We start from the raw sequence: 43,607 nt of genomic DNA on the forward strand, positions 1-43,607 counted from the left end.
GACGCCGATCAGCTCGCCCCCGACGCTCACATGGCCGGCCTCGGGCTTCTCCAGGTGGTTGAGGACCCGCAGCAGGGTGGACTTGCCGGATCCGGAGCGGCCCAGGATGACGGTGACGGTGCCCGGCGCGACGGTCAGGCTGACCCCGTCGAGGACCTGTCGGCCGCCGAACGACTTGTGTACGCCGTGCACCTCGATGCCGGCGGGTCGTGCGGCGTCGGCGCTGACGCTTGCGGTCGTTCGGCCTGGCAATGAGCCGGTCATGGGGCCGTCTCCTTCCGGAATCGGATCTTCAGGTCATGCAGGTGCGCCCGGGCCCGCTGGACGGGCGTGGGCGGCACGGTGCGCAGCGCCCCGCGGGCGTAGTGCCGCTCGACGTAGAACTGCACGACGGAGACCAGGCTGGTGAGGACCACGTACCAGACGGTCGCCACCAGCAGCAGCGGCACCACGTCGCCGGGATAGGTGCTCGCCAGGCTCTGCACCGAGCCGAACAGGTCGAGCAGCGAGACGTAGAAGACGAGTGAGGTGGCCTTGAGCAGGCCGATCAGCTGGTTGACGTAGGAGGGGACGATGGAGCGCAGTGCCTGCGGGAAGACGATCCGGGCGAACTGGTAGCGCCTGGGCAGTCCCAGGGACGCCGCCGCCTCGTGCTGTCCCTGGTCGACCGAGAGCACACCGGCCCGGACGATCTCGGCCGCGTAAGCCGCCTCGCACAGGCTCAGGCCGACCACCGCGACCACGATGTCCGTGGCGAGCCGCGACTCGTCGAAGGTGAAGAAGGCGGGCCCGAACGGCACCCCGACGCTGAGAGCGGGGTAGAGGGCGCTGAAGTTGTACAGGAACAGCAGGACGACGATCAGCGGCACGGAGCGGAAGAGCCAGATGTACGTCCAACTCACGGACCGCAGGACCACGTTGCCCGACAGCCTGCCGAGGGCGAGCAGCACACCGCCGACCAGGCCGAGGACCGCGCTGTACGCCGTCACCTGGAGGGTGATGAGCAGCCCGTCCAGGACGACCGGGCGCAGGAACCAGTACGCGAACCGGTCCCATTGGTAGAAGGGATGGGTGATCAGCCCGTGGGAGGCCTGGGAGACCAGGACCAGCACGACGACGGCGGCGACCCACCGCCCCGGCCGGCGGAGCGGGAGGACCCGTTCGGCCGGACCGGGGGTCCCGGAGGAGCCGGCGGGCGCGGAAAGGAGAAGTGATTCGGTCAAGGGGCACTCCAGCGGCTACGACGAAGCGCAGAAACGGAAAAGCAGCCGTCATGCCGGACAGGAGAGGCCGCCGATTTCTTTGTCTGCGGCGTAAGCTAGGCAGCGTGGTGATGGAGTGTCAACGGCCTTGATATCGGGATCCGTGAAAGCGAATGCCGATTTCATCCGCCGTACACATAACGCCTCTTGGTGAAATGAAATGGGGTCGCGGTTCTCCGGGGCCCGAGGGTGACCGTCCCCCGGCCGGCGGGCCCGCATCGGTCACGTGGTCCTCGCCGTATTCACTGCCGGCGGCGTGCGGGGCTTCGGTCAGGGTCCCGGATGTCGACCTGGCGCCCTGTCGTCCGCCGGTCAGAGGGATGCCAGCCAGTCCGCGGTGTCCCGCGGGCGGGCGAAGCGGAGTGTCTGGAGGGGTGCGAAGCGGGGGTCGCGGACACGCCCGCCGATTTCACGGCGTCGGCCCCGGTGCTGGGACCAGGCCCACCGGGCTGGATGTTCGCGGCTCAGCCAGCCCGCCCAGGTTTCCCTGTTGCCGCCGAAGAGCACCTCGCGCCTGACGGTGCGCCGAAGGGACCGGCGCAGGACGCGCGGCATGACGACGCGTCTGGGATAGTCCAGCCACAGAACGGTGTCGGCGCGATCCCACAGCAGATCACGGACTTCCGGATGGCCGAGGGAGTCCACGACCCAGCGCGGCTCGGCGACGAGCCGCGCCACGTCCTCGGAGAGGTTGTCGTTGGTGGCCCAGTCGGGCCCGGTGAAGTGGAGCGCGTCCATCTCGGTGTACGACAGGCCCAGCCGGACGCCCAGGGTGCGGGCGAGCGTGGATTTGCCCGCACCGGTGACACCCACCACCAAGATCCGTTCCACGGGTGCACCCTAGTGTCCGTACCCGCCGATGGCGATGGTCAGCTCTGCAGCGCCGTGCGGGCCGGCGGGGCGGAGCCGTCCGGATTCCGTCCGAAGGCGGCTTGCAGAACGGCGGGGAGGTCTGCGTCGGAGACCTTGGCACGCACCTCTGTCAGGACGTGCCGGAAGGTGTCGTCGTCGATGACGCCCATGTGTTCCTGGCGGAGCCGGTGGATGATCCCGACGAGTTCCGGTTCCAGTCGCATCCATGCGCGGGAGGTCCGGATCTCTGCCTCTACATGGTCCATGAACCAGCGCATGACCTCGTAGGGGACATCCACGTGAGGCCCGCGGGGGTCGAAGCACACCGTCGGCTCCCGTGCCGGATCCTCGTCGGGGATGATGGCCGTCACGAGCATTCGCTGCCCGGCCACGAGGTCGAGCTCCAGGTACCAGGCGTCATCCGGTACGGAGTACAGCGTGGTGATCGTGTATGCGCCGTCGGGGTGCGGTATGGCCATGGCCGGAATGCTGTCACCCTTCGGTGCCCGCATGGTGTCCGTGACCGACGTGGAGCCGGGATGTGCGGTCTCGGAGCGCTAGTGCTGTGACCGGAAAGGTTCACCGTGTCGCGGCGCCCGGCACGGCACCTCGCCGCGTTGTCGGACCACGCAAGTACGTCCGGGGCGGGCCGTGGCCCTCCGCCTTGCGATCCACCGCACCGGACACCGCGACCCGGCAAACCATTCCGGCCACAGCACTAGGAATCCATCGCCGCTTGGTCGGAGGCGCTGTTCAGGACGCAGAACTCGTTGCCTTCGGGATCGGCGAGGACGGCCCAGCCCGAGCCGTCGGGGTTGCGGTGGTCGGTCACGAAGGTGGCGCCGAGGGCCAGCAGGCGGTCCACCTCCTCGTCGCGCGAGGTCTCGGGGCGCAGGCACAGGTGGATCCGGTTCTTGATCGCCTTGGCCTCGGGCACCTGGTTGAAGTACAGCACCGGTCCCTCCGCCAGCATCACCAAGGTCTCCCGGTGGCCCGGTTCGGAGTCCGGGTGGAGCGGGCGGCCCGTCACCCCGCTCCAGAATCGTGCCAGCTCATAGGCATCCGCACAGTCGATCGCCACGTTCTGCAATATCGAGACCATGCGTGCGATCCTTGCTGATCTTGGTGCCGATCGCCACCGGGTTGCGGGAACAACGCGTGGTTGTTGAGCGTTCATCATTGCGTGGGTGCGGGACGGGACGACGTCCCCGGGCCCGATCCGATGCCCGCGGCGCCTCCGCCGTGAGGCGACGCGACGCCCTTCCCGCCCCCGCCCCGGACGCCCCGGCCCGCCTCCCCCCGGCCGGCTGGGGCCGCCCCGATCGGCCATCCCCCCGGCCGGTCGGGGCCCACTCGTACCGAATCCGGGCCGCCGCGCCCCGGCTGTCGCTCTCGGATCCTGCCAGGCCCGCAAGATCCGAAAGAGGCGGCTTACCCGAGACGGAATCGGAAGCCGCTGCGGGGGAGTGTGGGAATCCGGGACAGCGGGATGGTCAGATCCTGGTCGGGGACGCTGACGTCCAGCGCGGCCAGCTCCGTGACGAACGCCGCCAGCAGCGTGACCGTGATGTCCTCGCCCGGGCACCGGTGCCCCGCGGCCGCGTCGCCACCGCCCTGGGGGATGAGGGGGCGCAGGCTCTCCCCCGTGTCGTAGCGGTGCGGGTCGAAGCGGTACGGGTGATCCCACCACTGCGGGTCGTGATGCTGCCCGTACAGGTCGAGCAGGAGCAGCGTGCCCTCCGGGACGGTCTCGCCGCGCCACTCCAGATCGCGGGCGGCGAGTCCGCCGACGAACGGCGCGAAGGGGTAGAAGCGGCGGACCTCGTGGGCGAAACCGGTGGCGAGGTGCCCCGAGGCGTCGTCGCGGAGCGCGCCGCGGTGCTGGGGCCACCGGTGCAGGGCGTGCGCCGCGAACGTGGCGAACCACGCGATCGCGACGGTCGGCCGGATGATGTTCAGCAGCTCCACGGCCGCCAGGTGCGGGTCGAGGACGGAGCCGTCGGCGTCGCGGTGCCGCGCGACCACGTCGAGCGCGGTGCCGTCGGGAGCCGTCTCCCGCTGCTCCCGGACGTGGACGATCAGCTGCGCCAGGGCCTGCTCCTGCCGCTTGCGGGCGTGGCGGGCGCGCAGCTGCCGCGGCCCGGCCGTCGCGAAACCGTCGACCATGGCCACGCAGTCCCGTGCCAGCTGTTCGCCGTCGGCCGCGGTGAGCGCAACGCCGGTCCAGTCGCATACCGCCCGGGCGAGGACCGCGGCCGTCTCGTCGAAGAGGACCACCGAATCCTCCGGCTCGCCGCGCCACCGGCCCACGGCCTCCCGCCAGCGCAGGAGGACGTGCTCCCGCAGGGCCTCGATGCCCTTCTCGTCCTTCAGCAGGCGAAGGAACATCGCCTTGCGCACCCGGTGGGGGCGGCCGTCGAGGGTGTGCACCGCGCCCTGCCCGAAGAGGGTGTCGAGCACCGGGTCCGGGAGAGCGGCCCGCCGCTGCACGTGCCGCTCGTCGTAGAAGAAGGCGACGGCTTCTGGACCGCGCAGGGCGACCGTCCGGCGGCCGAGGAGCCGGGTGCGGACCGTGCCGTCCGCCGCAGCGCGCATGTGGTCGGGAAGCCAGGCGTAGCCGTGCGTCAGCAGCGAGAGGGTGCCGTCGGTCCACACGGACGGAGGGTGCTTGAGAGTCGGCATGGGATGCGGCTACCCGGGGCGGCCGCCCGCACACAACGCGCCCGGCCGCCTTCACCCGGATACTGGAACGGGCCGCCTCGGGGCCCACGGGCCTACCTCGCTGGTGGAGGGGTAGGCGCGGCGCAGCAGGTGCCGTGTAGCACGGCGGCTACGACCATCGGGAGGACCGATGACCCGACGAGTGCATGAGGTGATGACGCGCAGCCCGGTGACCGTGGAGCGCCTGACCTCACTGGCGGAAGCGGCACGGGTGATGCGGGACGCGGGTATCGGGGACGTACTGGTCGTCGACCAGGGCAGGCTCTGCGGCATCCTCACGGACCGCGACCTCGTCGTCCGCGGGATGGCGGAGGACCGCGACCCCGCCGAGACGACCGTACAGGCGATCTGCAGCGCCGAACCGCGCACCGTCGGGCCCGACGACCGCGTCGAGGAGGCCGTCGACCTCATGCGCCGCCACGCGCTGCGGCGCCTGCCCGTGCGGAACGGGAGCGGCGAGCTCGTCGGCATCGTCACCCTCGGCGACCTGGAGGTCGAACGGGACCCGGGTTCGCCCCTCGCGTCCATCGCGGCGGCGGAGGATGCCCGCGACCGGTGACGGTCGGCAGGGGCCGCACGTCGCACCGGCTCGAAGGTGGGCACCTCCACCCCTGCGGGAAGAAGCCGCGATGCGAGGGGTTTGGGTCCGCGGGGAGTGGCCATAAGCGTCATCACGGGAGTCCGCGGCGGTGAGCGGCGCGGACTCCCGGGCGGACCCGGGCCGCGCGGTGGCCTTCCCCCCGCCATCGCGCGGCCGGGCGCCGAACCGGCAGCGCCGTGTCGGCCGTGCCAGCGCCACCCGCCCCGCCGCGGCACGGCGGTGCGCCGCGGTGCCGGCCGTCGGCCTCACCGCCGGACCGCGAGACCGTCCAGGGTGAGGTCGAGCAGGCGCTCCGCCTGCGGACGGTGTTCCGCGCCGGCCGAGGTGAGGGCGATGCCCTCCAGGGCGGCCGCGAGGTCGGTGGGCCGGATGTCGGTCCGGATCTCCCCGGCGGCCGCGCACGCGTCCATGAGCGTGGTGATGGCGGCCTGGATCATCTCCCGGCTCTGACCGTACGGGTTGCCTCCCGTCGCGGCGATGGCCCGCAGGGCGTCGATCATGCCGTACTTGGCGCTCACGTAGTCCAGGAAGAGCCGCGTCCACGCGCGCAGGGCCTCGGTGGGGGAGCCCCGGCCCGCGAGCAGAGCGGGCGCCGCCCCGCACAGGTGCGCCAGCTCGTTGCGGTAGACCGCCTCGACCAGGGCCTCCCGGGTGGGGAAGTTCCGGTACAGCGTCGCGCTGCCCACGCCCGCCTCCTTGGCGATGCGCTCCATCCGGGCCTCCAGCCCCTGCTCCGTGAACACGCGCGCGGCAGTGGCGAGGATCCTCTCCCTGTTGCGCAGCGCGTCAGCCCGCAACGGGCGCTCCGCTCCGTCGGCCATCAGCACTCACCGTCTCCTCTCACATGCCCCTCGGCTTGCTAAGTGGGGGACTCCCCGCTTAGCCTGCTCACTAAATGGGGGACTCCCCGCTTCTACTGTAGGTCAACGAAGGAGCCGGGCATGTCGGGTATCCGGGGCAAGGTCGTCGCGATCACGGGCGCCAGCAGCGGCATCGGCGCGGAGACCGCTGCCCACCTCGCCGAACGCGGCGCCCGGCTCGTACTCGGCGCCCGCCGGGCGGACCGGCTGAACGCGGTCGTGGAAGCCATCACGGACAAGGGCGGCACGGCCACCGGCGTCATCGTCGACGTCACGCGCCGCGAGGACCTCCAGCGGCTGACGGACACGGCCGTCCACCGGTTCGGCCGCCTCGACGTCCTCGTCTCCAACGCCGGCACGATGGCCGTCTCACCCTTCGACGACCTGTGCCAGGACGACTGGGACGCCATGGTCGCCACCCACATCACCGGCCTGCTCAACGGCATCGGCGCGGCGCTGCCCGTCTTCCGCCGACAGCGATCGGGCCAGTTCGTCAACATCGGCTCCACCGCCGCCTACGTCGTCAAGCCCCCGCAGGGCGTCTACGCGGCCACCAAGACGGCGGTGAAGGTGCTCACCGAGGGCCTGCGCCAGGAATCGGGCCCCGACCTGCGGGTGACCCTCGTGTCGCCCGGCTTCACCCACACCGGGGGAGTGGGCAAGGGGGCGAGTCCGGAGGTCGCGGCCGCGATGATCCGGCAGCGCGACGAGATCGCCATGCCGCCCGCCGCCGTGGCCTCCGCCATCGCCTACGCGATCGAGCAGCCCGAGGGCGTCGACGTCAGCGAGATCGTCGTCCGGCCCACCGTGCAGGCCTGACGGCACCGCGGAGCCGGGCCGCGGAGCCGGCTCTTCCGCGAGCGGACCGGCATGAACCGACATGACATGAGTGGCGCCGGGGCGGACAACCGGGGGGTATGACACGTCCACCGAACCAAGGCGGCCACGGCCGCGACCGAGAGCGTGCCGACACCCGCACCGGCACCGGCACCGAGAACGACATCGGCACCGGCACCGACACCGGACCCGAGACCGACAGCGGGCCCGGACCCGACCAGGACGCCGTCGCAGGACCGGGCGTCCTGGTCGAGGAGCGGGCCCCCGACCGGCCCGCCGAGCTGCCCGCCCGCGCCTGGAAGGCGGTACTCCGAGGCACGGTCGCGGAGTTCCGCGACGACGAGCTGGCCGACCGGGCAGCGGCCCTGACCTACTACGCGGTGCTGGCGATCTTCCCAGCCCTCCTGGTCCTCGTGTCCCTGCTGGGTCTGGCCGGCGAGGCCACGGCCGGGCGGGTCCTGGACACCCTCCAGCAGCTGGCTCCCGGCTCCGCCCGCGACGTGATCAGGGACGCCGTCGGGCAACTGCAGGGCCGTGGCGGCGTCGGGTCCCTGATGGCGGTCGTCGGCCTCGGGGCAGCGACGTGGTCCGCCTCCGGCTACGTAGCCGCGTTCATCCGGTCCGCGAACGCCGTGTACGACGTGCCCGAGGGCCGCCCGGTGTGGAAGGTGCTGCCGCTGCGCCTGGCACTCACCGTCACGCTGATGCTCCTCGCCTGTGCCGGCGCGCTGATCGTGGTGTTCACCGGCGCCCTGGCCCGGCAGGCGGGCGCTGCCCTGGGAATCGGCGACAGCGGCCTGACGGTGTGGTCGATCGCCAAGTGGCCGGCCCTCGTCGTCCTCGTCACGACCATGATCGCCCTCCTGTACTGGGCGGCGCCCAACGCCAGGAGCCGCGGCTTCAAGTGGGTGACGCCGGGCAGCCTCCTGGCCCTGCTGATCTGGGCGGCCGCTTCGGCGGGCTTTGCGTTCTACGTCGCGCACTTCGCCTCCTACAACAAGACGTACGGCACCGTCGCCGGTGTCGTGGTCTTCCTGGTCTGGCTGTGGATCACCAACCTCGCCGTCCTCCTGGGGCTGGAGTTCGACGCCGAACTGTCCCGGCAGCGGGCGACGGCCGGAGGGCTTCCGGAGGGCGATGAACCCTATGTCCGGCCGCGTGACACCCGTGGCTGGAACGCGGAGGACCGACGGCGCATGAAGCGGTGACCCCGGCGAGCGGGTGCAGGGGCATTTGCCGGGTAGGCGCGCCTCGACAAGGCGTGTGCACAGTGAAGGGGTGAGACTCCGCATGAGCACGATGGAGCGGCAGACCCACATGACCGACGAATCCGTGAGCGTCCTCGTCTCGCGCGCTTCACGGCAGATATCGGAACTGGTCCGCGAGGAGATGCAGCTCGCGCGGGCGGAAATGACGCAGAAGGGCAAGCGTTTCGGCAAGGGCGGCGGACTCTTCGGCGCGGCCGGCCTGCTCGGATTCCTGGCAGCCCAGGCCTTGACGGTGACCTGCATCGCAGCCCTCGCGCTGGTACTGCCTCTGTGGGCTTCGGCCCTGATCATCGCGGCGGTGATGGCGGTCGTCGCGGCAGTGCTGGCCCTGGCGGGGAAGAAGCAGGTGGCCGAGGCCGGCGCTCCCGTACCGGCGCGGACCATCGACAGCGTCAAAACCGACCTGGCCGTGATGAGGGAGAAGGCGCAGCGATGACCCACGAACCCGACGGACCTCGTCCGGACGCCGGCACGCCCACCCCCGACGAGCTGCGCGCGCAGGTCGAACGCACGCGTGACGAACTGGGGCAGACGATAGAGGCGCTGGCAGGCAAGGCCGACGTCAAGGCGCAGGCCAAGGAGAAGACCGCACAGGTCGCCGACCTGATCCACGAGAAGGCCACGCACACCGCGCAACGGGTGAAGGGCGCGACGCCGGAGCCGGTTCTGGACACGGCGGGCCGGGCCGCGACGGCGGCACGCGCCCACCCCAAGCCGCTTCTCGTGGCCGGTGTCGCCGCCCTGGTCGTCTTCCTGCTGGTGCGGCGCGGCTGCGGACACCGGTGACAGCCTCCTGACCGGCGTGTCCTCCTACGGCGCCCGCCCGGCGGACCGGCTACCCGGCGGCGCGCGGGCGCGAGGACTCCCGGCAGACGCCGGACGACGAGGTCGCAGACACCGGCCGGATCCGCAGGGCCTGACGGGCCCCGTTCGGCGGCGCGGCCGTGTCCGGGATCCGGCGCAGGCCCCCGCCCGCCCGCGGGCTTGCGTCCGGAGAGGGGGCGTGTCAGCGGGACGCGGTCCGGTGGCCGATGCCCCGCGGCCCCGGCTTCGCGGGGCATCGGCCGCCTGAGGCCCGGTATCGCACGCGTGTCGTCGCGTCCGAGGTCGCCTTCGCCCCCCCCGGGCCGGTGACGGCGACCCCGTGACGGCGGGCGCCCGATCTCGTCGGGCCCGTGCGGCACCCCGGCCCGAGGGGCGGGGTGCCGATCGCGCCATGCCCCGGCGTCACGACCACACCCGGGCTCACGCCCAAGTGGGGCCGGCCGTGCGCCCGGCGCGACCGGCGCCCATCCGGCCCGCGGATTTCGCCCCGGGGCTGCCTTCCGCAAGTACTGCGTCGCGTAGTCGAAATGATGCGGAAAGTGACCGGCCGTGTCAGCGTGGTGGAAAGGATTCCGAGGAAGCCAAGGAATCCTCACCCCCTCAGAAGGAGTCTGCCGTCATGGGCGGAATGAAGGACAAGCGCCAGGAACCGGGCAAGGGCCGCGAAGAACAGCGGCGCCCGCAGAGCCCCGGACAGGACCCGGTCCACCCCGAGCCCCGTCGGCCGTCCGGTCAGCCGGGCCGCGCGGACGAGTCCCGCGAAGACGGCCCGCGCGACGACGGCTTCTGAACCGGAGCCGCTGAGCATTCGCGCTTCCTGGCGACACCCACGCACGCAGGGCCCGGCCGGAGCCTGTAGTCACCCCGGCCGGGCCCTGTCATATCCGCGGCGGATCCGCCGGAGAGGCGGCAGGACGAGGGAGGAACGAAGGACCCGCACTTGGGCAACCGCGCCGGCAGGACCTGCCGTCCTTCGGGCGGAGCCGGCCCGTCCTGCGGTCAGACAGAGGACTCGGGGCAGTTCGAAGCCGGTCTTCGGCCCGGCGGGAAGCGGGCATCCATGACGGAGCGCTTCAAAGGGTCGGGGCTGGTCGGCGAGCTCTTCGCCGAGTTCACCGGCACCATGATCCTCATCCTGTTCGGCTGTGGCGTGGTGGCCCAGGTGGTCGCCGGCGGCGCCCTCACGGATCCCGCGGGTGGCCTCGGGAACCACGACAGCATCGCCTGGGCCTGGGGTCTCGCAGTGACCCTGGGCGTCTACGTCGCGGCGAGGCTGAGCGGTGCTCACCTCAATCCGGCGGTGACCGTCGCGCTGGCCGCGTTCAAGGGGTTTCCGTGGAAGAGGGTGGCCCCCTATGCGCTGGCCCAGGTGGCCGGCGCCTTCGTGGCCGCCCTGATCGTCCGCTGGAACTACACCGAGGCGCTGGCCGCGGCGGACCCCGGCCACACCATCAAGACGCAGGGCGTCTTCTCCACCCTCCCGGCCAACGGGAACACGAACCTGCCGGTGACCGAGTGGGGCGCACTGCGCGACCAGATCATCGGCACCGCCATCCTGCTCCTGCTGATCTTCGCCGTCACGGACCTGCTGGGCACGCCGCCCGGCGCCAACCTCGCCCCCTTCATCGTCGGTCTGATCGTCGTGGCGATCGGCATGGCGTGGGGCACCAACGCCGGTTACGCGATCAACCCGGCCCGTGACCTCGGCCCCCGCCTGGCCAGCTACCTGACCGGATACGGCGGGGCGTGGCGAGACCAGTACGGGCAGCTGTACTTCTGGGTCCCGATTGTCGGCCCCTTCATCGGCGCCGTGCTCGGAGCCGGCCTGTACAAGGTCCTCATCGGCCGGTTCCTGCCGGAGGCCGAAGTGGAGCCCCCCGGACTGGTGCCGGAACCCGAACCCGAACCGGAACCGGGGAAGAGCTGACAGCGCACGGGACGGCCCGGCCGCGGCCGCCCGTCCCGGCCGGATCCCCACACGCGGAACCCAGAGGAGGCGCACCCCATGGCTGACTTCGTCGGCGCGGTGGACCAGGGCACCACGAGCACCCGTTTCATGATCTTCGACCATGCCGGCAGCGAGGTGGCGAGGCACCAGCTGGAGCACTCCCAGATCCTCCCGCGCTCGGGATGGGTCGAACACGACCCGGTGGAGATCTGGGAGCGCACCAACTCGGTGATCCAGAACGCCCTCCGGCACGGCAACCTCGAAGCCTCCGACCTCGCGGCCGTCGGCATCACCAACCAGCGCGAGACGACCGTCGTCTGGGACCCCCGCACCGGGCGCCCCTACTACAACGCGATCGTCTGGCAGGACACCCGTACCGACTCCATCGCCGCGGCGCTGGAGCGCGGCGGCCAGGGCGACGTCATCCGCCGCAAGGCGGGGCTTCCCCCGGCCACCTACTTCTCCGGCGGAAAGATCCAGTGGATCCTGGAGAACGTCGACGGGGTGCGGGAGGCCGCCGAGAAGGGCCACGCCCTCTTCGGCAACACCGACTGCTGGGTGTTGTGGAACCTCACCGGCGGCCCCGACGGAGGCGTCCACGCCACCGACGTCACCAACGCCAGCCGCACCATGCTCATGGACCTGGAGACCCTCGACTGGGACGACGAACTGCTCGGCTTCTTCGGCATCCCCCGGTCCATGCTGCCCACGATCAACCCGTCCTCCCACCCCGAGGCGTACGGACGGACCCGCACCTCCCGGCCCTTGCGGGAGGCCATTCCCATCACGGGCGTGCTCGGCGACCAGCAGGCGGCCACCGTCGGCCAGGTCTGCTTCGCGCCCGGCGAGGCGAAGAACACGTACGGGACCGGCAACTTCCTGGTCCTCAACACCGGGACGGAACTCGTCCGCTCGCAGCACGGCCTCCTGACCACCGTGGCGTACCAGTTCGGCGACAGCCCCGCGGTCTACGCCCTCGAAGGCTCCATCGCGGTCACCGGCTCCGCCGTGCAGTGGCTGCGCGACCAGCTGAAGATCATCACGGACGCCGGCGAGAGCGAACGCCTGGCCCGCACGGTCGAGGACAGCGGAGGCATCTACTTCGTCCCCGCCTTCTCCGGCCTGTTCGCTCCGTACTGGCGCTCCGACGCCCGCGGCGCCATCGTCGGCCTCGCCCGCTACCACGACAACGGCCACCTGGCGCGGGCCACTCTGGAGGCCATCTGCTACCAGAGCCGCGACGTCGTGGAAGCCATGGAGCAGGACTCGGGCGTACACCTCGACGTGCTCAAGGTCGACGGCGGCGTCACCGCCAACGACCTGTGCATGCAGACGCAGTCCGACGTCCTGGGCGTACCGGTCAGCCGCCCCGTCGTCGCCGAGACCACCGCGCTCGGCGCCGCCTACGCGGCCGGCCTCGCCACCGGCTTCTGGCGGGACACGGACGAACTGCGCACCCACTGGCAGGAGTCCAAGCGCTGGGAGCCCCAGTGGTCGCAGGAGCGGCGCACGGAAGGCTACGAGGGCTGGAAGCGGGCGGTGGAGCGCACCCTGGACTGGGCCAAGGTCGAATAGCGCCGCCGGAGGAGGCGGCATGAATGAGTTGAGACGAGACGCATCGTCTTGCTATGGTCGATGTATGTCCTTCTCCTGCTTCCCCTGAGTCCGGGCACGGCGGCCCCGCCGCCTCCGCCGCCCGTCGACCCTTCACGTCACCAGGGAAAGCACCATGCGCGAACGCGCCCGCACCGCCGTGCCCGCTGCCGTGGCACAGCTGTCCGTCAGGGACGTCTCCAAGTCCTACGGCACCCGGACCATCCTCGACCAGGTCTCCTTCACCGTCCGCCCCGGCGAGAAGGCGGCCGTCGTCGGCGAGAACGGATCCGGCAAGTCCACCCTGCTACGGCTCCTGGCCGCAGCCGAGCCGCCCGACACCGGCGAGATCACCGTCAGCTTCCCCGGCGGCACCGGGCACCTCGCCCAGACCCTCGATCTGGACCCCGGCCACACCGTGCAGGACGCCGTCGACCTGGCCCTCGCGGACCTGCGCGACATGGAGCGACGGCTGCGCGCGGCGGAGGAGGGCCTCGCCGAGGCGTCCCCCGCCGAACTCGACGCCTACGGCGAGCTGCTGACCGCGTACCGGGAACGCGGGGGCTACGAGGCGGACGCCCGCGTCGACGCCGCCCTGTACGGCCTCGGGCTCGCCGGGACCACCCGCGACCGCACGCTCGGCTCGCTCTCCGGCGGCGAGCAGTCCCGGCTCGCGCTCGCCTGCGTGCTGGCCGCCGCGCCCGAACTGCTGCTCCTCGACGAGCCGACGAACCACCTCGACGCCGCGGCCGTGCACTGGCTCGAAGAGCACCTGCGCGCCCACCGGGGCACCGTCGTCGCCGTCACCCACGACCGGGGCTTCCTGGAACGCATCGCCACCACCGTCCTCGAGGTCGACCGGGACGCGCGCACCGTGCACCGGTACGGCGACGGCTGGCCGGGCTACCGCGCCGCGAAGGCGGCCGCCCGCCGGCGCGCGGAGCAGGAGCACGCGGACTGGCTGGCGGAGCTCACCCGGACCGAGGACCTGCTCGGAGCCGCCGCGAAACGCCTGGCCGCCACCGGCAAGGACCCGCGGCAGGGCTTCGGCAAACACCGCCGGTCGCACGAGGCCAAGCTCGGCGGACAGGTCCGGGCCGTCCGGGACAGGCTGGCCCACCTGCAACGCAACCCGGTGCCGGCACCGCCGGAACCCCTGAGGTTCACGGCGGCGCTGTCCGCGGCGGGCGGCGGGGGCCGGGACGCCGACACCCCGCTCGCCGAGCTCGACGGCGTGGCCGTCGGGGACAGGCTCCGCCTCGACGGCCTGCTGGCCATCGCGCCGGGGGAGCGACTGCTGGTCACGGGCGAGAACGGGGCCGACAAGACCACCCTGCTGCGCGTCCTGGCGGGCGACCTGGAGCCCGACGCGGGGGCCGTGCGCCGCCCGGCCCGGATCGGGTACCTCGCGCAGGAGCTGCCCGCCCGCTCCACCCGGCTCCCGCTGCTCGCCGCCTTCGCGGCCGGGCGGCCCGGGCCGCCCGAGGAGTACGCCCGGCCGCTGCTGGCCCTGGGCCTGTTCCGCGAGGAGGACCTGCACGTCCCGGTCGCGGCACTGTCCTCGGGCCAGCAGCGACGGCTGCAGATCGCGAACCTGGTGACCCGCCCGGCGGACCTCCTGGTCCTGGACGAGCCGACGAACCACATCGCCCTCGACCTGGTCGATGACCTGGAGGCGGCCCTCGCCGCGTACCCGGGAGCGGTGGTCGCGGTCTCGCACGACCGGGGCTTCCGCCGACGGTTCCCGGGGGAGCACCTGGAGCTCCGCGCCGGCCGCAGGCCCTGACCGCAGTCCCGTTCCCCCGGGCCCCGGCGCCGTCCGCCGGCCCGGGCAAACGGGCGCGGGGAGCGAGGTCACAGACCCGGACCCTTATGGACTTCTTGCTCCGTATGTCACCCTGGCCGTCACCGGGTCACCCACCTGCCGCTCGACCCGGGCGACCGACCCCCACGGATGCGCCCATGCCCCCGCCGTTCCCGTCCCGAGCCGTCCCCGCCGTACTCGCCGGCGCCGTGACCGCCCTGCTGGCGGCCTGCGGGCCCTCGGCCGCCGCCGGCCCCGCGGCCCCGCCCAGGACGGCCGCGGCACCCGCGACCACCGGCTCCGCTCCTGCCACCGCCCCGGCCCTGCCCGCGGCCACCGCGGCACACGCACCCGCGGCCACGCCCGCCAAGGACCCTGTCGACGTCCGCACCCGGGAGTCGGTCCTGTCCATACCCTCCGCGGGCATATCCGGGCTGCGCGTGGTGCCGTACGAGGGCACCACCGACGACGTGCCCGGCACCCGCATCCAGGACCGCGGTCACGCGGCCAGCCCGTACGGGAAGCGGGGCGGGGTCGGACCCGGCCAGGTGGGGAACTTCCTGGTCACCGCCCACCGCCTGTCGGCCGGCGGCCCGCTGCGGGACCTTCCCGCCGTCGGCGAGGGCGACACGGTGACCGTGGTAGCGGGCGGGGTGGAGTACACCTACGAGATCACCACGACCCGCAAGACGTCCTTCCGGTCGCAGCGCTCCCTCGACGAACAGCGCGCGGCGGTCCCCGGCTCGCCCGGCGCGACCCCCACCCGGGCCATGATCACGATCTCGACCTGCGCCACACCGGAGGACCACGCCGAAGGCAACTTCTGGAGCGACGCCCAGGGCAACCCCGAGCACCGCATCGACAAGATCGGAGTCCTGCGCAGCACCACCACCCCCTAGGGAGCGGCGCGGCGGATCCGGGCCAGGACCAGGACCGTGTCGTCCGTCGCCTCGTCGGGCAGCAGGTTCGCGATGATCCGGTCGGCGGCCTCCTCCAGCGGCCCGGTCACCGTGCGCAGCTGGTCCCGCAGCGCGTCCAGACCTGCTCCGATGTCCTGGCCCCGGGCCTCGATGAGGCCGTCGGTGTAGAGGGCGAGGACCGCCCCCTCGGGCAGGTCGATCGCAGACGACCGGTAAGGGACGCCCCCCACACCCAGCGGGATCCCCAGGCCCTCGCCGATGGTCTGGACGGTGCCGTCCAGGTGGCGCAGCAGGGGCGGCGGATGGCCGGCGTTCGCGATGCGGGCGCGGCCGGTGTGTGGGTCGTAGACGAGGTAGAGGCAGGTGGCCAGCTGGATGCCGGACTCCTGGGCGCACGTGTCGAGTTCGGTGAGCAGCGCCTCGGGGGTGCGGCTGTGGGCGGCCACGGCCTTGGCCGTGATGCGCAGCCGCCCCATCGAGGCGGCGGCCGGTACGCCGTGCCCCATGACGTCACCGACGACGAGCGCGACCCGGTCGCCGGGCAGGTTGATCACGTCGTACCAGTCGCCCCCGACCTCCGTGATCCGGCTGCCCGGGAGGTAGCGGTGGGCGACGCTCACGTGGGCGCCGGATGCCACGGCGCTGGGCAGCAGGGCGCGCTGGAGGGTCAGCGCGATGTCCTGGACGCGGCCGTACAGGCGGGCGTTGTCCAGGCACAGGGCGGCGCGGGAGGCCAGCTCGCCGGCGAGGGTGACGTCCTGTTCGGTGAAGGCCGGGCGGTCGGTGGACCGGCCGAACATGGCGATGCCCTGGACCGTGCCCCGTGCGATGAGCGGCGCGAGGACGATGCCGCCCAGACCGCTGTCGAGCAGCAGGCGGGCCCGGTCCTGGTGGGCGGCCGTACGGGTCGCGAAGGCCTCGTCGACGACGACCGAGAGCGGGCGGCCGCTGCTCAGCATCTGGTGGATGCCGGAGCCCGGCGGGTATGTGACCCGCTCCAGGCCGCCCACCAGTTCGGTGGCGGGCGGCGGAAGGACCGTGTCGGCGGCGATCCGGCGGGTGGTCAGGGGCAGCGCGGGGTCGAACCGTTCGTCCTCGTACATCCACTCGACCATCTCCACGACGGCGCCGTCACAGAAGTCGGGCATGACGGCGTCGATCAGTTCGCGGGCGGTGACCTCCAGGTCCAAGGTGGTGCCGACCTGGGCCGATGCGCGGTCCAGGAGGTCGAGCCGCTGCCGGGCGGCCGTCGCTTCGAGCAGGGCCTGTTCCCGGTCGGTCACGTCGACGAGCAGCCCGCCCACGCCGGGCCGGGTGTCGCCCGCCCCGCTCAGCGGGAAGAAGCTCACGGAGCGGACCTGGTCCCGGTCGGGCCGGCCCGGTGTGCGCAGCCCCACCAGCGCGCCGACGAGGGGGTCGCCCTTCTCGGCCACGGCCCGGAGCATGCGCTCGTACTCGCCCCCGTCGGAGGTGACCATGATGTCGGTCATGCGCCGCCCGAGGTGCTCCAGGACGGGGAGCCCGTCCATGTCGGCCAGCACCTGGTTGAGGTGGACGTACCGCAGCTCCTCGTCGAGCATGACCAGGCCGATCGGGCAGGTCTCGAAGAGGGCGTCGAGGAAGACGAGGTTCGTCTTGACCCGGTCGAGCTCGTCGCCCCTGCTGGCCAGTCCCATGACCACGGAGTCGCCCGCGGTCCCGGTCACCGGGAACACCCGGAAGCCGCAGTCGAAGACCCCGGTCTCACGGTGCCGGGCGGGCATCCGGACCCGCCAGTAGCCGAGGCTCCGGCCGCGCTCCACCAGCTGCGCGGCCCCGCCGGCGGTTCCCGGGGCCGGGTCGGGGAAGAGGACCGAGGCCGGCTGCGACAGCACCTCTTCGGCCGTGTGGCCGAACAGGTTACGCGCGCCCGGGCCCCAGTAGCGGATCCGCTCCTCGTCGTCCATGCCGAACACGGCGACCGACACATGCTCCAGCAGGGACCCCGGCTCGGACCGGATCGGACCGGAGGCGCCGTCGCCCGCACCCCCTGGCCGGTCCGATGGCATCGCCAGGCCCCCCTTCGATCGAGGTCTCTCCTCATTGTGCCCGTCATCCGGGAGGCGGACCTCACGGCGCGTGCCGGGGCGGCCCCCATGTCGTACCGACCGGTAATTCAAGCCAAATATTGCCATGCACCTGACAGGCTCCTGACACTTCAAGGTGGCTGTGGGACGCTCCCGGCACGCACTCCGCACCCCCTGAGAGGCCCAGCGCCTCGCCCACCCCCACCAGTACGTGGCATGGAGGAGCGACCCATGAGGCACACCGCGCACATCTCCCGCACCACACGACTCGCCCGCGTCGCCGGGATCGCGACACTCGTCGTCGCGGCGGGCTTGGCAGGTACCGGCACCGCCCTGGCGTACGGCTCGGCCGCCCCGGCCGCCGACCAGAAGGTCGACGGCGTGATGGTCGTCGCCGGCAACAGCTGCAGCTGGACGAACGGGAGCACCAGCGCCGCCGCCCCGAACGCCCTCACCGTCGACCGCACCACGATCAACACGCCGGGAGGCAACCTCGCCTGCGGTGGCGGTATCGCCGCCACCCTCAACAACAACCCCGCCTTCACGTTCGACGACGCGGCCGGCACGGCCCGGACGGATCTCATCGACATCACCGGCCGGCAGAGCTTCATCTCCTGCCGTTACAAGGCGGCGAACATCGTGTGGGACCGCGACGGTACGACCCGGAAGTACCTCAACCGGGCCTTCACCGCGACCAAGGCCTCGGGCAGTTTCCTGTGCCCGGGCTCGGTGACCACGCCGGCCGGGGACGCGTCCATGCTCTTCCGCTGAGTCCGCTGAGCCACCCGTCCCACGCCCGTCCCGCGCCCGGTCCGCCTCCCGGTCCCGTACCGGGAGGCCGGCCGGTCACAGGGCGTCGAGCAGCATCAGAACCTCGTCCCGGGTGTCGTCGGGTGCGAGGCGCAGGGCGCCGGGCCAGCGGCCGACCTCACGCCATCCGAGTCGGCCGTAGAAGCCCTCGAGGCCCTCTCCGCCCCGGGCCGCCAGACGGAGCTGTTCCAGCCCCAGTTCGTCGCGGGCGGCCTCCCGCAGCTCCCGCATCAGGGCGGATCCGACTCCGCGGCCGCGGAACCCGGGGCGGGACTGCAGGTGGTGGACCGTACCCCAGTGCTCCACGAGCCGGTGGGGATCACGTCGCAGGACGACCCAGCCGGCGAGGACGGCGCCGAACGCGGCGGTGACGAGCAGACTCCGCCCCGGATGGAGTCGGCCGAGGAGCTCGTCCACGACCGGAGCCACCTGTTCGTGGTCCACGGGCGGGAAGGGGAACCCCGCGGCGCCGCCCGAGTTGGAGACCTCCGTCCAGCAGTCGATCAACTGGTGCCGGAGAGCGGGAGCCACCTCGCGGCCGTCGGAGATCCGGGCGAGTTCGGGCAGGGTGTCATCCGTCATGAGAACGAGCATGTCAGCCGGTTCGGACAGCGGGACCGGCCCCGACGAGGGCGTCGGCCCGGCCCGGCCGGCGCTCGACTCTTGGACTATGCCGATGACCACACCCGACACAGCGGTCCGCTCCGCCGTGGACCTTCGACGCCGCGATCGCGGAGCACAGCATCTTGTGGCTGGAAGCGGCCCACGGGTCCCTCGCCGCCCTCCCCAAGGAGACGCTCGTCGAGCACTCCCGCGACCTGGGACCGCATCTGGCCGCGCAGTTGGGGCGAGATGCCGCAGTGGCACGCCGCCGTCTACAGCGTGTTCGTGGGCGCGCTGGTCGAGTGGAACGCGGACGCCGTGGCCTGTGCGCGCCCCCTCCTCGCGGGGCTGCGGGCGATCGGGGGAGAGCCCGGCGTGCACGGTGTAGTCCGGGAGAAGGCTGTACCGGCTGATTCCGGCGACGGTGACGAGCCCGCCGGGCCGGGCGACCCGGACGGCCTGGGCGGCAATCCGGTCGGCCCGGGCCGTGAGGTGGTAGAGCGGGCCGAGGAGCAGCACGGCGTCGAAGGAGGCGTCCTCGGCGAGCCGGCGGGCGTGGGTGCCGGGACCGCCGCCGACGTCGAGGATCCTGGCCGGTCCGGGCGGCACAACGGCCCGGATCAGCTCCTGGGTCCGCAGGAGTTCGAGGCGTCCCGTCGCGGTGGTGTGGAGCCGCTCGGCTTCGCCGAACTGCGTGTAGTAGTCGGTGATCTCCCTCTCGACCGTGCGAACGCTCCTTCCGGTGGGTGCGTCGAGGCCAGGGGCACCCCACACCGGCGCGGACGGACCCGAAGAGCCGCTCGCCGCATGACCCTAAGGTTGGCCCCATGGATCTTCAGGGCGAACTGATCGAACACCCCCACTCCGTCCACGACCGGTTGCGCGACACCGCACCCGTGTGCCGCATCACCGGCACCGACGGCACCCCGGCATGGCTGGTCACGCGGTACGACGACGTACGCGCCGCCCTCGCCGATCCCCGTCTGTCCCTGGACAAGTCCCATGCTGCGGAAGGCGGTTACCGGGGGCTCTCGCTGCCGCCGGCCCTGGACGCCAACCTGCTCAACATGGACCCCCCCGACCACACCCGCATCCGCAGGCTCGTGAGCCGTGCCTTCACCCCGCGCCGCACCGAGCAGCTCCGCGCACCCATCCGCGCGACCGCGGACCGCCTGCTCGACGCCCTCGGCCCGGCCGGAACCGCCGACTTGGTGGCCGCCTACGCCGCCCCGCTGCCGATCGTCGTCATCTGCGACCTGCTGGGCGTGCCGGAGGACCGCCGCCTCGACTTCCGCACCTGGACGGACGCGCTCATCGCCCCGGACCCCAACCGGCCCCGCGCCGCGAAGGAAGCGGTGGTGGCGATGCTCGGCTTCTTCACCGAACTCATGGCGCACAAGCGCAGCCGCCCCGGCGACGACCTGCTGTCCGACCTGATAGCCGTCCGGGACGGGGACGGCCGGGACGGCGGTGGCGACGGCGGCGACCGGCTCAGCGAGGACGAGTTGATGTCGCTCGCCTTCCTCATCCTCTTCGCCGGGTACGAGAACACCGTCCAGCTCATCGGCAACGCGATCCACACGCTCCTGGAGCACCCCGGGGAACTCGCGCGCCTGCGCAAGGACCCGTCCGCCCTCCCGGCCGCCGTCGAGGAACTCGCACGGTACGAGGGCCCCGCGCCCCTCGCCATCCGCCGCTTCCCGACCGAGGACGTCACCATCGCGGGGGTGACCGTCCCGGCGGGGGAAACGGTCCTGCTCTCGCTCGCCTCGGCCAACCGCGACCCGGCCCGCTTCCCCCGCCCCGACCTCCTCGACCTGGACCGAGACACCTCGGGCCACCTCGCGCTCGGCCACGGCATCCACTACTGCCTCGGCGCCCCACTGGCCCGCGCCGAGACCGAGATCGCCCTGGCCGCCCTCCTGGAGCGCTACCCCGTCCTCGAATCCGCGAGCCCCGCACCCCGCTGGCGGCCCTCCCTGCGCGCCCGCGGCCTGACGGAGCTTCCGGTCCGCTACGACACGGCGGGTGCCCCGCACTGAGCCCCGCCGGGGCGCCGGCCCCGTGACCCAGATCACCCCGAATCGAAAACCCGCAGGCCGAACCGGGCGTCTAGCAGGCGTGAGATCAGTCAGGGCGGCGGCGCCGCACGAAGTGGACGAGGAACGCCTCGTCCGGCTCGTGGCGAAGGGCGACCGTGCCGCATTCGAGGAGTTGTACCGGCGCACGTCGCCGTGGCTGGCGGTGCGGCTGCGCCGCCGCTGCGCCGACGAGCAGATCGTCGCCGAGGTCATGCAGGAGACGTACCTGGCGGTGTGGCGCGCGGCCGACGCGTTCGCCGGGAGCGCCGCGGGCGGGACCGCCGTCGGCTGGGTGTGGACGATAGCGGCGCGCCGCCTCGTCGACGCCTTCCGGCGCCGCGCCCACCACGCGCAGCCGCCACCCGCCGCGGCCCCGCAGCCGGTGGCGCCCGCGGCCGAGGAGGAGGCGCTCGCCGCGACCGTCGGTTCCGACGTCGGCGACGCACTGCGGCGCCTCGCACCCGAGCTCAGACAGGTACTCCAGGCCATGGTCCTCGACGGGCTGTCCGTCCGGGAGACCGCCGTTCTGCTCGGACTGCCCGAAGGCACGGTCAAGACCCGCGCCCGCAGGGCCCGGATCGCGATGAGGGAGGCGCTGTCATGAGCGTGGAACACGCTTCGGGGCGGATCGTCGACGCCTACGCGCGCGGTGACGAGGACATCGCAGCCGACGAGTTGTGGGCCCTGGAGGCCCATCTGGAGGCCTGCCGGGTCTGCCGTGACCGGCTGGCGGCCGCCGTGGCGCAGCAGGCGCCCGGCGTGATGGCGTTGGTCGACACCGTGTGGTCCGGCATCGAGGCCGAGCTGTCCGCCGCCCCGGCCGTGCCGCACACGCGACGACGCAGGTCGGCCGGCCGGTCGGCCCGCCTGTCGCGGAGGCTGTCGAGATGGCTGACACCGACGATGGTGCCCTGGCTGGCCATGATCGCGACCGTGACGGTGCTCGCCCTCGTACTCGACCTCGCGGGCCCGGGCATCGGTACGGCCGCCGGCGAGGTGTCGCTCGTACTGCTGCTCGCCCCGGTCCTGCCCGTGCTCGGCGTCGCGGCGTCCTGGTCGCGCGGCCTGGACCCCGCGTACGAACTGACGGCCTCCGCGCCCCGGGCCGGGCTGCCCCTGGTACTGAGGCGCACCGCCGCCGTCCTCGCCGTACTCCTCCCCGTCCTGCTCGTCGCCGGATGGGCCACCGGGGTCATGCTCGTGCAATGGCTCCTGCCCTGCCTGGCCTTCACCTCCGCGACCCTGGCACTCGGCGGTGTCGTCGGCGTCACCCGCGCCGCCGTCGCCCTCGTGGCCGTGTGGGCCGCGGTGATCGTGGCGCCGACCCTGGCCGCCGGCCGCGCCGCCCTCGCCCTCCAGAGCGCCGGACTGCCCGCGTGGTGCCTGGCCCTCGCCCTCGCCACCGCCGTCGTCATCGCCCGCAGGGGCGCCTACTCCGTACTCGGAGCCCATCGATGACCACCCACCGGAAGGACCCCACCACCATGCGCGCGGTGAACGCCGCCGACCTCGCACCCACCGCCTACGCCTGGGAGATCCAGGCCCGCGGACTCAAGGTCACGGTCGGCAGGAACCGTACGGCCGTCGACGGGCTCGACCTGTCGCTCGGCACCGGAGTACACGGCCTGCTCGGCCCCAACGGGGCGGGCAAGACCACCCTCATCCGAGCACTCGCCACCGTCCTGCGCCCCGCCTCCGGCACCCTGGAACTGCTCGGCGAGTCCGTCGGCGGTCCCGGCGGACACCGCGCACTGCGCCGCCGGATCGGCTACCTGCCGCAGGAGTTCGGCTACTACAAGCGCTTCACCGTGCGCGAGTTCGTCGAGTACATGGCCTGGCTGAAGGAAGTGCCGGAAGCGGACATCCCCGGCGCGGTGCAACGCGCCGTGGAACGGGTCGGCCTCGCCGACCGCGCCGACCACCGCATGAAGACCCTGTCGGGCGGGATGGTCCGCCGGGTCGGCATCGCCCAGGCCATCGTCAACGACCCGAAGGTCCTCCTCCTCGACGAACCGACCGTCGGCCTCGACCCCGCGCAGCGGCTGCGCCTGCGCCAACTGCTCCAGGAACTCGGCATGGACGCCTGCGTGGTCGTCTCCACCCACCTGGTCGAGGACGTCGCCGCCGCGTGCACCGACGTCGTGCTCTTCGCCGAGGGCCGGCTGGTCTTCCAGGGCACCCCCGACCAGCTCGCCGCCGCGGGCGGCCCCGAGGACGTCGGCGACAGCCCGCTGGAGCGCGGCTACTCGGCGCTCCTGCTCGACCCCCGGGAGCAGAGGGGGAACTGGTGAACTTCCGCGTCCTGCGCATCGAACTGCGGCGCTCCGTCGCCCCCTGGGCCGGACTCGTGCTCCTCGCGGCACCGCTGGCGCTCCTCTACCTGATCCCCGGACTGTGGTGGACCGGCACCGCGCGGTGGACGGCCCAGTGGACCTCCATGGCCCTGTGGACCCGTTCCCTGCTGATCCTGCTGTGGCCGGTTGCCGTGGGACTGGGGGCCCTCCAGGGACTGCGGGACCACCGCTCCGGGACCGCCGAACTGCTGGCGAGCACACCGAGGCCCGCCCGCCACCGGGCCGCCGCGCTCGCCGGTGCCACAGCCCTGACGCTCACCTCGGCCTTCGCGCTCGTCGTCCTCGTCGGAGCCGTCCAGGTGCTCGCCGGCACCGGCTACGCGCACTTCGGCTGGCTGCCGATCTCGCTGGTGGGAGCGCTCTCCCTGGGGGCGGGCGCCGTACTGGGCATGGGAGTCGGGCGGGCCGTGCCGTCCGTGCTGACCCCGCCCGTACTGGCCGTGGCCGCCCTGGTGTTCACCAACGTCCTGCGCGTCTCGGACGAGAGGGCGGTACCGGAGGCAGCCGTCCCCAACCGTCTCTCCCTGCTGTCACCGGCGGTGGCACAGGTACGCGAGGTGCTGTTCACCCTGTCCGCCTCCGTGCACGTCGGACAGACGCTCTGGCTCCTGGGACTGGCCGCGACCGGCTTCGCGCTGCTGGCCGCGGCGACCCCGCGCGCCCGGCTGCTCGCCCTGGCACCCGTCCTGGCGGGCGCGGCGCTCGCCCTGCTCGTCCTGCCCTCCGACCCGCGCCGGACGTACGTCGTCGACGAGGCGGCCGCCCGGCAGGTGTGCGACGGCCCCGTGTGCGTGACGAACACGCACCGGGCACGACTCGCCGACCTCACCGGCCCCGGCCGGAAGGCCCTGAGCCTGCTGCACCGGGCACTGGGCGACGGAGCGCCGGTCGTCATCCACGAGAGCACCACCCCGCGGGAAATCGGCGCCACCCCGGAACGCTACGACGGCGTCCTCGTGGTCGACTTCGACGACGAAACGATCGCCGGCGCACGCGGCGACGCGCTGGTCAGGGCTCTGGTCGCCCAGGGCATGGCCCCCGTCTGCCGCCCCCGCAGCGACCGTGAGGGCGGTCCGGCCGTGGAGACCGTCGCGCAGAGCATCGCGGCGGCCTGGGTCCTCGGCGACCTCCTGCCCCTCGACGGCAACGGTCACTCCAGGGCCGAACAGCTCACCCTGGCCGAACCGGTGTGGCAGGAGCTCAAGGCGCTGCCGACGGACGAACAACTCGCACGGATCAACGCCGCGCGTGCCGCCGCGCTCGGCTGCGCGGGCGACCCGCTCGGCGCCCTCGCCGGAAAGGCCGAGTCGCCGTGAGATGGCTGGTGCTGTACGCGCGTTCGCGGCAGGTGCCCGCGGCGCTCGCCGCAGCGGTGACCGGCGCGCTGGGGGTGTGGGCCCTGGCCGGGGACGGCGCCGCCGCCCCCGGCGATCCGCGTCCGGCCGCACTCGTCCTCGCCATCGCGGCCGCCGCGGCCTCGACCGGACTCGGCGGACAGGACCCGGCCCTGGACCGGACCGCCGCGATCCGCTGGTGGACCCGCAGGACCGCGCACGAACTGCTCGCGGGCACGTCCGCCTGCGCGCTGCTCCTCGGGCTGCGGATCCTGGGCGAGGACCTCGCGACCGCCGCGTTCGTCGTCAGGGACGCAGCAGGGCTGATGGGACTCGCCGCCCTCGGAGCGGCGCTGTGCGGTGCGGCGTACGCCTGGACCGTGCCCGTCGGGTGGCTGGCCCTCTCGTCGTTCTCCCCGCCGCTCACCGGCGTGCCGCTGGAGGTCGTGACCTGGATGCTGCAACCGCCGGGTACGGCGGCGAGCACCTGGACCGCGCTGACGGTCGCGGCGGTCGGCACCGCCGCCTACGCGGTGACCGGGCCGAGAAGGTGACCGGGCCGGTACGGCACGAGCTGACGCTCGACAGGCGACCGCAGGGTGAGCCGGGCCGCCCGCCGGTGCGGGAGCCGTGTCTGCAAGGATCCGGTGCCATGATCGCAAAACCCTCCGACGACCTGGCCGCCGCCTTCGCCCGCCTGGGCGGCGAGGACGACGGGCAGGTCTGGGGCGACCTGTGGAACGACCTGTGCCACCAGGGCTGCGTCTACGACGACAGCTTCCTCGCCCTCCCGTACCTGGCCGCCGTCGCGGCCGGCCGCGCCCCCGGCGCACCGGACGAGGCCGTGTCGATGGCCGGCCTCATCGTCTCGGCGGCGGACGAGGAGCAGACCGCGCGCTACGCGGAGGAGATCGCCGTCTTCCTCCGGACGGCCGGCCGGCTGCTCGGCGAGACCGGCGACGACGCCCCGGCCTTCGTCTACCTCCTGCAAGGCATCCTGGCCTTCGAGGGCGAGCGGGTCTGGAGCCCGGGCCGCCTGGAGGGCCTGTTCACGGAGGAGTACGAAGTCGACTGCCCGGCGTGCTCGTCGACGCTGTTCGTCGCCTTCGGCGAGTACGGAACGTTCGCCTCGGCCGGTGACTACGTCACGTCAGATCCGGTCAAGGCGGCACTGCTGCCCGCGGACCCGGCCGCCCTTGACCCGTTGCCCGCCCGCCTGCACCGTATGGCGACGGAGGCGGGGCAGGAGAAGGTCGCACACGGTCTGACGTACCTGTTCGGCCGGGCGACCTGCCCGGACTGCGAGGACGTCTTCGCCGTGTCGGACCAGGTCCTGGAGACGTACTAGAAGGTGCGCGAACCGAACGGAGAGGTGTTCATGCAGAGACGCCACGCGGTGGTGGCCGGGGCCGGAATCGGCGGCCTCACCGCCGCCATCGCACTGCACCGCCGCGGCTGGCGGGTCACCGTCTGCGAACGCGCCCCCGAACCCCCCGGCACCGGCGCCGGCATCGGACTGGCCCCCAACGCCCTGCGCGCCCTCGACACCATCGGTGTCGACGCGGCCCGGGCCGCCGGCAGCGCCGTACCCGCCACGATGGGCGTTCGCCGCTCCGACGGCCGGTGGCTCACTCGCGCCGAGACCTCGTACATGGCGGCCCGCTACGGCATGCCGCCGATCGCCGTCCCGCGGCCGGCCTTCACCGCGGCACTGGCCGCCGCCCTCCCGCCGGAAGCCCTCCGCTACGGCACCACCGTGACCGGCGTGGACGACGCCACCGGCCGCCCGACCGTCCGTACCGCCGAGGGCCCGGACCTTCCCGCCGATCTGGTCGTCGCCGCCGACGGGATCCACAGCCCCCTGCGGCGCGCGTACTTCCCCGATCACCCCGGCCTGCACTACATCGGCGAGACGGCCTGGCGGACCCTCGTCGACGCCCCGGACCTGCGGATACCTTCCATGAGCGAGACGTGGGGGCGGGGGGAGCGCTTCGGCGTGACACCGCTCGCCGACGGCCGGTACTACCTCTACGCCACCGCTGTCGTCCCGGCCGGCGCCCGGCCGGCCGACGCCCGGGCGGAACTGAGCCGCCGCTTCGGCTCATGGCACGATCCGATCCCGGCCCTGCTGGACCGCGTCGGGCGCTTCGACCCCGCCGACGTCCTCCAGAACGACCTGTACGACCTGGCCGCGCCGCTGCCCCGCCTGCACCACGGCCGGATCGCCTGGATCGGCGACGCCGCCCACGCCATGGCCCCCAACCTCGGCCAGGGCGGCTGCCAGGCCATCGAGGACGCGGTGGTCCTCGCGCACCTGCTCCCGGCCGGAGGCACCGGGGACACCGGGCACACCGGCGACACGGGCGGCCGTGCAGACTCCGGCGACGCCGTGCCGACGGCCCTCGCCGCGTACACTGCGGCCCGCCGCGGCCGTACCGACGCCGTCCGCCTCCGTGCCCGCCGCGTGGGCCGCCTGGGCGCCCTCCGCAACCCGCTCGCGGCGACGGCCCGGGACCTGGCGGTCCGCGCGACACCGAACCGCCTGGCACTGCGCGGCATGGACGACCTCTTCAACGGCTTCCGCCTCCCCGGGTGACCCGCATCCTGCGCTCGGCCAGGACGTCGAGCACGCAGCGGAACGGGTCGTAGGGCTCTCCGTCCGGCGTCAGAGTGTGGGACAGTGCTCGCGCGCCACGGCGGAGTCCTGCCGGAGCAGCGTCGCTGGGCCGGAGTGGCCGAAGCCGCCCAGGCAGTCGGCGAGGGCGTGCAGGTCGGCGCCGAGGTAGCCGCCCGGCCCGCCCACCGCCTTGCCGAGCGCGAGGTAGAGCCCCGGCACGTCCGTGACGTGCCGGCCGTACAAGACATGGGCGTGGCCCGAGGGCCGGTCGGCCGCGCTCCCTGTCGGTGCGCGTGTACCGCGTTCGCCCGCGACGGGCTTCGCCCTCATCCACGGGGAAAATCATGCCCCGTCCCACCCCACCGGCGCGCAACGGGCGTTGTCAGTGCCGGGACCTACTCTCGGGTTCATGCACCACGCGACGACGACCGATGGGGAAGCGGCCGACCGGACCGCCTTCCTGCACCTGGGAAACACCTTCCACACGTACTACGAGGGCTGGTCCGCCCGCGTCCGGGCCGAGCTGGCAGCCGGCCGCAGCATCCCGCCGGCCGCGGTCGCCACTCTCAGGCGCAGCCTGCTCGTCTCGTACGCCGTCGCCGATCTCTCCGCGGCCCTCGCCCAACTGGACGGCCCCGCCCTCAACATGGGCGAGCTCTGGGCGGACGAGGCGATGGCCGACGGGCGATGGGAGCCGCTGCTCGCCCATGCCGTCACCGCCACCGCGGCCCGGCCCACCGCCGCATGGGAGAAGACCGCCCGCGCCCTCCTGGCGGAGACGGCCGCCGACCCCGATGAGCTGCGCCGGTCCGTGCTCCGCTGGTTCGGCCTCCTCGGCCGCCCCCGTACGCTCGAACTCACGGACTCCTGGCACGACAAGCAGCTCGACCCGCACAACGCCAATGCCCTGCGCGGACTGGCCTGGTTCCTGCCGCTGCTGCCCGCACATCCCGATACGCCGCGTGCGCTCGGCGTCCTCGTGGAGAGGTGCCTGCGCAAGGTACCGGGGCACGGGCCGCTCAACCCGAAGGTGGCCAACGCCGGGGTCACGGCCCTGGCCCGGTCGGAGGGCGAGGGGGCGCTCGCCGAGCTGGCACGGCTGGCGTCCCGCGTCACCTACAAGGGCACCCTCAAGATCATCGAAACGGCCCTGGAAACACGGGCCCAGGCCCTCGGGATGAGCCGTGAGGAGGTCGAAGAGCTGGCCGTCCCGGCCTTCGGCCTGGCCGGATCCGCGACCGCGGTGGGCCACGGCGCGTTCGCGCTCGGGGAGAGCACCGCCCTGGTGGGGATCTGCGGCTCCAAGGCGGTCCTGACGTGGCGCACGTCGGCCGGGAAGACGGTCAAGTCCCCTCCCGCGGCAGTGCGGCGGGACCACGCCGGCGACCTCAAGGAGCTCAAGGCCGCCGTCAAGGACATCGACAGGACGCTCTCCGCCCAGGTGGAGCGGCTCGACCGGCAGTTCCTCGCCCGCCGGACGTGGTCGTACGGGCCCTGGCGCGAGCGCTTTGCCGACCATCCGCTCGTCGGTACCCTCGCCCGCCGCCTGATCTGGACCGTCGACGGCATCCCCGTCCTCGTCGACGGAGGGGACGTACGCGATCTCGCGGGTGACCGGGTCCGCGCCCGCCCCGACGCCGAGGTCGGGCTGTGGCACCCGGTCGGCCGGACCCGGGAGGAGATCACCGCCTGGCGCGAGCGCCTCGAAGCGTGCGGCGTGACCCAGCCCTTCAAGCAGGCCCACCGCGAGGTGTACCCCCTCACCGAGGCCGAGCGCACCACCGCCACCTACTCCAACCGGTTCGCCGGCCACATCCTGCGCCAGCACCAGTTCCACGCGCTGGCCGCCGTACGGGGCTGGCGCAACAAGCTGCGCCTGAGCGTGGACGACAGCCTCCCCCCGGCCGTCCGGGAACTGCCGCAGTGGGGGCTGCGTGCCGAGTACTGGACCGAGGCCGACGACACCGGCGACCACTACGGCGACACCACCGAGTCGGGCAGCTACCTGCGGCTGCGCACCGACCAGGTGCGCTTCTATCCGATCGACGCCCCGCCGAACCACGCGCACTGCACCGGCGGCGCGTACACGATGCAGCGGCGCGGCGGCGAAGGCCGCGTCGATCCGCTGCCGCTCGCCGGGATACCCGAGCTGGTGCTGAGCGAGGTGATGCGCGACGTGGACCTGTTCGTGGGCGTGGCCAGCGTCGGCAACGACCCCACCTGGTCCGACGGCGGGCCGCAGGGCCGCTTCCGGGACTACTGGACCTCCTACGGCTTCGGCGAGCTCGGCGCGAGCGCCGAGACCCGGCGGGCCCTGCTGGAGCGCCTCGTGCCGAGGCTGGCCGTCGCGGACCGCTGCACGGTGGAGGGCCGGTTCCTGCACGTGCGGGGCGAGCTGCACACGTACAAGATCCACCTCGGTTCGGGGAACATCCTGATGTCGCCGAACGACCAGTACCTGTGCATCGTCCCGAAGGCGGAAGCCGCACCGGACACGGGCTACCTCCCCTACGAGGGCGACCGGACCCTCGCGGTCATCCTGAGCAAGGCCCTGCTGCTGGCCGACGACACGTCCATCACCGACCCGACCATCACCAGCCAGATCCGCGGCTGACGCCCGCAACCGACACCCCGTTTCCCACGATTCCGTGGCCGGAGGGTGACGCACGGTTGTCGCTGGGCCGTCCGGCGGGGGTGTGGCGTGCACGCGTGTCGCGCGGAGAGGGACGATGAAATGGCTGGGAGGGTAGGGCCCCAGCCTGCGGCGGCCGGAAGGAGAGCCCGGAGATGGGAGCGATCGAGCCCTCGCACGGCGATCCCGGAAAGGCGCGCCCCGCCGCGTCCGGGCCGGGCGGCCTGCTCGACGTGCTGCGCGTGGCCGCCATCCTCCTCGACGCCGAGGGCAGGATCGATCTGTGGAGCCCGCAGGCCGAGGAACTGTTCGGTTACACCGCGGAGGAGGCGCTCGGGGAGTACGCGGGCCACCTGCTGCTCCACGAGGAGCACGTCCCGGTCGTGCTGGACATGTTCGCCGAGGTCATGGAGGGCGGGGTCAGCTGGGTCGGCGTCTTCCCCGTCCGGCACAAGGACGGCAGCACGCGCATGGTCGAGTTCCGCAACATGCGGCTGCTGGATTCCCAGCAGGAGTACTACGCCCTGGGCCTGGCAGCCGACCAGGCGACGGTACGGCAGCTCGAACGGGACCTGGCGCTGTCCGCCCGCCTCGTGGACCAGTCGCCGGTCGGCCTCGGCGTCCTCGACACCGACCTCCGCTACGTATCGGTCAACGCGGCGGAGGAACGCCTCAACGGGGTGTCCGCCGCCGAGCACATCGGCCGGCACGTCCACGAGGTGCTGCCGGCCGTGGACCCGTCTTTCGAGGCCGCGATGCGCGAGGTGCTGGCCACCGGCGTCCCCATCGTGGACCAGTACACCGTCGGCCGTACCCCGGCCGACCCGGACCACGACCATGCCTGGTCGATCTCGTTCTACCGGCTCGAAGCCCCCAACGGGACCGTGCTCGGCGTCGCCACCGCCAGCGTGGACGTCACCGAGCGGCACCGGGCGGTCGAGGAACAACGCCACACCGCACTCACCCTCCAGCGCAGCCTGCTGCCGCACACGCCGCCGTGGCGGCCGGGCCTGGAAGTCGCCACCCGCTACCGTCCCGCCCAGGCCACGATGGAGATCGGCGGCGACTGGTTCGACGTGATCCCCCTGAGCGGCGACAAGACCGCCCTCGTCGTCGGCGACGTCATGGGCAGCGGAGTCGGGGCCGCGGCCAGCATGGGCCAGCTCCGCACCGCCACCCGGACCCTGGCCGATCTCGACCTCGACCCCGCACAGGTCCTGCACCACCTCGACCACGTCACCGAGGGCCTGGAGACCATCGCGACCTGCGTCTACGCCGTCTACGACCCCCGCGCGGCCCAGTGGCACCTCTCCCTGGCCGGGCACCTGCCCCCGGTTCTCCTGCGCCAGGACGGCACCCGCCGGCTCCTCGACCTGCCGACCGGGGCGCCGCTCGGCGGCGTCGGGGTCGCCTTCCACACCGTCAGCATCCCGGTCGAGGCCGGCGACCAGCTCGTCCTCTACACCGACGGCCTGGTCGAGACCCGCGACGATCCGATCGACAAACGCCTCGACGTCCTCCTCGACGCCCTCGACGACCCCCGCCGCCCGCTGGACGAGACCTGCGACCTGCTGCTGGACACCATGCGCCACCCCGGAGTCCACGACGACGTGGCCCTCCTGATCGCCCGGGCCACCCCGACCATGGAACAACCCGCCTGAGCCCCGCCGCCGTTGCGCTCGGCCGGCACCGGACCCGGGGGGCGTTCACGCCACCTCGGCCCCGGTGGTGGTGGCCAGGCGCAGGGCCGCCACCAGTTCGCGGTAGAGCGGGTCCGTCTCCAGCAGCTCCTCATGGGTGCCGCGGGCGCGGATCCGGCCCGCCTCCATGACCACGATCAGGTCGGCGTCGACCACCGTCGAAAGGCGGTGCGCGACCGTCACCACCGCACCCGTCGCCGCCCGGCTCCGGATGCAGTCCTGTACCGCGGCCTCCGTCAGCCCGTCCAGCTGCGCGGTCGCCTCGTCCAGCAGCAGGACCTCCGGAGTGCGCAGCAGGGCCCGCGCGAGCGCGATGCGCTGGCGCTCACCCCCCGACACGTGCGCCGACGACAGCGGACTGTCCAGACCCGCTTCGAGCGCGTCGACCTTCTCCGTCAGCCGTACGTCCCGCAGCACGCGGCGGAGTTCCCCGTCGGTGGCGTCCGGCCGGGCGAGCAGCAGGTTGTCGCGGAGGGTGCCGGGGACCACGGGGGTGTCCTGCTCGACGTACGCCAACCGCGCCCGCACCTCGGAGTGGCTGTACTCGCGGTACGGCCGCCCGTTCAGGAGCAGTTCGCCGTCGAGCGGTTCCAGGAACCGCAGGACGAGCGAGAACAGCGTGGTCTTGCCCGCGCCCGACGGCCCGACGATCGCGGTGTGGCCGCGCCGGGGGACGGCCAGCCGCACGTCGGTGACGGCCTGCGCGGCCTCGGGGCCGTACGCGGCGCTGACACCGCGCAGTTCGAGCACGGGCACCTCCGCCGGGGCGGTGCCGGAGACCGCCGTGCGGGCGGTCCTCCCGTCGGCCCGCCGCGGCACGGCGTCGTCGCCCTTGGCTTCGCCCTCCGCCGTCAAGTCGGCGGTCTGGCGGATGCGTTCGGCCGCGGCCATTCCGGCCTGGAGGGAGGTCACGTTCTGGCTGAGCGTGCTGACCGGCTCCATCAGCGTGAAGGCGTACAACAGGAAGGCGATCAGACTGGAGACCTCCAGGCTCCCCTCGCCGACCCGCCAGGCTCCGACACCCAGGATGGCGATGATGGCCAGCTGGATCCCGGATCCGGCGACCGTCCAGGCCAGGGCCTCCTGGCGGACCGCCCGGATCCCGTAGTCCGCCGCTGCGCGCGCGTCGGCCACGATCCGGTCGGCGGCCCGCTCCTCGGCACGGCTCACCTTCACCGTGCGGATCGCACGCAGCGTGCCCTCCAGAAGGCCGCCCAGCCGGCCGATGTGCTCCTGGGAGCGCTGCTGCGCCTGGCCGATGCCCGGCATGAGCAGCGCGAAGAGCGCGGCGGTCACGGCCACGGCGGCCATGGTCGTGCCGAGCAGCACCAGGTCGAGCACGCCCATCAGGACCAGGCTTCCCACGAGCATGACGGAGCCGTTGACCAGACCGACGAACGACTGGGCGGTGGCCTCGCGGAGCAGCACGGTGTCCGAGGTCACGCGGGTGACGAGCTCACCGGTCGGGCGCCGGTGGAGGGCGGGCACGGTGGCGTGCAGGAACCGCCGCACCATCGACTCGCGCGCCTCCAGCACGACGCGTTCGCCGACGGTGCCGAGCATGCACCACTGCCGGTACGACACGGCCGCACCGACGACGAGGAGGACGAACAGTGCGGCCACGGGGCCGGCGAGCGAGGTGGCGTCGTTCAGGGCGTCCAGCACCCACTTGGTGATCATGGGCGTGGCCAGGCCGAGGGCTGATCCGGCCAGGGCCAGCACCAGCCCCATGGCCAGCATGCGGCGGTGCGGGCGGGCGAACGACCAGAGGACGCGCAGCCGGGGTGCGTCGAAGGCGGCACGGGGCGGGGGTGTCGAGTCAGCCATGCAGGAAATGGAACATCGATGTTCCATTACGGTCAAGTGAGTTTCATTGCGGGCGCGCTACGGTACGCCCATGGAGCATGACCACATCGCGACGGCGACCACCGAGACGGCCACCCGCGCCCGCACGCGGCGCGCGATCCTCGACGCCGCCGTCACCGTCCTGTCGGCCCATCACGGGGCGTCGCTCGCGGACGTGGCCGAGGCCGCCGGCGTCGGACGTACCACCGTCCACCGCTACTTCGCCGAGCGCTCGGACCTGGTGGCGGCGCTCGGGGCGGACGTACGGGAGCGGCTGCACGAGGCGACCGTACGCGCGCGGGTGGAGGACGGCCCGGCCCCGAAGGCGCTGGAGCGGCTCTGCCTGGAGTACTTCGAGCTGGGGGACCGGCTCATGCTGCTCTTCGACGTGCCGCAGTTCCTGAGCTGGGCGGGCTTCGAGGAGGAGACCCATTCCGACCGCGTCCTCGTCCGCCTCATCGAACGCGGCCAGGCCGAGGGCACGGTGGACGCCGAGGCGGACGCGGAGTGGCTGCAGAACGTGCTGTGGTCCCTGCTGTACGCGGCCTGGATGCAGGCACGCGACTACGGCACGCCCCGCCACACGGCGCTCTCGTCGTGCCTCCACACCCTCCGGAAGGCCCTGGCGGCCTCCTGAATCAGCGGGAGTCCGCACGGGCGAGGGCCAGCCGGCGCCACTTCCGGTCGATCTCCGTGACGACGACCGTGAGGAGGTCGCCGACCTGGACGACCTCCTCGGGTGTCCGCACCCTCCAGGATCTGTAGGGACTTCAGGAACCCGCACAGTTCCGGATCCTCCGCGGCGGCTCGGGGGAATTCCCGGGAGGTCTCGTCGTCCGGCACACCATTCATGGCGTTGAGCCTCGCACGCGAGCCATCGCGGTGGCGGAGCCGGGCTGGTGCGCTTCCGGGGCGCGGGGCAAGGGTGTCGACGGTTCTCGGGGGAGTGCCCCGGGAATCCCGCAGCCGTGCTGCCCCTGCGCGCCGCCGGACCGCGGCACGAGCCGGCTGGCCGGCTACGGGGTGGTGCGCGCCGGGAACGTGAAGTGGTAGCCCTGTGCGGTGAGCCAGGGCAGGTACTGCTTGAGCGCCGCGACGGTCTCGCTGCGGTCGCCGCCGCCGTCGTGGAAGAGCACGGTCGGCTGGTGGGGAAGCTTGCCCTCGAGGGCGGTGATCATCGCCGGCAGGCCGGGACGGCTCCAGTCCTTGGGGTCCACGCTCCAGCCCAGCGGCCGCATCCCGCTCTCCGCGGCGATCGCCCGGCTGTCGGGGGTGAAGGCGCCGCCCGGTGCGCGGTAGTAGCCGACCGGGACCCCCGGAGCGGCCTTCTCGATCATGGCCTTGGCCTCCAGGATCTGCTGCTTCTGGTAGGCGACGGGCTTGTGGTCCATGGTCACGTCGTGGTCGACCGAGTGGTTGCACAGGCGGTGCCCGTCTGCGGCGACCGAACGCACGAGCTCCGGGTACTTCTGCGCCTTGGTCCCGATCATGCAGAAGGTGGCCTTGACGTGGTTCTTCCGCAGCACCTCCAGGACCTGGGGCGTCCAGCGGGGGTCCGGGCCGTCGTCGATGGTGATCGCGACGTCCCGGCCCGGGCCCTGGGCCAGCCGGGAGATCGCCAGGGGTATCCCCGCGGCGCTGCGTGCGGATCCCGCGCTGCCGGCCGACGCGGCGGAACCGGCGGGCTTCCCGGCCGCGGGCTTCTCTGCCGAGCCGGCCGGGACCTTCTCCGCCGACTTCTCCGCAGGCTTCTTCGCGGAGCCTGCAGCGGGCTTGTCCGCCGCGCCTGCCGCCGGCTTGTCCGCGGAGCCGTCCGGGGCCGCGACGGCCGGGGCGGCCGAGACGGCCAGGATGCCGAGGACGGCCGCCGTGGCGGCGGTTCCCGCCCGCCGGACGCGGCGGGCGGAACTGCTGGTGATGCCCATGGAGGCGCTCTTCCTTTGCGTTCGGCCCCCCGAAATCGCGTTCCGATCCAGGCTAGGTCATCCGTTCGGGAGCCCTCTTCGGCCGATCGGCCGACTCCAGGCCCCGTACGGCAGGCAGGAACAGGACATTCCGGGCTCGGGGCGTTCCGTCACGTGTGAGGAGTCTCACCGGCCGGCAGAGCCCCGGCCGCGACCCGGCGGCGCCGCACCGGCGCCGTGTACAGCAGCCAGCCGCCCGCCGCGCCGACCGCGTACCAGAACAGGTCCGGCGCGTTGAAGGTCGAACCGAGGATCAGGCGGGCGGCCACGCTGTCCCGGGACAGCTCCGCCGGCACAGAGCTGAGCTGGAAGAACTCGACGGCCCAGCTCAAGGCCAGCGAGTTTCCGGCGGCCCGCAGCGGGGTCCACCGGGGCGCCACCAGCACGACGAGCGTCAGCAGCAGCACGGTGTACAGCGCGTCCCCGCCGTACTTGGCCACGCTCCCCGCCGCCACGGCCCGCAGTCCGAGCCCCGCGCCGACCGTCACCACGGCCGCCCCCGCCGCCACCAGACGGATCCGTACGAGGTCGGGGCCGTCGGCGGCGTCGGCACTGTCACCGGATCCGGGTGCAAGGGTCACCGGGCCATCCTGCCGTAGCCGGCCGCCGCCCCCCGCCCCCGGGTCCGGGCCGTCCGCTGTCCATGGCCGATCGGCCGACGCGGCCCGCCGAGCACAGGAGCCTGCTCCGTAGGCCTTGTCCTTACGGGCTTACATGTACCTGCTCGGCAAGGCCCTCGGCGGAGGCATCGTTCCCGTCTCCGCAGTGGTCTCCTCCCGGGACAGCACGGTTCCATCTTCGGCGGCGACCCGCCGGCCTGTGCCGTCGCCCTCGAAGCCATCGCCATGCTGCGCACGGGGCCTGTGGGCGGGCGTGGACGTCCCGCCGCGCCACGGCAGCGGCAGTGCGGCCGCGCTCCGGCTGCTGGAACGCGGAGTCCTGGTGCAGGACACCCACGGCACCACCATCCGACTGGCCCCGCCCCCGGTCATCGAGCGGAGCGACCTGGACTGGGGCCTCGACCGCCCGGCGGAGGTCCTCACCCGCTCCGTCTGATGCCGGCCCCGCGCGCCGGAACAAAGCCGTCAAGACGGCGAAGGACCCGTCTCTATGATGGCGCGATGGTGCCGACCAAGAAGTTCCAGCTCACCTTCGACTGCGCACAGCCCGAGCGTGTCGCCCGTTTCTGGTGCGAGGCGCTCGGGTACGTCGTACCGCCGCCCCCGGAGGGCTTCGCCGACTGGGACGCATTCGACCGCGCCCTCCCTCCCGAGCGCCAGGGTTCGGCGTTCGCGTGCGTCGACCCCTCCGGTGTGGGTCCGCGACTGTTCTTCCAGCGCGTCCCCGAGGGCAAGGTCGTCAAGAACCGCCTGCACATCGACGTCCGCGTCGGTACCGGCCTGATCGGTGAGGAGCGCGTGGCGGCCCTGGAGGCCGAATGCACCCGCCTGGTCGCGCTCGGCGCGACCCGCGTCCACCTGCTGGTCGCCGACGACATGAACGAGTCCTGCCTCGTGATGCAGGACGTGGAGGGCAACGAGTTCTGCCTCGACTGATGACCGGGCGCCCCTGCGCCGTGCCGGCCACGGCACCGGACGACGCGGGCCCGACCGACACGGTCCGAGAGGGACGGTCCGAGAGAGACGGCCTGAGCGAGCTCCTTGCGCATCAACGTGCACATCGTTTCGTAGCGCCGCAGCGATCCGTCGGGGGCCTGCTCGTCCCACGCCTCCGGCCGGCGGCCGTAGGCGACATGGCCCAGCCGCTCGTACAGCGCCCGCGCCCTCGGGTTGCCCTCCTCCACGCCCAGCTCGGCCCGTCGCAGCCCGCGGCTCCTGATCCGCAGTTCCGCGGACTCCACGAGGAACGTGCCGATGCCGCACGACTGCAGCGCAGGATGGACCACCAGCTGCCACAGGGTGCCGACGCCCTCCTTGACCCGGTGGTCGACGCCTCCCTTGGCCACCGGGACGTCCGTGGCGGGGCAGACCGCCAGGTAGTCGACCTCGCCTGCCCGCGCCCGTTCCAACTGCCGTGCCACGCCCGCCAGGAGCCGGACCACCGCCGCGGCGGAGTCCGGTGCTGTGACCGGGAAGGTTCGCCGTGTCGCGGCGCCCGGCACGGCACCTCGCCGCGTTGTCGGACCACGCAAGTACGTCCAGTACGAGCCGTGGGCCTCCGGCCACAGCACTAGGCGTTCGCGATCACCAGGAGGGTGCGGGCGGGGGAGGGGCCCGACAGGCGGCATCGGTGGGGGACTTCGCCGCGGTGGTGGGCGCTCTGGCCGGCCCGCAGGGTCAGGGGCTCCTCGCCCTCGACCTCCAGGACCACCTCGCCCTCCAGCACGTAGAGGAAGTCCTCGCCGGGGTGCTCGAACCAGCCGCGCTCGCCCTGCCCGGGCTCGAAGTGGTGCTCGTACGCCTCCATCAGCGCGCTTCGCCCGCCGGGGATGAGCACCTGCGCGACCTGCCCCGCGGACTCCTCCACCCTGATGACTTGAGGGTCGCTCTCGTGGCTGACCGCACCCGGGCGGGCGGGCGGCCTCAGGAAGGCGCCCGGGCTGACCTCGAGGGCCTCCGCGATCCGGTAGATCGAGCTGAGGCTGGGCGTGGTGAGGCCTCGTTCGAGCTGGCTGAGGAACGGCTGGGAGAGGCCTGAGCGGGCGGCGAGGACGGCCATGGAGACGCCGCTTCGCTTGCGGCAGCTCCGGATCACCCGTCCGACCTCGATCGCCTCCGGCGTGGGTTCGGGTCGAGACACGCTGGTGAACGTACCCCATCCCCGATCAAGGGCCTTCAGGCCCCGAGAGGTTTCGCACTGCTGCAACACTCCCGTCATAAGCGTGGTCAATTATTGACCTCACTTATCGACGACCGAGGAGACGCTCCGTGCACGCCACCCCTTCACCGCCCGGCCGGGCCCTCGGCCGACTGGGCCCGGCCCTGGGCGCGGCAGCCGCCGTACTCGCGCTCTGGTACCTGCTCGCCCGGTCCGGCGTGGTGGCCCCGGCCCTCCTGCCCACCCCCGCCGAGACCCTGGCCGCCCTCGCCGACAGCGCACGCAGCGGCATCCTGGCCGCCGACCTCGGCGCCAGCCTGACCCGCGCCGGCCAAGGCTTCGCACTCGGAGCCGTCATCGGCAGCGCCCTCGGCTTCGCCACCGGCTACCTGCCGAAGCTCTCCGCCGCCGTCACCCCCGTCGTCTCCTTCCTGCGCCCGATACCGGCCATCGCCCTGGTACCGCTCGCGACCGCCTGGTTCGGCATCGGGGAGACCGCCAAGCGCCTCCTCATCGCCTACGCCGTCCTGCTGGCCGTCTGGCTCTACGTCCACGACGGCGTGTCCCGCGTCCCGGCCTCCCACCTGCGGGCGGCCCGGACCCTGGGCGCCCCGCTGCACCGCCGGTTCGTCGAGGTGCTGCTGCCCGCCGCCGCACCCGCCGTCCTCGCGGCGCTGCGCTACGGGGCCTCGGTGGCGCTGCTCGCCCTGGTGGCCGCCGAACTGGGCGGCGCGGACAGCGGCCTGGCGTACCGGCTCCAGGTGGACGGCCAGTTCCTCCGCGTGGACCGGATGTTCGCCGGGCTGCTCGTGCTCGGTCTGCTCGGCGTGGCCGTGGACCTCGTACTCGCCGCGATCGGCCGCCGGTTCGTGCACTGGAGCACCTCATGAGCCTGGCCGTACGACTGGAAGGGCTGTCCGTACGCTACGGAGCCGCCCCCGTGCTGCAGAAGACGGACCTGGAACTCCCCGCCGGGTCGTTCACCGCCCTGCTCGGGCCGAGCGGATGCGGCAAGTCGACGGTCCTCGGCGCCGTCGCCGGCTTCGTACCGCCCGCCACGGGGCAGGTGACGGCGGGCTCCCGGCCCGTGCGCGGACCCGGCCCGGACCGGGGCGTCGTCTTCCAGCACTACGCGCTCTTCCCCTGGCGGACCGCACGCGGCAACGTCGAGTTCGCGCTCAAACGGCTCGGACTGCCGCGTGCGGAACGCCGCCGACGCGCCCTGGAGGCCCTCGCCGAGGTCGGGCTCGCGGACGGCACCGACAAGTACCCGGCACAGCTGTCGGGCGGAATGCAGCAACGCGTCGCACTGGCCCGCGCCCTGGCCGACGAGCCCGAAGTACTCCTCATGGACGAGCCGTTCGGCGCCCTCGACGCCCTGACCCGCACCCGCATGCAGCGCCTGCTGCGGGAGCTGTGGCAACGCCGCGGCACCACCGTCCTGTTCGTCACCCACGACATCGACGAGGCGCTGGCCCTCGCCCAGCGGGTCGTCGTCCTCGGCGGCACCCCCGGCCGGGTCCTCGCCGACCACGCCGTCCCCGGCGGGGCTCCCGACCCGGACCTGCGCTCGCTCATCGCCCGCCACCTGGGCTCCGACTGAACCCCCGCTTCCCCCCTGCACCCCATCCCCCTGCCCATCCCCGTCCCATCACCGGAAGGCACTCCGATGCTCAGACCCCGTGCGGTCACCGCCCTGCTCACGGCAGCCCTGCTCACCACGTTCGCCGCGGCCTGCGCCGACGGCTCCGGTCCCGCCGACGCCAACGGGAGCGGCCGCCGCCCGGCCGTCTCCGTCGTCGGTAGCGACCACCTCGGCGGAGCACCCGTTCACGTAGCCCAGGAACACGGACTGTGGTCCGCCGAAGGCATCGACGCCACCGTCACCACCCAGCCCACCGGCCGCGACGCCCTCAACGCCGTCCTCGGCGGCCAGGCGCAGCTCGGCGTCGTCGGGGACCTGCCCGCCGTGACGGCGGCGCTCGGCGGCCGCGACCTTCGGATCGTCGCCGACCTGTCCCGCTTCTCCGACTGGCGCCTCCTCACCCGCACCGACCGCGCCGTCACCGGTTTCGCCGCCCTCAAGGGCCGCAAGGTCGGAGTCCCGCAGGGCGCGAACGTCGAATACGCCCTCTCGCGGATGCTCGCCTCCGCACAGCTGACGGCCGCGGACGTGACCGTGGTCAACCTCGCCCCGAACCAGGTCACTCCGGCACTCGCCCGAGGCGACATCGACGCCGGCGTCACCTTCCCCAGCTTCTACGAGGCCGCCCGCACCGCGCTCGCCGAACGCTACGCCGAGCTCCCCTTCGCCGGATACACCGCACGGACCCTGCTGGTCGCGGGCCCGAAGACGAGCGACGAGACCACCGCCGCCGTACTGCGCACCGTCCTGCGCGCCCAGCGCGAGATCGCAGCGGACCCGGCCCGCGCACGGCAGGCCGTCGTGGCCCAGTCCAAGGGCGCGCTCCAGACCGGCTACGTCGACGCGTACCAGCCCCGCTACACCTACGGTGCGACGCTCTCGCCCGAGCTGCTCACCCAGTTGGCGGAGGAGGCCGCCTGGGCCAAGGCCGCCCAAGGCCTGCCCGGAACCGCCGACCGCGCCGCACTCCAGCGGTACCTCAACCCCGGACCCCTGACGACCGTCGACCGCGCCGCCGTCACCGTCCGCTGAACCGCACCCCACCACGAGGAGACACATCCCCATGACCGTCGACCAGAACACCCTGCGCCGCCGCGGCGTCGGCCTGATCGCCCACGACCGCGAGCGCAGCCACGGCGGCTACACCCTCTACACCCCGATCACCAGCGCCGGCGAGATCCACCTCGTCGACATCGAAGGACGGACCGCGCACACCTGGAACTCCCCGCACCCGCCCGGCCGCCAAGCGCAGCTCCTGCCGAACGGCAACCTCTTCTACGCCGCCAAGGACACCGACAGTCCGACCCTCTTCCCCATCTGGGACGTCTACCACGGCGGCATCTTCCAGGAACTGGCACCCGACTCCACGGTCGTCCGCGAGGTCCGCCACCCCTTCCACCACCACGACGCCTCGCTGCTGCGCAACGGCAACCTCGTCATCACCGTCGTCGAGCCCCTCTCCCCGGCCGATGCGGCCCGCATCCGCGGCGGCATCCCCGGCTCCGAGGCCCCGGGCGGTGTCATCTACGGCGACGTCGTGTACGAACTGACCTGGGACGGACGGGAAGTGTGGCGCTGGGCTGCCATCGACCACCTCGACCCCGAGGACTTCCCGCTCAACCCGCACTTCGCCCGGGAGCACTGGCCGATGGCCAACACCGTCAACGAGAGCGCCGACGGCTCCATCGTCCTCGGCTTCCGCAGCGCCTCCTCCGCCGTGGCCGTCGACCGCGCGGACGGTTCCGTCCGGTGGCGCATCGGCCCCGACGTGCTGGCGCAGCAGCACCATCCGCACGAGCTGGAGAGCGGCAACATCCTCGTCTTCGACAACGGCACCTACCGCGACACCACCTCCGTACCGTATTCACGGGTCCTGGAACTGGACCCGCGCACCGGCAGGGAGGTGTGGTCCTACCAGGACAACCCGCCGCAGAACTTCTACAGCCCGTACATGTCCAGCGCCCAGCGCCTGCCCAACGGCAACACCTTCATCGCCGAGGGCTCCTTCGGGCGGCTCTTCGAGGTCACCCCCGAAGGCCAGGTGGTGTGGGAGTTCGTGGTACCGCAGTTCCGCGCGTTCGGCGACGGCGTGGGCCTGGAGTCCTCGGCCGGCGCCCAGAACTCCGTCTTCCGCGCCCACCGCTACTGCGCCGACCGGATCCCCTGGCTGGGCACGACGGCCTGACACCCGCCAGACACCCCCTCGGGCATCCGCGACCACCACCGGCCCCGCCCTGCTCTCCGCCGCACCGGAGGCACGGCCGCTGAGTGGGAGTGGCGCCGTCAGCTCCCGATCGTCTTCACGGCCGCGCCGGTGCCGTTGGCGGCGTCGGTGCTCGGGGCGCATCGCGCCCAGTCCACGATCCGTACCGCCGCGCCGGCGGCCTCCTGGCCCCGGCAGTGGGCGTGGTGGCGGCGCGCGATGCCGTCCAGGTCGAGGTGCGGCCCGAAAGCCGGATGGGCCGCCAGCCGCCGCGCGTACGACCAGAGGCGCGGGTGGTCGGTGATCCGGTACACCGCCGCCGCGTCCAGATGCCAGCGGTGCACCGTGTCCAGCTGCACCAGCGTCACCCACACCTGCACGTCGGCGGCCGTGAGGTCCTCGCCCAGCAGGTAGTCGGCCGAGGCCAGCTGCCGCTCCAGCGTCCCCAGCCCGCGCAGCAGCGCGGTGAGCGCGACGTCGCGGGCCGCCACGTCGGGACCGTACTGGCCGGCGCGCTGCGCCGCCGCGTTGATGCCCCGCTCGCAGAGCCGGCCGACCTCCTCGATGCGTGCGTCGGCGCCGTGCGGGTACAGGCGCGGTCCGGAGGCCCCGAACCGCCGCGTCAGGTCCTGCACGATGTCGGTTGCGTGGGTGCTGACGATCCGTCCGGTCCAGTCGTCGCTGAGGACCGGAGCCAGCGCCGGCCCGGGGTACAGGTGCGAACTGGCCTCGTACAGCGGGCGCAACGCCAGGTACCCGCCGTCGGACGCGTCCGGCACGGCGGGCAGCAAGGTCACCGGGAGGACGTCCCGCAGGCCCAGCAGGCTGTGCGTGACGGCGATCCGCAGGGAGCTCGGACAGGACGGGCTCAGGTGGAGCCGGTAGCGGTGCGGAACGGCGGGGAAGCCGCTGTGCGCGTCACGGCCGATCCTGCTCCGGAAGGACGGCACGGATTTCGGGTACGTGGCGGACATGCGTCTCCCTGGGATTGCTCGGGCACGGGCATACGACGACGGCCCCGCGACGGCTTCGGCGCGGGGGACCCGGTGGGTGGTGAGTACGCGATGGGTCAGGAGCGGGCGGGCAAGGGGCCGCCGTGGTGCAGGGGACTCGCCGCACTGCACACGCGAAGCAGGTCGATGTGGCGGCGGGAGGTCAGCAGCGGCAGCGGCAGGGAGGCGACGGCACGCACGCCGTCGTTCCCGCGGCCCAGCCCTGAACGTCCCATGATTCCCTACCAGTTCACCAGGATTCGCCGAACTGGAGTGTCGATCCGCGCCCGGACGGTGTCAAGAGGGCCTGCGGTCGGTGCCGCCGTGACCGGGCGTGCAGCAGGAGGGAAGGGGGCGCAGCCCGTTCAGCTCTTGACCAGGAGGCCGCGGCTGCGCAGGACGTACCGCTCGATGGGGCTGAAGATCAGCAGGTCGATGGCGATGCCGACGACGAGGATCAGGATGATCGCGAGGAACACGCCGGGCAGGTCG

The 43,607-nt window shown here is 73.0% G+C and carries 44 protein-coding genes and 3 pseudogenes (1 of these 47 only partly in view); 29 read left to right on the forward strand and 18 right to left on the reverse strand.

Annotated features, from left to right (window positions below):
- The 6 genes from E6U81_RS23675 to E6U81_RS23700 form a co-directional block, all read right to left on the reverse strand.
- On the reverse strand, positions 1-264 hold the 5' portion of the coding sequence (locus E6U81_RS23675; RefSeq protein ID WP_136232092.1) for an amino acid ABC transporter ATP-binding protein. 552 nt of this gene lie to the left of the window's left edge; the window shows 264 of its 816 coding nt (coding positions 1-264); the start codon lies at positions 262-264; its stop codon lies off the left edge, out of view.
- Positions 261-1,223 carry an amino acid ABC transporter permease gene (locus E6U81_RS23680; protein ID WP_240803979.1) on the reverse strand — a complete coding sequence of 321 codons (963 nt, stop codon included), beginning with the start codon at positions 1,221-1,223 and terminating at the stop codon, positions 261-263. Before E6U81_RS23680 ends, E6U81_RS23675 begins: the two co-directional genes overlap by 4 nt.
- Before the next feature lie 351 nt (positions 1,224-1,574).
- A complete protein-coding gene (locus E6U81_RS23685; RefSeq protein WP_136232094.1) occupies positions 1,575-2,093 on the reverse strand; it encodes an adenylate kinase in 519 nt (172 codons plus the stop codon).
- A 38-nt stretch (positions 2,094-2,131) separates the two neighbouring features.
- Positions 2,132-2,593 carry a hypothetical protein gene (locus E6U81_RS23690; RefSeq protein ID WP_136232095.1) on the reverse strand — a complete coding sequence of 154 codons (462 nt, stop codon included), beginning with the start codon at positions 2,591-2,593 and terminating at the stop codon, positions 2,132-2,134.
- A gap of 239 nt (positions 2,594-2,832) precedes the next feature.
- The gene (locus tag E6U81_RS23695; RefSeq protein WP_136232096.1) at positions 2,833-3,216 is read right to left on the reverse strand and encodes a VOC family protein; all 384 of its coding nucleotides are present in this window, start codon (positions 3,214-3,216) and stop codon (positions 2,833-2,835) included.
- 329 nt (positions 3,217-3,545) lie between these two features.
- Positions 3,546-4,796, reverse strand: coding sequence for a cytochrome P450 (locus E6U81_RS23700; RefSeq protein WP_136232097.1), 1,251 nt, complete (start codon positions 4,794-4,796; stop codon positions 3,546-3,548).
- A 169-nt stretch (positions 4,797-4,965) separates the two neighbouring features.
- Here E6U81_RS23700 and E6U81_RS23705 point away from each other — a divergent pair, with 169 nt between their 5' ends.
- The gene (locus tag E6U81_RS23705; RefSeq protein ID WP_136232098.1) at positions 4,966-5,394 is read left to right on the forward strand and encodes a CBS domain-containing protein; all 429 of its coding nucleotides are present in this window, start codon (positions 4,966-4,968) and stop codon (positions 5,392-5,394) included.
- Between the two features lie 287 nt (positions 5,395-5,681).
- Here the strand turns inward: E6U81_RS23705 and E6U81_RS23710 are convergent, their stop codons facing one another.
- Positions 5,682-6,257 (reverse strand): TetR/AcrR family transcriptional regulator, encoded by a 576-nt coding sequence (locus tag E6U81_RS23710; protein WP_136232143.1) that lies wholly within the window; start codon positions 6,255-6,257, stop codon positions 5,682-5,684.
- Positions 6,258-6,377: 120 nt separating this feature from the next.
- Between E6U81_RS23710 and E6U81_RS23715 the strand changes: the two genes are divergently transcribed.
- From E6U81_RS23715 to E6U81_RS23750, 9 genes are all read left to right on the forward strand, one after another.
- Complete coding sequence (locus E6U81_RS23715; RefSeq protein WP_136232099.1) at positions 6,378-7,115, forward strand: SDR family oxidoreductase; 738 nt, start codon at positions 6,378-6,380, stop codon at positions 7,113-7,115.
- Between the two features lie 98 nt (positions 7,116-7,213).
- The gene (locus E6U81_RS23720; RefSeq protein WP_136232100.1) at positions 7,214-8,341 is read left to right on the forward strand and encodes a YihY/virulence factor BrkB family protein; all 1,128 of its coding nucleotides are present in this window, start codon (positions 7,214-7,216) and stop codon (positions 8,339-8,341) included.
- An 82-nt stretch (positions 8,342-8,423) separates the two neighbouring features.
- The gene (locus E6U81_RS23725) at positions 8,424-8,837 is read left to right on the forward strand and encodes a phage holin family protein (RefSeq protein ID WP_136232101.1); all 414 of its coding nucleotides are present in this window, start codon (positions 8,424-8,426) and stop codon (positions 8,835-8,837) included.
- Positions 8,834-9,187, forward strand: a complete 354-nt coding sequence (locus E6U81_RS23730; protein ID WP_136232102.1) for a DUF3618 domain-containing protein — start codon at positions 8,834-8,836, stop codon at positions 9,185-9,187. The genes E6U81_RS23725 and E6U81_RS23730 overlap by 4 nt, the downstream gene beginning before the upstream one ends.
- A gap of 658 nt (positions 9,188-9,845) precedes the next feature.
- The gene (locus E6U81_RS39965) at positions 9,846-10,016 is read left to right on the forward strand and encodes a hypothetical protein (protein WP_168714716.1); all 171 of its coding nucleotides are present in this window, start codon (positions 9,846-9,848) and stop codon (positions 10,014-10,016) included.
- Between the two features lie 270 nt (positions 10,017-10,286).
- The gene (locus E6U81_RS23735) at positions 10,287-11,153 is read left to right on the forward strand and encodes an MIP/aquaporin family protein (protein ID WP_136232103.1); all 867 of its coding nucleotides are present in this window, start codon (positions 10,287-10,289) and stop codon (positions 11,151-11,153) included.
- A gap of 78 nt (positions 11,154-11,231) precedes the next feature.
- Positions 11,232-12,749, forward strand: coding sequence for a glycerol kinase GlpK (gene glpK / locus E6U81_RS23740; RefSeq protein WP_136232104.1), 1,518 nt, complete (start codon positions 11,232-11,234; stop codon positions 12,747-12,749).
- A 154-nt stretch (positions 12,750-12,903) separates the two neighbouring features.
- Positions 12,904-14,553: a ribosomal protection-like ABC-F family protein gene (gene abc-f / locus E6U81_RS23745; protein WP_136232105.1), complete on the forward strand. Its 1,650-nt coding sequence runs from the start codon at positions 12,904-12,906 to the stop codon at positions 14,551-14,553.
- Between the two features lie 176 nt (positions 14,554-14,729).
- Entirely contained in the window at positions 14,730-15,470 is a 741-nt protein-coding gene (locus E6U81_RS23750; protein ID WP_136232106.1) for a class E sortase, read from the forward strand.
- Here the strand turns inward: E6U81_RS23750 and E6U81_RS23755 are convergent.
- The gene (locus E6U81_RS23755; protein ID WP_136232107.1) at positions 15,467-17,539 is read right to left on the reverse strand and encodes a SpoIIE family protein phosphatase; all 2,073 of its coding nucleotides are present in this window, start codon (positions 17,537-17,539) and stop codon (positions 15,467-15,469) included. The genes E6U81_RS23750 and E6U81_RS23755 overlap by 4 nt on opposite strands.
- 249 nt (positions 17,540-17,788) lie before the next feature.
- On the opposite strand from E6U81_RS23755, the gene E6U81_RS23760 reads away from it, so the two are divergent.
- On the forward strand, positions 17,789-18,328 hold the full coding sequence (locus E6U81_RS23760; protein ID WP_136232108.1) for a hypothetical protein: 540 nt from the start codon (positions 17,789-17,791) through the stop codon (positions 18,326-18,328).
- A 75-nt stretch (positions 18,329-18,403) separates the two neighbouring features.
- Here the strand turns inward: E6U81_RS23760 and E6U81_RS23765 are convergent, their stop codons facing one another.
- Positions 18,404-18,949 carry a GNAT family N-acetyltransferase gene (locus E6U81_RS23765; RefSeq protein ID WP_136232109.1) on the reverse strand — a complete coding sequence of 182 codons (546 nt, stop codon included), beginning with the start codon at positions 18,947-18,949 and terminating at the stop codon, positions 18,404-18,406.
- 270 nt (positions 18,950-19,219) lie between these two features.
- Between E6U81_RS23765 and E6U81_RS23770 the strand changes: the two genes are divergently transcribed.
- The 9 genes from E6U81_RS23770 to E6U81_RS23810 all read left to right on the forward strand — a co-directional run bounded on the left by E6U81_RS23770 (position 19,220) and on the right by E6U81_RS23810 (position 27,335).
- On the forward strand, positions 19,220-19,819 hold the full coding sequence (locus tag E6U81_RS23770) for a hypothetical protein (protein WP_136232110.1): 600 nt from the start codon (positions 19,220-19,222) through the stop codon (positions 19,817-19,819).
- Complete coding sequence (locus E6U81_RS23775) at positions 19,798-21,012, forward strand: cytochrome P450 (protein WP_136232111.1); 1,215 nt, start codon at positions 19,798-19,800, stop codon at positions 21,010-21,012. The genes E6U81_RS23770 and E6U81_RS23775 overlap by 22 nt, the downstream gene beginning before the upstream one ends.
- A 79-nt stretch (positions 21,013-21,091) precedes the next feature.
- On the forward strand, positions 21,092-21,655 hold the full coding sequence (locus tag E6U81_RS23780; protein WP_136232112.1) for an RNA polymerase sigma factor: 564 nt from the start codon (positions 21,092-21,094) through the stop codon (positions 21,653-21,655).
- The gene (locus tag E6U81_RS23785; protein WP_136232113.1) at positions 21,652-22,509 is read left to right on the forward strand and encodes a zf-HC2 domain-containing protein; all 858 of its coding nucleotides are present in this window, start codon (positions 21,652-21,654) and stop codon (positions 22,507-22,509) included. Before E6U81_RS23780 ends, E6U81_RS23785 begins: the two co-directional genes overlap by 4 nt.
- Before the next feature lie 26 nt (positions 22,510-22,535).
- Positions 22,536-23,342 (forward strand): ABC transporter ATP-binding protein, encoded by an 807-nt coding sequence (locus E6U81_RS23790; RefSeq protein WP_136232144.1) that lies wholly within the window; start codon positions 22,536-22,538, stop codon positions 23,340-23,342.
- Positions 23,339-24,721, forward strand: a complete 1,383-nt coding sequence (locus tag E6U81_RS23795; protein ID WP_136232114.1) for a hypothetical protein — start codon at positions 23,339-23,341, stop codon at positions 24,719-24,721. Before E6U81_RS23790 ends, E6U81_RS23795 begins: the two co-directional genes overlap by 4 nt.
- Positions 24,718-25,293, forward strand: coding sequence for a hypothetical protein (locus E6U81_RS23800; RefSeq protein WP_136232115.1), 576 nt, complete (start codon positions 24,718-24,720; stop codon positions 25,291-25,293). Before E6U81_RS23795 ends, E6U81_RS23800 begins: the two co-directional genes overlap by 4 nt.
- 98 nt (positions 25,294-25,391) lie before the next feature.
- Positions 25,392-26,087, forward strand: coding sequence for a hypothetical protein (locus E6U81_RS23805; protein ID WP_136232116.1), 696 nt, complete (start codon positions 25,392-25,394; stop codon positions 26,085-26,087).
- 30 nt (positions 26,088-26,117) lie between these two features.
- A complete protein-coding gene (locus E6U81_RS23810) occupies positions 26,118-27,335 on the forward strand; it encodes an FAD-dependent oxidoreductase (protein ID WP_136232117.1) in 1,218 nt (405 codons plus the stop codon).
- Between the two features lie 69 nt (positions 27,336-27,404).
- On the opposite strand, the gene E6U81_RS41965 is transcribed toward E6U81_RS23810, so the two are convergent.
- The gene (locus E6U81_RS41965) at positions 27,405-27,599 is read right to left on the reverse strand and encodes a hypothetical protein (protein ID WP_346766166.1); all 195 of its coding nucleotides are present in this window, start codon (positions 27,597-27,599) and stop codon (positions 27,405-27,407) included.
- Between the two features lie 166 nt (positions 27,600-27,765).
- Here E6U81_RS41965 and E6U81_RS23820 point away from each other — a divergent pair, with 166 nt between their 5' ends.
- Positions 27,766-29,970, forward strand: a complete 2,205-nt coding sequence (locus tag E6U81_RS23820) for a DUF4132 domain-containing protein (RefSeq protein ID WP_136232118.1) — start codon at positions 27,766-27,768, stop codon at positions 29,968-29,970.
- Between the two features lie 173 nt (positions 29,971-30,143).
- Complete coding sequence (locus tag E6U81_RS23825; protein ID WP_136232119.1) at positions 30,144-31,649, forward strand: SpoIIE family protein phosphatase; 1,506 nt, start codon at positions 30,144-30,146, stop codon at positions 31,647-31,649.
- A 45-nt stretch (positions 31,650-31,694) separates the two neighbouring features.
- On the opposite strand, the gene E6U81_RS23830 is transcribed toward E6U81_RS23825, so the two are convergent.
- On the reverse strand, positions 31,695-33,515 hold the full coding sequence (locus E6U81_RS23830; RefSeq protein WP_240803980.1) for an ABC transporter ATP-binding protein: 1,821 nt from the start codon (positions 33,513-33,515) through the stop codon (positions 31,695-31,697).
- A gap of 70 nt (positions 33,516-33,585) precedes the next feature.
- On the opposite strand from E6U81_RS23830, the gene E6U81_RS23835 reads away from it, so the two are divergent.
- A complete protein-coding gene (locus tag E6U81_RS23835; protein WP_136232120.1) occupies positions 33,586-34,170 on the forward strand; it encodes a TetR/AcrR family transcriptional regulator in 585 nt (194 codons plus the stop codon).
- Between the two features lie 379 nt (positions 34,171-34,549).
- On the opposite strand, the gene E6U81_RS23845 is transcribed toward E6U81_RS23835, so the two are convergent.
- Both E6U81_RS23845 and E6U81_RS23850 read right to left on the reverse strand, forming a co-directional pair.
- Positions 34,550-35,458, reverse strand: coding sequence for a polysaccharide deacetylase family protein (locus E6U81_RS23845; RefSeq protein WP_136232122.1), 909 nt, complete (start codon positions 35,456-35,458; stop codon positions 34,550-34,552).
- Between the two features lie 149 nt (positions 35,459-35,607).
- The gene (locus tag E6U81_RS23850; protein WP_136232146.1) at positions 35,608-36,015 is read right to left on the reverse strand and encodes a DUF2809 domain-containing protein; all 408 of its coding nucleotides are present in this window, start codon (positions 36,013-36,015) and stop codon (positions 35,608-35,610) included.
- Positions 36,016-36,211: 196 nt separating this feature from the next.
- On the opposite strand from E6U81_RS23850, the pseudogene rocD reads away from it, so the two are divergent.
- Positions 36,212-36,553, forward strand: a pseudogene (gene rocD / locus E6U81_RS23855) (ornithine--oxo-acid transaminase); the annotation flags it as partial.
- 65 nt (positions 36,554-36,618) lie between these two features.
- A complete protein-coding gene (locus tag E6U81_RS23860; protein ID WP_136232123.1) occupies positions 36,619-37,053 on the forward strand; it encodes a VOC family protein in 435 nt (144 codons plus the stop codon).
- Positions 37,054-37,148: 95 nt separating this feature from the next.
- Here the strand turns inward: E6U81_RS23860 and E6U81_RS23865 are convergent.
- A pseudogene (locus tag E6U81_RS23865) lies at positions 37,149-37,547 on the reverse strand (GNAT family N-acetyltransferase); the annotation flags it as partial.
- Positions 37,548-37,687: 140 nt separating this feature from the next.
- The gene (locus E6U81_RS23870; RefSeq protein WP_136232124.1) at positions 37,688-38,257 is read right to left on the reverse strand and encodes an XRE family transcriptional regulator; all 570 of its coding nucleotides are present in this window, start codon (positions 38,255-38,257) and stop codon (positions 37,688-37,690) included.
- Between the two features lie 128 nt (positions 38,258-38,385).
- Between E6U81_RS23870 and E6U81_RS23875 the strand changes: the two genes are divergently transcribed.
- The 4 genes from E6U81_RS23875 (at position 38,386) to E6U81_RS23890 (ending at position 42,105) form a co-directional block, all read left to right on the forward strand.
- Entirely contained in the window at positions 38,386-39,165 is a 780-nt protein-coding gene (locus E6U81_RS23875) for an ABC transporter permease subunit (RefSeq protein ID WP_136232125.1), read from the forward strand.
- The gene (locus E6U81_RS23880) at positions 39,162-39,878 is read left to right on the forward strand and encodes an ABC transporter ATP-binding protein (protein ID WP_136232126.1); all 717 of its coding nucleotides are present in this window, start codon (positions 39,162-39,164) and stop codon (positions 39,876-39,878) included. Before E6U81_RS23875 ends, E6U81_RS23880 begins: the two co-directional genes overlap by 4 nt.
- 66 nt (positions 39,879-39,944) lie before the next feature.
- Positions 39,945-40,952: an NrtA/SsuA/CpmA family ABC transporter substrate-binding protein gene (locus E6U81_RS23885; protein ID WP_136232127.1), complete on the forward strand. Its 1,008-nt coding sequence runs from the start codon at positions 39,945-39,947 to the stop codon at positions 40,950-40,952.
- A gap of 31 nt (positions 40,953-40,983) precedes the next feature.
- Positions 40,984-42,105 carry an aryl-sulfate sulfotransferase gene (locus tag E6U81_RS23890; protein ID WP_136232128.1) on the forward strand — a complete coding sequence of 374 codons (1,122 nt, stop codon included), beginning with the start codon at positions 40,984-40,986 and terminating at the stop codon, positions 42,103-42,105.
- A 98-nt stretch (positions 42,106-42,203) separates the two neighbouring features.
- Here the strand turns inward: E6U81_RS23890 and E6U81_RS23895 are convergent, their stop codons facing one another.
- From E6U81_RS23895 to E6U81_RS41180, 3 genes and pseudogenes are all read right to left on the reverse strand, one after another.
- Positions 42,204-43,097, reverse strand: a complete 894-nt coding sequence (locus E6U81_RS23895) for a glutathione S-transferase C-terminal domain-containing protein (protein WP_136232129.1) — start codon at positions 43,095-43,097, stop codon at positions 42,204-42,206.
- A gap of 95 nt (positions 43,098-43,192) precedes the next feature.
- Complete coding sequence (locus E6U81_RS39970; RefSeq protein ID WP_168714710.1) at positions 43,193-43,351, reverse strand: hypothetical protein; 159 nt, start codon at positions 43,349-43,351, stop codon at positions 43,193-43,195.
- A 129-nt stretch (positions 43,352-43,480) separates the two neighbouring features.
- Positions 43,481-43,607: pseudogene (locus tag E6U81_RS41180) on the reverse strand (ABC transporter permease); the annotation flags it as partial.

Source organism: Streptomyces sp. A0592 (assembly GCF_004795115.1).
GTDB lineage: Bacteria > Actinomycetota > Actinomycetes > Streptomycetales > Streptomycetaceae > Streptomyces > Streptomyces erythrochromogenes.

Coding starts and splice junctions, on each gene's coding strand:
- E6U81_RS39970 (WP_168714710.1), bottom strand. CDS start 43,351: ATGGGACGTTCAGGGCTGGGCCGCGGGAACGACGGCGTGCGTGCCGTC.
- E6U81_RS39965 (WP_168714716.1), top strand. CDS start 9,846: ATGGGCGGAATGAAGGACAAGCGCCAGGAACCGGGCAAGGGCCGCGAA.
- E6U81_RS23760 (WP_136232108.1), top strand. CDS start 17,789: ATGAGGCACACCGCGCACATCTCCCGCACCACACGACTCGCCCGCGTC.
- E6U81_RS23715 (WP_136232099.1), top strand. CDS start 6,378: ATGTCGGGTATCCGGGGCAAGGTCGTCGCGATCACGGGCGCCAGCAGC.
- E6U81_RS23700 (WP_136232097.1), bottom strand. CDS start 4,796: ATGCCGACTCTCAAGCACCCTCCGTCCGTGTGGACCGACGGCACCCTC.
- E6U81_RS23750 (WP_136232106.1), top strand. CDS start 14,730: ATGCCCCCGCCGTTCCCGTCCCGAGCCGTCCCCGCCGTACTCGCCGGC.
- E6U81_RS23755 (WP_136232107.1), bottom strand. CDS start 17,539: ATGCCATCGGACCGGCCAGGGGGTGCGGGCGACGGCGCCTCCGGTCCG.
- E6U81_RS23860 (WP_136232123.1), top strand. CDS start 36,619: ATGGTGCCGACCAAGAAGTTCCAGCTCACCTTCGACTGCGCACAGCCC.
- E6U81_RS23830 (WP_240803980.1), bottom strand. CDS start 33,515: ATGGCTGACTCGACACCCCCGCCCCGTGCCGCCTTCGACGCACCCCGG.
- E6U81_RS23825 (WP_136232119.1), top strand. CDS start 30,144: ATGGGAGCGATCGAGCCCTCGCACGGCGATCCCGGAAAGGCGCGCCCC.
- E6U81_RS23810 (WP_136232117.1), top strand. CDS start 26,118: ATGCAGAGACGCCACGCGGTGGTGGCCGGGGCCGGAATCGGCGGCCTC.
- E6U81_RS23730 (WP_136232102.1), top strand. CDS start 8,834: ATGACCCACGAACCCGACGGACCTCGTCCGGACGCCGGCACGCCCACC.
- E6U81_RS23710 (WP_136232143.1), bottom strand. CDS start 6,257: ATGGCCGACGGAGCGGAGCGCCCGTTGCGGGCTGACGCGCTGCGCAAC.
- E6U81_RS23765 (WP_136232109.1), bottom strand. CDS start 18,949: ATGACGGATGACACCCTGCCCGAACTCGCCCGGATCTCCGACGGCCGC.
- E6U81_RS23880 (WP_136232126.1), top strand. CDS start 39,162: ATGAGCCTGGCCGTACGACTGGAAGGGCTGTCCGTACGCTACGGAGCC.
- E6U81_RS23805 (WP_136232116.1), top strand. CDS start 25,392: ATGATCGCAAAACCCTCCGACGACCTGGCCGCCGCCTTCGCCCGCCTG.
- E6U81_RS23690 (WP_136232095.1), bottom strand. CDS start 2,593: ATGGCCATACCGCACCCCGACGGCGCATACACGATCACCACGCTGTAC.
- E6U81_RS23695 (WP_136232096.1), bottom strand. CDS start 3,216: ATGGTCTCGATATTGCAGAACGTGGCGATCGACTGTGCGGATGCCTAT.
- E6U81_RS23770 (WP_136232110.1), top strand. CDS start 19,220: ATGCCGCAGTGGCACGCCGCCGTCTACAGCGTGTTCGTGGGCGCGCTG.
- abc-f (WP_136232105.1), top strand. CDS start 12,904: ATGCGCGAACGCGCCCGCACCGCCGTGCCCGCTGCCGTGGCACAGCTG.
- E6U81_RS23785 (WP_136232113.1), top strand. CDS start 21,652: ATGAGCGTGGAACACGCTTCGGGGCGGATCGTCGACGCCTACGCGCGC.
- glpK (WP_136232104.1), top strand. CDS start 11,232: ATGGCTGACTTCGTCGGCGCGGTGGACCAGGGCACCACGAGCACCCGT.
- E6U81_RS23885 (WP_136232127.1), top strand. CDS start 39,945: ATGCTCAGACCCCGTGCGGTCACCGCCCTGCTCACGGCAGCCCTGCTC.
- E6U81_RS23720 (WP_136232100.1), top strand. CDS start 7,214: ATGACACGTCCACCGAACCAAGGCGGCCACGGCCGCGACCGAGAGCGT.
- E6U81_RS23845 (WP_136232122.1), bottom strand. CDS start 35,458: ATGGGCATCACCAGCAGTTCCGCCCGCCGCGTCCGGCGGGCGGGAACC.
- E6U81_RS23775 (WP_136232111.1), top strand. CDS start 19,798: ATGGATCTTCAGGGCGAACTGATCGAACACCCCCACTCCGTCCACGAC.
- E6U81_RS23705 (WP_136232098.1), top strand. CDS start 4,966: ATGACCCGACGAGTGCATGAGGTGATGACGCGCAGCCCGGTGACCGTG.
- E6U81_RS23895 (WP_136232129.1), bottom strand. CDS start 43,097: ATGTCCGCCACGTACCCGAAATCCGTGCCGTCCTTCCGGAGCAGGATC.
- E6U81_RS23820 (WP_136232118.1), top strand. CDS start 27,766: ATGCACCACGCGACGACGACCGATGGGGAAGCGGCCGACCGGACCGCC.
- E6U81_RS23790 (WP_136232144.1), top strand. CDS start 22,536: ATGCGCGCGGTGAACGCCGCCGACCTCGCACCCACCGCCTACGCCTGG.
- E6U81_RS23890 (WP_136232128.1), top strand. CDS start 40,984: ATGACCGTCGACCAGAACACCCTGCGCCGCCGCGGCGTCGGCCTGATC.
- E6U81_RS23835 (WP_136232120.1), top strand. CDS start 33,586: ATGGAGCATGACCACATCGCGACGGCGACCACCGAGACGGCCACCCGC.
- E6U81_RS23735 (WP_136232103.1), top strand. CDS start 10,287: ATGACGGAGCGCTTCAAAGGGTCGGGGCTGGTCGGCGAGCTCTTCGCC.
- E6U81_RS23725 (WP_136232101.1), top strand. CDS start 8,424: ATGAGCACGATGGAGCGGCAGACCCACATGACCGACGAATCCGTGAGC.